46 protein-coding genes and 3 pseudogenes are annotated in these 46,558 nt (G+C 38.8%); 16 read left to right on the forward strand and 33 right to left on the reverse strand.

What is annotated here, in order from left to right:
- From ACFVSH_RS05915 to ACFVSH_RS05935, 5 genes are all read right to left on the reverse strand, one after another.
- Positions 1-740, reverse strand: a 740-nt coding sequence (locus ACFVSH_RS05915; RefSeq protein WP_387705217.1) for an MFS transporter, incomplete at its 3' end; no start/stop codon positions are given.
- Positions 741-1,108: 368 nt separating this feature from the next.
- Positions 1,109-2,023 (reverse strand): sensor domain-containing diguanylate cyclase, encoded by a 915-nt coding sequence (locus tag ACFVSH_RS05920; protein WP_387705219.1) that lies wholly within the window; start codon positions 2,021-2,023, stop codon positions 1,109-1,111.
- Between the two features lie 405 nt (positions 2,024-2,428).
- The gene (locus ACFVSH_RS05925; protein WP_387604562.1) at positions 2,429-3,223 is read right to left on the reverse strand and encodes a DUF4097 family beta strand repeat-containing protein; all 795 of its coding nucleotides are present in this window, start codon (positions 3,221-3,223) and stop codon (positions 2,429-2,431) included.
- The gene (locus tag ACFVSH_RS05930; RefSeq protein WP_260287901.1) at positions 3,216-3,770 is read right to left on the reverse strand and encodes a DUF1700 domain-containing protein; all 555 of its coding nucleotides are present in this window, start codon (positions 3,768-3,770) and stop codon (positions 3,216-3,218) included. The genes ACFVSH_RS05925 and ACFVSH_RS05930 overlap by 8 nt, the downstream gene beginning before the upstream one ends.
- Positions 3,767-4,087, reverse strand: a complete 321-nt coding sequence (locus tag ACFVSH_RS05935; protein WP_387705221.1) for a PadR family transcriptional regulator — start codon at positions 4,085-4,087, stop codon at positions 3,767-3,769. Before ACFVSH_RS05935 ends, ACFVSH_RS05930 begins: the two co-directional genes overlap by 4 nt.
- Positions 4,088-4,318: 231 nt before the next feature.
- On the opposite strand from ACFVSH_RS05935, the gene ACFVSH_RS05940 reads away from it, so the two are divergent.
- Together ACFVSH_RS05940 and ACFVSH_RS05945 are read left to right on the forward strand one after the other, a co-directional pair.
- Positions 4,319-5,377: a DUF2157 domain-containing protein gene (locus ACFVSH_RS05940; protein WP_387604566.1), complete on the forward strand. Its 1,059-nt coding sequence runs from the start codon at positions 4,319-4,321 to the stop codon at positions 5,375-5,377.
- On the forward strand, positions 5,370-5,906 hold the full coding sequence (locus ACFVSH_RS05945) for a GDYXXLXY domain-containing protein (protein WP_387604568.1): 537 nt from the start codon (positions 5,370-5,372) through the stop codon (positions 5,904-5,906). The genes ACFVSH_RS05940 and ACFVSH_RS05945 overlap by 8 nt, the downstream gene beginning before the upstream one ends.
- Positions 5,907-5,991: 85 nt before the next feature.
- Here the strand turns inward: ACFVSH_RS05945 and ACFVSH_RS05950 are convergent, their stop codons facing one another.
- The 4 genes and pseudogenes from ACFVSH_RS05950 to ACFVSH_RS05965 all read right to left on the reverse strand — a co-directional run bounded on the left by ACFVSH_RS05950 (position 5,992) and on the right by ACFVSH_RS05965 (position 9,832).
- Positions 5,992-6,471, reverse strand: coding sequence for a C40 family peptidase (locus ACFVSH_RS05950; RefSeq protein ID WP_387604570.1), 480 nt, complete (start codon positions 6,469-6,471; stop codon positions 5,992-5,994).
- Positions 6,472-6,662: 191 nt separating this feature from the next.
- Positions 6,663-6,935 (reverse strand): phage holin, encoded by a 273-nt coding sequence (locus ACFVSH_RS05955; protein WP_387705224.1) that lies wholly within the window; start codon positions 6,933-6,935, stop codon positions 6,663-6,665.
- Positions 6,936-7,684: 749 nt separating this feature from the next.
- Complete coding sequence (locus ACFVSH_RS05960; RefSeq protein ID WP_387604573.1) at positions 7,685-8,878, reverse strand: LL-diaminopimelate aminotransferase; 1,194 nt, start codon at positions 8,876-8,878, stop codon at positions 7,685-7,687.
- Between the two features lie 62 nt (positions 8,879-8,940).
- Positions 8,941-9,832: pseudogene (locus ACFVSH_RS05965) on the reverse strand (TIGR01777 family oxidoreductase).
- Positions 9,833-10,401: 569 nt separating this feature from the next.
- On the opposite strand from ACFVSH_RS05965, the gene ACFVSH_RS05970 reads away from it, so the two are divergent.
- From ACFVSH_RS05970 to ACFVSH_RS06005, 8 genes and pseudogenes are all read left to right on the forward strand, one after another.
- Positions 10,402-10,812 (forward strand): GNAT family N-acetyltransferase, encoded by a 411-nt coding sequence (locus ACFVSH_RS05970; protein WP_387705226.1) that lies wholly within the window; start codon positions 10,402-10,404, stop codon positions 10,810-10,812.
- Positions 10,813-11,279: 467 nt separating this feature from the next.
- Positions 11,280-11,748, forward strand: a pseudogene (locus ACFVSH_RS05975) (DinB family protein).
- A 332-nt stretch (positions 11,749-12,080) separates the two neighbouring features.
- Positions 12,081-12,665: a YjgB family protein gene (locus tag ACFVSH_RS05980; protein ID WP_387604581.1), complete on the forward strand. Its 585-nt coding sequence runs from the start codon at positions 12,081-12,083 to the stop codon at positions 12,663-12,665.
- A gap of 226 nt (positions 12,666-12,891) precedes the next feature.
- A complete protein-coding gene (locus ACFVSH_RS05985) occupies positions 12,892-13,764 on the forward strand; it encodes a hypothetical protein (RefSeq protein ID WP_387705227.1) in 873 nt (290 codons plus the stop codon).
- 269 nt (positions 13,765-14,033) lie between these two features.
- Positions 14,034-14,366, forward strand: coding sequence for a hypothetical protein (locus ACFVSH_RS05990; RefSeq protein WP_387705229.1), 333 nt, complete (start codon positions 14,034-14,036; stop codon positions 14,364-14,366).
- Positions 14,367-14,793: 427 nt separating this feature from the next.
- On the forward strand, positions 14,794-15,618 hold the full coding sequence (locus ACFVSH_RS05995; protein WP_387705231.1) for an amino acid ABC transporter substrate-binding protein: 825 nt from the start codon (positions 14,794-14,796) through the stop codon (positions 15,616-15,618).
- Entirely contained in the window at positions 15,602-16,306 is a 705-nt protein-coding gene (locus ACFVSH_RS06000; protein WP_387604640.1) for an amino acid ABC transporter permease, read from the forward strand. Before ACFVSH_RS05995 ends, ACFVSH_RS06000 begins: the two co-directional genes overlap by 17 nt.
- 29 nt (positions 16,307-16,335) lie before the next feature.
- Positions 16,336-17,073 carry an amino acid ABC transporter ATP-binding protein gene (locus ACFVSH_RS06005; RefSeq protein ID WP_260287888.1) on the forward strand — a complete coding sequence of 246 codons (738 nt, stop codon included), beginning with the start codon at positions 16,336-16,338 and terminating at the stop codon, positions 17,071-17,073.
- A 72-nt stretch (positions 17,074-17,145) separates the two neighbouring features.
- On the opposite strand, the gene ACFVSH_RS06010 is transcribed toward ACFVSH_RS06005, so the two are convergent.
- The gene (locus ACFVSH_RS06010) at positions 17,146-18,321 is read right to left on the reverse strand and encodes an MFS transporter (RefSeq protein ID WP_387604589.1); all 1,176 of its coding nucleotides are present in this window, start codon (positions 18,319-18,321) and stop codon (positions 17,146-17,148) included.
- A gap of 373 nt (positions 18,322-18,694) precedes the next feature.
- On the opposite strand from ACFVSH_RS06010, the gene ACFVSH_RS06015 reads away from it, so the two are divergent.
- A complete protein-coding gene (locus ACFVSH_RS06015; RefSeq protein ID WP_387604591.1) occupies positions 18,695-19,405 on the forward strand; it encodes a response regulator transcription factor in 711 nt (236 codons plus the stop codon).
- A complete protein-coding gene (locus ACFVSH_RS06020) occupies positions 19,402-20,802 on the forward strand; it encodes a sensor histidine kinase (protein ID WP_387705233.1) in 1,401 nt (466 codons plus the stop codon). Before ACFVSH_RS06015 ends, ACFVSH_RS06020 begins: the two co-directional genes overlap by 4 nt.
- Before the next feature lie 59 nt (positions 20,803-20,861).
- Here ACFVSH_RS06020 and ACFVSH_RS06025 read toward each other — a convergent pair whose 3' ends face one another.
- From ACFVSH_RS06025 to ACFVSH_RS06115, 19 genes are all read right to left on the reverse strand, one after another.
- The gene (locus tag ACFVSH_RS06025; RefSeq protein ID WP_387705235.1) at positions 20,862-21,224 is read right to left on the reverse strand and encodes a YxeA family protein; all 363 of its coding nucleotides are present in this window, start codon (positions 21,222-21,224) and stop codon (positions 20,862-20,864) included.
- On the reverse strand, positions 21,221-23,140 hold the full coding sequence (locus tag ACFVSH_RS06030) for an FtsX-like permease family protein (RefSeq protein ID WP_387705236.1): 1,920 nt from the start codon (positions 23,138-23,140) through the stop codon (positions 21,221-21,223). Before ACFVSH_RS06030 ends, ACFVSH_RS06025 begins: the two co-directional genes overlap by 4 nt.
- Entirely contained in the window at positions 23,127-23,894 is a 768-nt protein-coding gene (locus ACFVSH_RS06035; protein WP_260287394.1) for an ABC transporter ATP-binding protein, read from the reverse strand. The genes ACFVSH_RS06030 and ACFVSH_RS06035 overlap by 14 nt, the downstream gene beginning before the upstream one ends.
- A 341-nt stretch (positions 23,895-24,235) precedes the next feature.
- Complete coding sequence (locus tag ACFVSH_RS06040) at positions 24,236-24,526, reverse strand: DUF3817 domain-containing protein (RefSeq protein WP_034305497.1); 291 nt, start codon at positions 24,524-24,526, stop codon at positions 24,236-24,238.
- Positions 24,527-24,734: 208 nt separating this feature from the next.
- Entirely contained in the window at positions 24,735-25,799 is a 1,065-nt protein-coding gene (locus ACFVSH_RS06045; RefSeq protein ID WP_387705239.1) for a C45 family autoproteolytic acyltransferase/hydrolase, read from the reverse strand.
- A gap of 241 nt (positions 25,800-26,040) precedes the next feature.
- Positions 26,041-26,751, reverse strand: a complete 711-nt coding sequence (locus ACFVSH_RS06050) for a GntR family transcriptional regulator (protein WP_387604603.1) — start codon at positions 26,749-26,751, stop codon at positions 26,041-26,043.
- A 120-nt stretch (positions 26,752-26,871) separates the two neighbouring features.
- On the reverse strand, positions 26,872-27,138 hold the full coding sequence (locus ACFVSH_RS06055) for a EutN/CcmL family microcompartment protein (RefSeq protein WP_387705241.1): 267 nt from the start codon (positions 27,136-27,138) through the stop codon (positions 26,872-26,874).
- A gap of 1 nt (position 27,139) precedes the next feature.
- Positions 27,140-27,976, reverse strand: coding sequence for a hypothetical protein (locus ACFVSH_RS06060; protein WP_387705242.1), 837 nt, complete (start codon positions 27,974-27,976; stop codon positions 27,140-27,142).
- A complete protein-coding gene (gene pduL, locus ACFVSH_RS06065; protein WP_387604607.1) occupies positions 27,973-28,758 on the reverse strand; it encodes a phosphate propanoyltransferase in 786 nt (261 codons plus the stop codon). Before pduL ends, ACFVSH_RS06060 begins: the two co-directional genes overlap by 4 nt.
- Before the next feature lie 10 nt (positions 28,759-28,768).
- Complete coding sequence (locus ACFVSH_RS06070; protein WP_260287405.1) at positions 28,769-29,056, reverse strand: BMC domain-containing protein; 288 nt, start codon at positions 29,054-29,056, stop codon at positions 28,769-28,771.
- 24 nt (positions 29,057-29,080) lie between these two features.
- Positions 29,081-30,553 (reverse strand): acetaldehyde dehydrogenase (acetylating), encoded by a 1,473-nt coding sequence (locus tag ACFVSH_RS06075; RefSeq protein ID WP_387604642.1) that lies wholly within the window; start codon positions 30,551-30,553, stop codon positions 29,081-29,083.
- On the reverse strand, positions 30,553-31,083 hold the full coding sequence (locus ACFVSH_RS06080) for a BMC domain-containing protein (protein WP_387604609.1): 531 nt from the start codon (positions 31,081-31,083) through the stop codon (positions 30,553-30,555). Before ACFVSH_RS06080 ends, ACFVSH_RS06075 begins: the two co-directional genes overlap by 1 nt.
- A 106-nt stretch (positions 31,084-31,189) precedes the next feature.
- Positions 31,190-31,999 (reverse strand): phosphonoacetaldehyde hydrolase, encoded by an 810-nt coding sequence (gene phnX / locus ACFVSH_RS06085; protein WP_387705244.1) that lies wholly within the window; start codon positions 31,997-31,999, stop codon positions 31,190-31,192.
- 129 nt (positions 32,000-32,128) lie between these two features.
- On the reverse strand, positions 32,129-33,316 hold the full coding sequence (locus ACFVSH_RS06090; protein ID WP_387604613.1) for a saccharopine dehydrogenase family protein: 1,188 nt from the start codon (positions 33,314-33,316) through the stop codon (positions 32,129-32,131).
- Positions 33,317-33,593: 277 nt separating this feature from the next.
- Entirely contained in the window at positions 33,594-34,037 is a 444-nt protein-coding gene (locus ACFVSH_RS06095) for an MgtC/SapB family protein (RefSeq protein ID WP_387705248.1), read from the reverse strand.
- A 147-nt stretch (positions 34,038-34,184) separates the two neighbouring features.
- Positions 34,185-34,988 carry a DeoR/GlpR family DNA-binding transcription regulator gene (locus ACFVSH_RS06100; RefSeq protein WP_260287411.1) on the reverse strand — a complete coding sequence of 268 codons (804 nt, stop codon included), beginning with the start codon at positions 34,986-34,988 and terminating at the stop codon, positions 34,185-34,187.
- A gap of 158 nt (positions 34,989-35,146) precedes the next feature.
- Complete coding sequence (gene phnW / locus ACFVSH_RS06105) at positions 35,147-36,280, reverse strand: 2-aminoethylphosphonate--pyruvate transaminase (RefSeq protein ID WP_387604617.1); 1,134 nt, start codon at positions 36,278-36,280, stop codon at positions 35,147-35,149.
- 98 nt (positions 36,281-36,378) lie between these two features.
- Positions 36,379-37,713, reverse strand: coding sequence for an MFS transporter (locus tag ACFVSH_RS06110; RefSeq protein ID WP_387604619.1), 1,335 nt, complete (start codon positions 37,711-37,713; stop codon positions 36,379-36,381).
- 1,190 nt (positions 37,714-38,903) lie between these two features.
- Entirely contained in the window at positions 38,904-39,149 is a 246-nt protein-coding gene (locus ACFVSH_RS06115; RefSeq protein WP_387604621.1) for a hypothetical protein, read from the reverse strand.
- Positions 39,150-39,335: 186 nt separating this feature from the next.
- On the opposite strand from ACFVSH_RS06115, the pseudogene ACFVSH_RS06120 reads away from it, so the two are divergent.
- Positions 39,336-40,702, forward strand: a pseudogene (locus tag ACFVSH_RS06120) (hypothetical protein).
- A gap of 120 nt (positions 40,703-40,822) precedes the next feature.
- Positions 40,823-41,668 (forward strand): helix-turn-helix domain-containing protein, encoded by an 846-nt coding sequence (locus ACFVSH_RS06125; protein WP_387604623.1) that lies wholly within the window; start codon positions 40,823-40,825, stop codon positions 41,666-41,668.
- A 342-nt stretch (positions 41,669-42,010) separates the two neighbouring features.
- Here ACFVSH_RS06125 and ACFVSH_RS06130 read toward each other — a convergent pair whose 3' ends face one another.
- The gene (locus tag ACFVSH_RS06130) at positions 42,011-42,748 is read right to left on the reverse strand and encodes a glycosyltransferase (RefSeq protein ID WP_387604625.1); all 738 of its coding nucleotides are present in this window, start codon (positions 42,746-42,748) and stop codon (positions 42,011-42,013) included.
- A 971-nt stretch (positions 42,749-43,719) separates the two neighbouring features.
- On the opposite strand from ACFVSH_RS06130, the gene ACFVSH_RS06135 reads away from it, so the two are divergent.
- Complete coding sequence (locus ACFVSH_RS06135) at positions 43,720-44,295, forward strand: DUF5067 domain-containing protein (protein ID WP_387604627.1); 576 nt, start codon at positions 43,720-43,722, stop codon at positions 44,293-44,295.
- Between the two features lie 77 nt (positions 44,296-44,372).
- Positions 44,373-44,621 (forward strand): hypothetical protein, encoded by a 249-nt coding sequence (locus tag ACFVSH_RS06140; RefSeq protein WP_387604629.1) that lies wholly within the window; start codon positions 44,373-44,375, stop codon positions 44,619-44,621.
- Here ACFVSH_RS06140 and ACFVSH_RS06145 read toward each other — a convergent pair.
- The 3 genes from ACFVSH_RS06145 to ACFVSH_RS06155 all read right to left on the reverse strand — a co-directional run.
- The gene (locus ACFVSH_RS06145; protein ID WP_387604631.1) at positions 44,605-44,766 is read right to left on the reverse strand and encodes a hypothetical protein; all 162 of its coding nucleotides are present in this window, start codon (positions 44,764-44,766) and stop codon (positions 44,605-44,607) included. The two genes, ACFVSH_RS06140 and ACFVSH_RS06145, sit on opposite strands and share 17 nt — an antisense overlap.
- A 181-nt stretch (positions 44,767-44,947) precedes the next feature.
- The gene (locus ACFVSH_RS06150; protein WP_387604632.1) at positions 44,948-45,109 is read right to left on the reverse strand and encodes a hypothetical protein; all 162 of its coding nucleotides are present in this window, start codon (positions 45,107-45,109) and stop codon (positions 44,948-44,950) included.
- Positions 45,110-45,576: 467 nt separating this feature from the next.
- Positions 45,577-46,558 (reverse strand): peptidoglycan-binding protein (locus ACFVSH_RS06155; RefSeq protein WP_387705246.1); only part of this gene is annotated, 982 nt, incomplete at its 5' end.

Raw genomic sequence — 46,558 nt, forward strand, 5'->3', positions numbered from 1 at the left:
CCTTTTTCCGCTGTGTATAGCGGAAGGAAGGTTGCAATTCCACCGAATGTAACGGAGATGAAGAAAATGAGCAAAGATGGCTGAAGGGCACTTTTTTCATATATATCAAACCTTTTGGCTCTGACAGCCGCCAAAGGATCACTTTCCACCTTTTGATACCGAATAAGTGATGCCGCAATGATGGCAAACAAACCTAATAATGAGCAGATCAAAAATAACTCTTGAAACGGAATGACGGTAACTAGAAAAAGACCCAATGATGGCCCTAATGCAAGTGCTAAGTTTCCCGATAATCCATAGTACCCCATCCCCTCGCCACGCCGTTTCGCAGGGATTATGTCGGAAGCGATCGTTCCTGATGCCGTTGAAGAAAATCCCCATCCGACGCCCTGTACAATCCGCATCATGAATAACAGGCCGATGCTCCCCATGAACCCAAAGGAACCCACGGACAATGCAAAAATGGCCAAGCCGGCAGAAAAAACGATGCGTCTTCCCTTTGTCTCCAATAATCTGCCGGCAATTGGCCGAACAAGCAATGCCGAAAAAGTGAAGATTCCAAGGACAGCCCCCACCAGGCGATCGTCACCGCCAAGCTGCTCAACATACAGCGGGAGGGTCGGCATCGTCATTTGAAATCCCATGAAGATGCACATATTTGCCAAACAGATCATGATGAAATCACGTGTCCAGATTTTATCAGTGCCTCTAACCCGTTCATCCACTAAGGTTTTCCTCATTTCCCTTCACCTTCTAATTAAAATAGTCATTGCCAGTTTACTAAAATTGGTTAAAATAAGCGAATGATTTATTTCGTATACCTAAATATATATAAATAAAAGCCCAGTATGCCACTGGGCTACCCCTTCATAACGAAATGCCGATATGTTCGTTTCCTTCCACTTACTTCTTATGCAAACTAACGATTTAAGTTCGCCAGGCTTTCTATTCATCATTCTTACAGCGGAATGACTTGAAATCGTTTTAATTCAAAGTTCCATTAAACACCCAGGTATCAACCATTCTGCAAGTGAGGAATGGTGATTGTATTCCCTATGTTTCATCTACCCGCCCGAACGAGTTTCTGTTCCTTTCTTCGCCGTTTATTTTAAAACATTTTTTGATCCGCTTCCATGAATAAGCTATCCATATTCCCTTTGGAATGCGAACGGTAAGCATGCCCGGATGACATACTGATATGAGGGCCTTTTTTCAGGGAGTTTTGCAGAAGGATTCCTTCCTTTAATAATTCACAAAGAGATTCTACTTCCCGCTTGCTTCTATCAATCAGCAGAATGGCAAACTCATCTCCTCCCACTCTCGCTACAACAGCGATGTCCGAGAAAATTCGTTTCAATAGATTGGCCGCTTCTTTAATCAATTCATCCCCTTTCTTATGGCCATACGTATCATTCATAAATTTCAGCTCATCTAGATCACACAATATCATGGCAACCGGAGTGTCAAAATCAAGATTGGATTTGGCAGATATTTTATCGAAAAACTGTCGATTATGGATATTCGTTAATGGGTCATGGGACATTTGATACTCAATATCCTGTATGAATCTCACTCTTTCATCAATATTCCGAATAATTCCTTGAACGGCTACCAATTGCTCTTTTTCATATATAGGTGTAGCATATTCCTCGAACCACCAATAATTTCCCTCTATATCTCTCCAGCGTTGAATGACCGGCTTAGTATAATCAATCCCAACGTATACCTTTTCATTTAGGATATCAAAATCATCAGGATGAATCCTTTCAAAAGGCGAGGAAGGGTCATTGTATGCTTCTTCCAAGACGCCTTGACCTAGAAGTGTATTGATGGACGGACTTAGATACCTGAACTTGGAACTTGGGACTGATTCGTAGCAGTAGATAATATCCTTAGAACTTTCCACTATATTAAAAACATTTTTTTGCTCTTCGAAACCTTTCTTCAGATAGTCCTTTTCCCTTTTCTTGCGAGTGAAGATCATACTTTTAAATATATCTAATGACAACCAATTGAATTTCATTCTACAGCCCCCATATTTTAAATCATTTTCATTAAAATCTTTTCCTAAGATTTGATGGCGGACTTACACTCATTACTTTTAACATAATTATCCTTTCCATATTATAATTCTAAACAACTAAAAGGAAAAACTATAAATATATTTTCCTAGAAAAGGGACAAACCCCAACTTATTAACATATGTGTAATAAAATTAAAAAGAAAGGAACCACTGACACCTTCTCTATTATCGGAAACCCGTCTACTCCTCTCTAGCCTGCCAGTACTTTTTTCCAACAAATATTGGCTTCTGTTTATGGTTCATTTCTAAATGGGCATTATTATAAAACACCTGCTGTTCATGGAGATGAAGTGGCCGCATAATTAAAAAAAGCCGACCCCAATTGATCGGCTTTTTCATGCTTCACTATTTCGTTATCTCGATTTTCCCATTATTCGTTTCCAATTTCACTAAGTTTTCACCTTTGCCAATGACAGTGCCGCCCTCATACTTACCAAGGATATCCACTCTCCCATTGTCAACATGAACATCGAAAGTTGTATTTGTCGGTTCATTCTCCGTTTTGATCATGATTTTACCATTATTACTTTTGAAGTCGATCTCCCTATCCAAGGTTTTCGTGTCCAATGTAATTTTACCGTTATTAGATGACCCAACCAGTTTTCCCTCCACATTATTAAGATCTACTTTTCCATTAGCAGATTTCACTTCAACTTTTTCGGTTATTATATCATTTAATTCTACCCGGCCATTTTGAGATTTCACATACAGATTATCACTTTTCAATCCTGATAATTGCAATTTTCCATTATCGGATTCGACGACAAAGGATTTATAAGATTCATCAGGCAGATACACCTTTAAATGTATGGATTGAATATGAAAACCAAAGCTAAAGGTACGTCGATCTTTTAATTGTACCGAAAGTTTCTTCCCTTCCACATCGGCAGTGAAATCCAACTTGGAAACATCCATCCCTTTTGAAACCAATTCTATCCTGGTCTCCTTATCCTTCGTTGGAACAATTTCTACAGCTGCATTGTCAGTGTCGATCTGAATGTCCGTCACAATCTCCGAAATCGTTTTTTCCTCTGTAGTCGTTTCCTTATTCGTCACTTGGGAAAACGTAAATAGGCTTCCTATTACTCCGACCAGTAACAATACAAGAGCAATGATCGATAATTTTTTTACATTAATCATTTTTCAAACCGCCTTTCACAAGGGAAGCGTTAAATTTTAAATAGCGAACGAATCCTTTAGTTAAAGCATTCGTAGCGACAAACATTCCCATGGCAATGAAAATGCCGATCCCGCATAGTCCCAATGCGGAGAAAAGATCGAATAATTGAAAATTGCCCATGGCAAGGTTAAAAAGAACGCCAAATGGAGCAAGAATGAACGCGATCGCCGAAGCCCATCCCGCAATGACAACTCCGACCAATGCTATAAATGGTCCCAAAACGATCACTAAATTAAAGAATCCCAAACCAATGACTGCCCAAACCGCCCGCATTACATTACCTGCAGAAGTCGTTTGTTCGACCTGACCTAGATGATAGGATGCCATCAGTTCCTTGGAAATCTGTTTAGGATTACCAAGGGATTTGGAGATTTCCCGCTCTGACTTCCCTTCTTCCATTCCAATTTCGAAATACTCTTCGTAATCTTGAAGGATATCTTCCCGTTCCTCTAAGGAAAGTCTGGTTAAAGAGGCATTCAATTGTTTTAAAAATTGTTCTTTGTTCATTGGTTCACACCTTCCTTGATTAATTGATTGACCCCATTAGAAAATTCATACCATTCCTTCAGCAGCTCTTGAAGGTATCTCCGGCCTTTTTCCGTTAATTTATAATACTTGCGCGGAGGCCCTTCTGTTGATTCTTGCAAATATGTCGTAAAATACTCCTCCTTCGTCAAACGTCGTAAAAGTGGATATACCGCCCCTTCCGATATTTCAATTTGATCCGAAATCTTTTGTACAAGTTCATATCCATAGCGATCCTGCTTATCCAGTAAGACCAGGACACATAGTTCCAGGACACCTTTTTTAAATTGTACATTCATAGCACCATCACTCCTTCCAAGATCCTTTAGTATAGTTCAATAAACAGTACTGAACACCGAACAATACATCTTATGTAAATAATTTACCACATGGTACTGTTCATTGCAAGGTACTATAAATATTTTTTGGTCTTACATGCATTTCAATTAGGGTAAAAGGAAATTAACATTATATTCAAAGCTGCAAGAGAATACGATGTATAATAGTAAAATGTGGAAGGAGGAGTTACTTTGTCCAACAAAGAAATAACAAAAAAGCAATTCGAATTTCTTGAACATGAATTTAATTACCTTGAAAAGGAAGGAGTCATTTCCCAGCAAGAGAAAGTGAGGATGTTAGGTTCCTATGAAGTAAAAGGTAATTTGAACTTCATCACTATTCTATTATCCATTGGGGCACTTCTTTTAGGTTTAGGCGTATTGACCTTCGTAGCCAGTAACTGGATCTATTTAAGTAAAGCGGTTAAATTCCTGCTTATCATTGCAGGCCTCATCGGAGTGAACTTTGCTGGCGTGAAGGTGCAGGCACGCTTGCCCAAAACGTCACGAAGTCTGCATTATGCAGGTATTCTGATTTTTGGTGCAGGGATTTTCCTAATCGAGCAGATGTTTAACATCAGCATAAATTTCAACAGTTCCTTTTTATTATGGGCGATCGGTACGATATTCATTGGTTACTATTTGAAGGATGTCTTTGTTCTCCTTTTTACATCTTTCCTGCTTTTCATTTATATTAACGGAAGTATATTCGTTGATGAAACGTCTTATCCGCTTGCCATTCTTATATTTCTACCGGCTTTATACATTGTGTTAAAGAAATTCAATTACCCTAAATATCCGGCCTTTTTCATTAACGCTTTAGCCATCAATACAATTGCCTTATTTCTTATGGAGTTCGTGCCGAAGCTGGGTTTTGAAAATTCGAATACGATTGTCCTTTCCATTCTGTTTATATTGGGAATCGTGCTTGCCTATATTCCGGTAAGAGCAAAATTACGGAACATCACACACATACAAGGGCATATCTTACATGGTATTACCGCACTCTTCCTTACCTTTGATTTTTCAATCTGGTTTCCTTTAGCTTATTTCGTTTTTCTGCTTTATCTCATTCTAAAAGGCAGTTTGACCAGCATCGTGATAATATGTGCACTGATTTTCAGATATTACATCTACTCCTTTGACTTCCTGCCAAAATCGCTTACATTCATCATTGGCGGAATCATGCTTATCGGTTTTGGTTTCTTCTTTGAAAATCAACGAAAAAAAGGAGGGGAACTCAATGAGTAATCCATCATTCCGGCCACTCATCGTATTTTCCATCCCAGTCTTGATTCTGTTAATCTTGGCGTTTCCTCCGGTCTGGACAACAATGACAGGAGATGTAATCAAGATCAAAACAGCCCCGGTCGACCCGACTGATTTGTTTAGGGGAAGCTATGTGGCTTTGGAATACGAAATTGAATCAGTTAAGTCATCACAAGTCGATGACTCGATTAAAACCAGGTTCAATACAAGAAATATGGGTGATTATAAAAGGGTATATGTACGTTTAAAACAAAACACTGATGGACTATATGTCGTCGATTACGTAACGAAAGAAAAACCCGGTAAAGGCGTTTACCTAAAAGGGGAATTGGAAATCCCCTATGACTTGCAAAATGCTGAAACCATTCATATCAGATACGGTCTGGACAATTATTTCGCATCCGAAGAAAAGGCAAAGGAAATGGAGAAGGACGCATTGGCCAATCCTTCAGTGGCCGTCGTAAAAGTTCGTAATGGCAACGTTGTTTTAACCGATATCATCATTGAATGAATAAATCACCGGATATGACCTGCAAAAAGAGCATCGATTTTTCGATGCTCTTTTTGCTGGACCTTTTCATATGAACATCAGATTGTTACTTAATGACTCGTTTTGCCCCTATATATTTTTCCTTCCAATACTTATCACTCATTTTGACCACCTTGACCCCTTTGGTGGTGGTCCCGACAAATGTACCATTTCCATAATAGATTCCTACAAAAGAGACCTGCCCTTTCTTACCTGTCGCATAGAAGACCAAATCGCCCGCTTTTAAATCATTTTGCTTCACGGCCTTTCCGGTTTTATACTGTTCCGCACTGGTTCTCGGAATCTTCATTTCTGTTGCGGCATTTTTATATACATACTGGGTAAGACCGCTAGCATCAAACCCTTTTGGAGTCGTCCCCCCATATTTATATTTGCTCCCAACCTGCTTCTTTGCCAAAGCGGCAACTTCTTCACCATAATTGATAGAGGCTGAAGCATTAGCCGGACTGAAAATGAATGCCATCAATAATGCTCCGATTAAAACTATGGCCGCAAGCCATTTTGAAACTGGTAAACTATAACTCATTCTTTTTCCTCCCCACGCTGAAAATGAACCACAATTTTAAATGTATGTTGAATTTCGGTTTTTAGACCACAATCATTTTCAGCAATCATCATCCCTGCAAAAAAAACAAATAACCAGATAACTCCGTTGTGTAGCTAGTACGGTGTTATCTGGTTTATTCCACTCTTCAATAGATGAAAGGATAGTGTCCATTACTTAGGTTCCTTGTATTGGCGGGCAATTTCACTGTCGCTTAGACCTTTAGTTGTATGATCGACCACACCGCCGCCCCCGAAGAATGTAAGTGCTATGAAGTTAATGATGCCTAAAGCCCCGTTCAATGCATCATCAGTAATGGTAAAGCCTATAGGGGTAATTAAATTGTTTATGAACGCGGCAATCATCTGCGCCAATATTAAAAGCCCAGGAAGGAGTACCGTGATAATAAACGTAGGATTCTTAAGACGCACTTTCCAGTTGATCATTGCTTTTCCCCCTCTCTATCATATTAAGCCCACTTCATTTAAGAGGGTTACGGTCTTGCTATATATTATGCGGCTTGTCCATCTTACTTTCGGAAATTCCATTCATAATCTATCACGCTAGTTTCCCATAAACATAAAAAAGCCCATCCGAGGATGGACCTTCTCTTAAACTTCAGAGTAGTTTTTTATAAACACTAGAGTGCTCCTCACTTTAACAAGTAAGTGACAACCTCCTCAGCGTGCAAGTTGATTTCTTCCTTTTAAAAATAATCTTCTGCCTCTATAGGTAAATTGGTAGTCACAGTCCGCAAACCATTTCTATCAATCTCCCCCGGAATGGATACCCGGGGCAAGTCCTCTGCCAGCCAAAACCGTTTATACTACTGAGCCAATTTGTCTTTTTCGAACTCTCCTACCATTTGCCCGGTTTAAAAATATCAGGTAATCGGCAAGCCTGCGGATATCCATTTCGCAACCACAAATTGGATTTTATCTCCATATCAAATTGAATTTAACCTGATATAGGAACACCATCTTTCGAATATCAGCATGAAAAGGTATGAGAATGAATTGCGGCATATGCCCTGGATTTTTCAGGATCAGGGCATATCGGCGGGGCATTATTCCGGCAGCGTTCGCAAACTTTTTTGCCTATCATTTTAAATAAAGGAAAGGAAAGTGATTACGCGGGAGAGAATAAAAAAAAGAACGTCCGATCCGTGATCGAGCGTTCTTAAAACCTGAATATATTAAATGCTAGATTTTTCACACTCCAATTTTTCCCCCAAAAACAATTTGATCCGTTCAGCAGCCTCTTTCAATCTCTCGGCAGGCTGGACCAAGGCCATCCGGACATACCCTTCACCCTGCTTCCCAAAAGCATCGCCTGGGACGACCGTAACCCCTGCTTTTTCAATCAATGCATAGGAAAAATCACGTGATTTCCAGCCAGCTGGAATTTGGGCCCAAATAAACATGGTAGCTGAGGTTTTCGGCACATGCCATCCCCCTTCCGCAAGACCTGATATCAAGGCATCACGCCGGGACTGGTATTCCTTAACCTGTTCTGATAGCAGCGAAAGATTGGAGGTTAGCGCCATCTCGGCAGCTTTTTGGATTGGATAAAAAACCCCATAATCGATGTGTGATTTCAACGTTCCCAGTATGTTCAGCGCCTCCCGATTGCCCACCGCATACCCGATGCGGCAGCCCGCCATATTAAAAGTTTTGGAAAGTGAGTTAAATTCAATCCCCACTTCCTTGGCACCAGGAATTGACATAAAACTAATTTGCGGATGATCATCAAAAATCAACTCTGAATAAGCAAAATCGTGAACCACCATGATCTCGTTCTTTTTCGCAAACGATATGACTTCCGAAAAGAAAGCTTCATCAGCAAGGGCGGTGACAGGATTTCCCGGATAACTGATGATCATCATTTTGGTCTTTTTCACTATTTCATCAGGAATAAGGTTGAGCTGCGGCAGGAATCCATTTGCGGCAGTAAGCGGCATCGGATGAATGATTCCGCCGGCAAGCTCTACACTCGCTTCATAAATTGGATATCCTGGATCTGGCACCAGCACATAATCTCCAGGGTTTATCATCGCCGTTGCCAAATGTGCAAGGCCATCCTGCGATCCCATCAGTTGGAGGACTTCCCTTTCTGCTTCCAGCTCCACTCCATAACGCATCCGATAAAAATAACGGACTGCCTCATTGAATTCAGGCGTACCTTTTAACGTATACCCGTAAGAATTGGGATCCTGCACATATTTCACAAGCGTATCCACTACAAAATCAGGCGGTGGTAAATCCGGACTTCCCACACTCAAATCGATAACATCCACCCCTCTTTTCATCGCATCCTGCTTGCGGGTCGCCAACTCTGAAAATATTCCTGTTGTGAATCTTCCGACTTTTTCAGATGGAGTCATATTCATTCTACGATTCCCCTCTCTTAATGATTTTCTATCTATCATTATAGCAATCAATCTCCAATATTTTAAGAATTCATCAGTATCTGTTCCAGAGCCTCATCAAGATGAAGGAATTTAAATGCATACCCCGCCTTTTCCAACCTCTCAGGTTTGACCCACCGGCTTTTTAATATCAATTCCGTTTCGGTCCCCATAAAGAAAGCCCCCATTTCAAGCATGGGTGTTGGACAGGGCAATCCTATCCTAATATTCATGAGCTTTCTCAAATGAGCCATCAGTTCACGATTTGTAACTGGATGAGGCGATGAACAATTGAACACCCCGCTCAACTCCTGATTCTTTCTCAGAAAAAGGACAATGTTAAATAAATCTTCTATATGTATCCAACTGAATTTCTGATTTCCCGATCCTTGATGGCCTCCCAGTCCGAATTTAACCAAATTCCTATATGGGGTCATCACTCCCCCATCGCCCAATACAATGGCGATCCGTAAAGCAATTTGTCTCGTCTTGGGTAATCGGAAATCGAAAAATGAGCGCTCCCAGGCTTTCGCAACATCTACAGAAAAGCCTGAACCAATTACACCATCCCCCTCCGTCATTGCTTTATCTTCAGCATGCCTGTATATCGTTGCCGTACTTGAATTTATCCATAATGAAGGAGGATTTTCACATTGTTCAATCGCCTTACCCAGCACTTCAGTCGTATCAGTCCGTGAATCCAATATTTCTTTCTTATTCTTGGCCATTGTAGCGGCAATTGACCGTTTTTCCTGCTAGATTGATTAACATATCCGAATTATCGATCGTTTCCCTTACTCCTTCTTTATCTTCCCAGCCAGTATACGGGGTTTGCCTGGAGATGATCCTTACTTCATATCCCAAATTCCTGAAATGCTTTTCAAAGAATTGACCGACAAAACCAGTCCCGCCAGCTAAAACCGCTTTCTTCAGCATATAACCAACCCGCTTTCTTTTAGAGTGAATAGGCCGAGCTATAACCAGTTTCAACCTTTTTTGTGAATTACTTCACAAGTATATCACCTAATTACATTAATTGGTATTACGAATAAATTACATACGCGTGCAACAATTGGTGAACTTGTCCAAGCAAAAAGGAATATTACACATAAATTAGTAATGTGGAAATTTATAAAACAAAGGGGATGAATTCAGTGTCAAACAAAAGACTAAGAAGAACTGGCAGTTCCGGAAGTGAAAATAGCCGTAGGTCAGCCATGAGAAGAATCTTAAATAATTTTTTAAACAATAATACAGGTACTTCCATCAAGGAACCTACTTCCATCATACAACCCACTTCTAACAAGAAGGTTAAATTTAAAAGGCGTTAAGAGATTGCTTTTTTGAGATTAAGATGGAATTCATTTGGAATTATTCTAAAGGAATTCCATCTTAATAAAACATTATTACTTATTTCAAATATTTTTATTATTTTTCCACATGTACAAGCTATATATTTCTGGTGAATAACTGTTATATCTAATAGAGCTAAAGGAGAAATCATGATGTATTTTCGAGAATGGAAACCTAAAAAAGATATCAAGAAATTAACGGATATTACGGTAAGTAATTTTCAGGTTTCGCCTAATAAAGTGAATGAAATATTGCAAAAGGCACATAAGGTACTTGTAGTTTGTAATGATAAAGGTAAAGTAGTGGGGTTTCTTTGTTATAATCTTTACTTATATAAAGTGGCTCATATTAATTATGTAGTACTTGACAAGAAATATAGAGGAAAAGGAATTCTGCAATCCCTTTTACCCGAATTAGTAACTTATGTGAGAAAAAAAGGGATTCTTGTAGTGTCCGGTTTTGTGAACAAAAACAACCCAGAAGCATTACAAAAGTTTAAAGCCCTTGGATTTAAACCGGTTTTAATTTATCATGATGACATTCTAATTCAATCCTTAATTTAAAAAAGTCTCCTGCCACCTATTAGAATCTTGTAATACAGAGCACATCTAATACGAATCATTCATTATTTGTTTCCCCCTTCTTAACAGGACTTCTCTGTCTCATACTAACCCTAACAAGGGATACTAAGGTTTTACGGATATATGAACCATGTATCCCCACGCAAAGGAACAACTAGGGAATGAAATCGCCTGGGAATTCTACACGAATTCATAGGCATTTCCCCTGTATTTTTTAAAACCCTGATCCTTGATTTAATCCCTCTCCAGGCTGCTTCTATTTTAGAGCTCCCATATAAAAGGAAACCAGGAAAATAAACTGGTCCTGATTGAATTAAACAGGAGTGATTCTTTACATAATAGAAAGATACCCAAAGATTAACACTTTTTCTATATTTTCAAAATTACCCCATATTCTCAACATCCATTCGTGTATAGTTGAAATATACCTGCTAAAAGGGGAGATAATTATGAAATCGATAGAACTAATCATCTTAAATCTGGAAGAGGTCAGAAGAAGAAACATTAAACTATGGACATCAATACCTAAAAGCACACTCCATTGGAAACCGGACGACAAAGGAATGAGCTGTTTAGAAATGGTTAGACATGTCCTTGATAGTGAGCATTACTATCATTTATCCATTAAAAATCAAGGTAGCCTACAAGTTTATGAATCACCATTTGAAAAACAGCCACTTACCTCTGTTGAAGCGGAATTGAACTTTGCCGAACCATACAGGCGTGACTTTTTGGAAACAATCATGTCCTTCAGCGAGGATGACTTCCAATATTAAAATCGACCGCTCCGATATTGGATATATCAGGGGTTTAGGAGACATGTTGTTAAGAATCGCTTATCATGAGACTGTACATACTGGTCAATTATTAGACTACTTAAGAACTGCTGGAGTTCCTAGAATTAACGTTTGGGATTAACCACATCATTTTCAAAGGGTGTTTCATCATGGTGAAACACCTTTTTATTTTTGACTGCATAAACATCCCCTATTGACCTATAACCTGAATTCAAAGATGCTTTGTCATAGTCAAATCTATGATTTTTTATATATTCTCTAAATGTGGAAGAAAAGCAGTCCTATATTTTTACATGATGAAACCTCCGGGGAGCGTGTTTCAAATAGTCTCCTTAGCAGACAACCCAACGATATTTCATGATGCAACACCATTTTCAAACATTCCAATCGATTACCAAGAAAATGTTTCATGCTAGGAAATTGTGGAAAAGTAATGATAAGGAGGGATAAGAAATGATGTTATCAAAAAAAACAGCGGCCAGAATGGTTAGCTCCGTTATTCTAACCGGTTCTCTATTAGGGGCAGGTGCATCGTTTTCAACAGAACCGGTTGAGGCTGCATCCACAACGGATTCCGCTTCTGCCATAGCTAAGGAACACGCTCTTACCACCTTACATGAAATCTACAACAAAGCTTTTTCAGGAGAAATGCCTTATACTGCCATGGGTTTGAAAATTAATGAAAACACCCAAAAAGAAGTATATGATACATTTGGTTCTCCCCCTGAACCAGGTAACACAGAAACTTTTGACTATTACCATGCAGAAATGGGGCATCCGGGATTTGCATTTGCCTATAACGATGACAAGACCATCTCACAAATCCGATATTTTGGGACAAATGTAGAACGGGACCATAATCTAGGAAGCATTACACCCAAAGTTTTAGGAAAACAACTTGGCAGTGCTGACGAAATACGCCATATTTCCAGTACGAATGAAATCAACTACATTTACAAGACAGGAAATTATGAACTGCAATTCATTGTCGGTGAAGATCAAACTGTAGATCATATCAATCTACTACAAGCTAAATAATATTTACGGCAAAATAGTCGTTACAGGTTGTAGAGAACGAAAATTTTCTCTACAACCTTTTTTGTTTCGAGCCCCTCCCCTTCTTCCCTTTCAATTTCCAAACCACTGTTACCAGAATCGGTCTTTCCATTTACAAAAACCATACCCACCCCAAAAGATTCTTAATATTTTTACAATAAAATTAGCTTGTTCAATATTCTTTCAATATATGGAGATTGTCGGTAAGATGATTAATAAGTTCAGGGCTTTCACAGTATCGGTTCTAAGCATAGCCATCCTTTTTCATGGTCTACCGGTCGCGGGTGCTGCAAAAGATGCAAAAGACAATCCGACTAATCCGGGAGGCAGATGGATGAAGGGGGAATATCATGCCCATACCACTCAGTCAGATGATGACGAGGGATCACAGAGCCTTGAAAGCTTGCTAAATAACGCATTTGATAAGTATGGCATGGATTGGATGGGAATTTCCGACCACTTAAGGATGTCTTCAAGAGATGATCAGGGACAATTGATTCCAGGCGGACCGCTACCGCTGTCTGAAGGAATCATTCAATATCAAGCCCCGAAAATGGAACAATTGCAAAAAGAGGGCAAGTTTAAAAATAAAGTCATCTTTTCAGGCTTCGAATGGGATATGCCTACATACGAGCATGTCGGCATAGGTATTTTGGGAGATCAGCCGGGCTCACCTAAAAGTCTGAAAGCCGGCAATCAGTTCGAATATCTGTTTACCAACCAGGATGAAAAGATGTTTGATTCTAAGGATGTAGCCGTCTGGAAAGCACAGGATCAAACATCCAATAAGACATCCGAGGATGCCCGAACAGCATTGGCATGGCTTGAGAAAAATTATAAGCATACAAGTTATGCCATATTGAACCACCCATCAAGAAAAAGGGTGTACAACATATCTGATTTTCGTGACTTCAACAATATCGCCCCGGATGTCATATTCGGATTTGAAGGTATGCCAGGTAACCAGATGGAGCCAGATAGAGGCGGTTTAAATCTGACAACACCGGAAAACCGGACCTATGGCGGATCCGATTACATGCTTGCTAAGGTAGGAGGTGCATGGGATGCGCTTCTTGGGTAAGGTCGTAAGTTCTGGAATTTTTCCAATTCAGACTCCCATTTCGAAATCAGTGAAAATCGCCTATACTCCAGCGGTTACTGGCCAGGAGAATATTCCAAGAATTTTACATGGGTAAATGGCTCATCAATAAAATCCGTCCTTGACGGCATGCGATCTGGGAAATCCTTCTCCGTTTTTGGTGACTTGATCGATGCCCTTAATTTCCAAGCTGAAAACGGGAACAACACGGTTGAAATGGGCGGGGACCTTAAGGTAAAGGAGGGTCTCAGATGGTCAAGATCACCATCCGATTTAAGAGCAACCAAAAGAACAACAACGGGGACCCCGTCAAAGTGGATCACGTGGACCTAATTTCGGGGGAAGTAACCGGGAAAGCAGTTCCTGGAACACCTGCTTATAATAAAGCCACCAATGATACGACAAAAGTGGTTAAACGCTTTACAAGTAAAAACTGGAAAACTGATCGCGATGGTTTTCATACCATCACTTACAAAGTCAAAGCGAATAAGGATCAATATTTCCGTTTGCGAGGCACGAACCTAGGGGAAAATGTCTCTGGAGAAACGATGGACGGGGAACCGCTGATCGATAAAAAGACTTAAATCGAGGATAACGAAACGCGTTTTTCGGAAATAAACAAACGTAACTATAAAGACCTTTGGTTCTATTCGAACCCTATATTCGTCAGCGTAGAGGATAGGAATCATGATAAACACTAAGCTAAAAACAATCTTGCAATAGTTCTCGATGGCCCAAAAAACCCCTTTTCCACTTAGCTGATAATCACGTGGATGAGGGGCCTTTTGTCCCTTGGATTCTTAATGATCACTTCCCTTTCTTTAAAATCCTTTTTCGGATAACGATACATCTTTCTTTTAGTATTATTTCACTTCAATGCGCGAAAATCCGTATAATTCACCAAGTTTCATTAACAATAATGATGTAAGTTATTTTCATTGACTTTTTTCCTTTTCTTGTATAGTATCACAGAGTATCAATCCCTATCAGATTACTAGGAGGTTTACCGAAATGAAAAAAATGGTTACACTTTTATCGCTATTGTTAGCTTTCACGGTCGTACTTACCGCTTGTGGTACCAATACCAAAAATGAGGCAAACGATACCGACAATAAATCTTCATCACAAGAAAGTCTATATGATAAAGTCAAAAAAGATGGCGTATTAACTGTTGGAACTGAAGGTACATACCCTCCTTTCACATTCCACGATGATTCAGATAAACTAACGGGGTTTGATGTTGAAATTGCTAAAGAAGTGGCAAAACGCCTTGGTGTGAAAGCTGAATTCAAGGAAACACAATGGGACGGCATGTTTGCAGGCTTGGATGCTAAACGTTTTGATATGATCGCAAACCAAGTGGGCATCAATGAAGACCGTCAAAAGAAATATGATTTCTCTGACCCATATATTCAATCAAGGGCTGTATTGCTTGTACACAAAGATAATTCGGATATTAAATCATTCGATGATTTGAAAGGCAAGACCTCTGCACAATCTTTAACGAGTAATTACAATGATCTAGCCAAATCACATGGTGCTGAAGTTACAGGCATTGAAGGATTTTCTCAAGCCGTACAGCTTATTGGCTCTAAACGTGTAGATGCCACGATCAATGACAAATTATCGTACCTTGATTATAAAAAGCAACATCCTGATGCACCTATCAAAGTCGCTGATGAGGAAGAAAGCGGAGTCACCAGTGGTTTAATGTTCAGAAAAGACAGCGGCAAATTAGTGGAAGAAGTAAATAAAGCACTTAAAGCAATGAAAGACGACGGCACGTACGCGAAAATCTCGGATAAATGGTTTGGTGAAGATGTTTCTCCTAAGTAATATTTTCACCGACCCCGAGCGTATGAACCAGTTTGTTTCCATCGCTCAAACCTCCCTCTATCCAATGATAGAGGGAGCTATTCAATATACGATTCCACTAACATTGATCACATTCGTTCTCGGCCTTATTCTAGCTGTACTCACAGCATTGGCTAGATTATCTTCCATGAGAATTCTTCAAATAATTGCGCGTGTATATGTGTCAATCATCCGCGGGACACCTTTACTTGTGCAATTATTTATTATTTTCTATGGACTTCCAAATTTAGGTGTAACCATCGATCCTTTCATATCGGCTATTATAGGATTCTCTTTAAATGTAGGAGCATATGCTTCGGAAATTATACGAGCAGCCATTTTATCGATACCAAAAGGGCAATGGGAAGCAGGCTATTCAATCGGAATGACATATACCCAAGCTTTAAAGCGCATCATTTTGCCGCAAGCGGCCCGGGTATCCATTCCCCCATTATCCAATACGTTCATTAGCCTTTTAAAAGATACATCGCTTGCATCACTCATTCTTGTAACGGAATTATTCCGTAAAGCCCAGGAAATCGCTGCAAAAAACTATGAATTTCTACTACTTTACATGGAAGCAGCTGCTTTATATTGGATTTTGTGTACCATTCTATCTTTCATTCAAGGAAGTTTAGAGGACAGACTTAATCGTTATGTAGCAAAATAAGAACCGCAGTAGTTAAAGGAGATTTTAAAATGATCAACATTAAGAATCTTCATAAATCATTTGGTGACCTTGACGTATTAAAGGGCATCGATTTGGAAGTGGAGCAAGGTAAAGTCATTGTATTGATCGGTCCTTCGGGTTCAGGTAAAACAACCTTTCTTCGGTGTTTGAATCTCCTTGAAGTACCCACGGACGGGACGATTGAAATCGATGAAACCGTAATGGACTTCAAAAAACCCGTTAAAAAAAATTCAATTACATCTTTTCGCAGTTTGACAGGGATGGTTTTCCAAAGCTATAACCTCTTCCCCCATAAAACAGCATTGGAAAATGTAATGGAAGGCCCCATCATTGTAAAAAATATAGCCAAACATCAAGCGAAAGAAACGGCAGCTGCCTTGCTTACAAAAGTGGGCTTAGGTGAAAAAATCGATTTTTATCCATTTCAATTGTCCGGCGGACAGCAGCAACGAGTCGGAATTGCTAGGGCCCTGGCTATGGAGCCTAAAGTCATGCTATTCGATGAACCCACGTCCGCTTTAGACCCCGAACTAGTCGGAGACGTGCTACAGGTCATGAAAGACCTGGCGAAAGAAGAAGGAATGACAATGATCGTGGTTACCCATGAAATGCGTTTCGCCCGTGAAGTCGCCGACGAAGTCATTTTCATGGATGAAGGAAAAATTATGGAGCGGGGAACACCCGAGCAAATTTTCACAAATCCTAAAGAAGCGCGTACACGTAAATTCCTCAATATGATTCAATAAAAAACGGTGCTATTCAAGCACCGCTCACGACTCCCCCCATTTTTGGAAATGGGGGTTTTGCATATCATTAAACTAATGAGATACTTGGACCTGCTCAGTCTGTTTCCGTGCATGGTATAACTGAAAAAGAAGCAAAGCAAAAACGGAAAGGATTGCGCCGGATATAAAAGGTAATTCAATCGAAATTGAAAATAACCAACCGCCTATCGGGGGACCCGCAATCCTGCCGAACGAGTCGAAGGAAGATAGCAGGCCAGTGACACTGCCATGGCCGGTCATGGAACTTTTGGTCAGCAGTGCCGAAATTGCCGGCCGGATGAACCCATTACCCAATCCGAATATAGTCAGGAAGATCGCCGATGTCCAAAAACCAGAAGAGAACAGGATGAGAATGAAACCAATTGCCGACAGGATGATTCCCATTCGGATAACCGCGCCTTCCCCATATTTCTTTGTCATCCTACCCACCAATCCACCTTGAACGATCGCACTGCCAAACCCCATGATCATAAAGATATAGCCTAATTGTACAAGACTTATATCAGCCTTTTTGGCTGCAAAATAGGCAAAAGTCGTTTCAAGTCCTGCCATTGAAAGGGTGACGATCATTTGCAGAAAGAACATGGTTTTAAGTGGTCCTTTAAAAGCTTTCCACATGGACTCTTTATTAATTGACTGTTGGGCCCTCTTTTCAACCGTATGTGATTCCTTTAGTATTGCAATCACTAAGAATAAAGTAATCAAAGATGATATTCCTGCAATGTAGAACGGTAAGTTCAAACTTGATTTGGAGAATACCCCGCCAATCGCAGGTCCAAAGATGAATCCAAGCCCTGTAGCGGCCCCGATTATTCCCATCCCTTTTCCCCGATCTTCCGGCGTCGTAATATCAGCCACATACGCCATGGCGGTTGGCATGTTTGCCGATGACAATATCCCGCCAATGATTCTGGCTACAAATAATATCCATAAGGAATCTGCCGAGGCCATGATGAAAAACGAAAGGGCCAATCCAGCAATCCCGATAATCATGACAGGCTTCCGTCCTATCCGGTCAGATATACGTCCCCACATCGGGGCAAAAAATAATTGCATTAATGAATAAACAGCCATTAAAAGACCAAGCTCAGCAGGACTGCCACCAACCTTTTCGGCAAGGAACGGAATGACGGGAATGATGATCCCAAATCCGACCATGACTAAAAACATCACTAAAAAAAGAACGGGTAACACCTTTTTTGTTTCCATTATTTTTTCTCCTTTTATTCTTCCACATTCGCTGCATACTTATATATAAAGGTTTGGGTCAAAAGAACAGCAACGAATTCCTTAATCATATTACTCAGCATAATCTTCCTGACAATACTTTAAACAGTTTATCATACAACCTTTACCAAATCAGTATGAAGTATGCTCTTCTTTCCGAAACTGCCTTAACCAAATAAAGACAGGCATCAGAATCCTGAAATTCACAGTGAATTTCAGGTAATGGCACTTACGTTTTTTCCACTTTGTTTCGTGAAAATAATGAATGAGTTCGTTAAATATTTTTCCTCCCCTTATTTTTTCTTTAAGGGTACTCTATACTGTAGGGTATGATTGATGTTTGGGAGGTAGCAGAATGTCGAATGATCAGTGGATTTTAATTATTGACGATGAAGAAGATTTGGCACGTCTCATGGAGACAGTTTTACATAAAGAAGGTATCCCGAATATTGTTACGGCGGGGACGATTGCGGATGGGTGGGCAAAGTTTCAGGAGTTCGATCCATCACTGGTTTTGCTTGATATTATGCTGCCTGATGGTGAAGGCTATGATTTATGCAAGCAAATTCGTGAAGTGTCGAATGTACCCATTTTATTTTTGTCGGCAAAGGATGAGGAAATTGATAAGCTTCTAGGGTTGGCGATTGGCGGGGATGATTATATTACCAAACCATTCAGTCCGAAAGAAGTGGCATATCGAGTAAAGGCGCATCTGAGGCGTGCGGGCTTTTCAGAGGAAAAGGCCGTTCCGAAAAAACGGCAAGTTGGTCCATTTGAGCTTAGTGCAAATGAAAATGAAGTGAAAAAGGATGGCAAAACGCTTGAGCTCACAGCTAAAGAAATCGGACTGATGAGCTGTTTTATGCATCACCCGAATCAGATTTTGAGCAAGGAAACTTTATTTGAACATGTGTGGGGCGATGATTTCTTTGGCTCTGATAATACAGTAATGGTACATATTCGTCGTTTACGCGAAAAAATCGAGAATGACCCTTCAAAGCCTTCTTTTTTAATAACCGTTAAAGGGCTTGGTTATAAATTACAAACCAAGGGTGAAACAAAATGAAGTGGAAATTGACACGGCGCTTTTTAGGATCCGTTGTGACAATTGTTGTAATCGTAGGGATCGTAAATACCATTTTACTTTTATCCCTTCTCATTTATCGAGCCATGCATAATTTCGAAGCGAAAGAAGTTTCTGCTGAAAACTTTAGCAGAACATTTTCACAATATGTGGAACTAATAGATAACAAACCGATCGTAAATGAAGAAGGGTTGGAAAAACTGCGGAACAATAACGCCTGGATACAATTTTTGAATGATGAGGGTGAACAAGTTGCAGCCTTTTATACACCTCAAAAATTGCAAACCGTATATTCTCCCGTTGAAATCGTCCAAATGTATAAGTATAAGGAAATTGATGCAGAGACGACTGTTTTTGTCGGTGAAGCCCATAATTTCAGCTATTTTGTAGGAGTTAAGGAACAGAAAATTGGCCGCTATGTAATAACCTATGATTATGAAAAGGTTTTTAAGAACTTTAACATCTTGCTAGTAATATTTTTAATCGTGGATATCATCATTGCATTAGTCATTGGATTCTTATTTGGAAAAAAATTAACGAGTCCGCTGAACATATTAATAGAAGGAATTCAGCAGCTTCGGGAGCGGCGCTTTAAAAAAATGAGCATTCCAAAAGGCGTTTATGAAGATGTATTTCACAATATGAATGAACTATCGGTGAAGTTGGATCAGTATGAGAAAGAACGTGATCAACTAGACCAAATGCGTGAGGAATGGATTAGCAATATTTCTCATGACATGAAGACACCACTTGCTTCCATCCATGGTTATACAGAATTGATGAAAGATAACGCCACTGCATTAACTCCACAGGAATTGTATGAGTTTACATCCATTATTAATAGACAGTCTTTTTATATGAAAGATTTATTGGATGATCTGAATTTAACGATGCGTTTGCGCAACCAACGACTTCCTTTGCAATTTGAAGATGTTGATATCGTTGGGTTCATAAGAGAAATGACGATCGAGCTTTTAAATGATTCACAATTTGGAGATCAACAGGTTGAGTTCGTGGCAAATGTGGACAAAGCAACACATAAAGTGGATAAAAAATTACTGAAACGGGCGATTTTTAACCTTATCTATAACGCACTCGTACATAACGAGGAAAATGTCGTTGTTAAAATACAAATTGATGATATTGGTCCACAATCAGAACTGCATACCCAAATTACCATTGCCGATAATGGCCGCGGTATTCCCTCCAAAGATTTAGAACAGGTTTTTGAACGCTACTATCGAGGTACGAATACTGCAAGTACACATGGGACCGGTTTAGGAATGGCCATTGCAAGGGACATCATCCTGGCTCATAAAGGTAAAATAGATTTGACTAGCATTGAAAATAAAGGAACCACGATCACGATACTTTTATAAGTATTTTTCATGCAGAGAAAAGGGCTGTCCTCAACTTCAAGGCAGCCCTTCTTTCCTATTTATTCTGTTTGTGCCTTTTTTGGAATGTCTTCGAATTTCACTTCATCATATGACGAAACTTCATCACCATTTTTCACGTACATCTTTAAGTAAGCATCTTTTCGAAGATTTTTTTGTGCCGTGAATTCAAGCTGAATCGTTTCACCATCTGCATTTTTAGCGTCAAGTTTATAAGAATAGTACGTCATCACCGAACCATCATCCAGTTTGGTTTCATGTTGTACCCCATCCTCTGTAATTTGCAAATAATAATTGTCCGCATTCATGCGGTTGAAGTCGATTTTAGTAAGCGCGATGACTCCTGCGGCTCCAAGTATAAACATAATGCCAACTACCATAAGAAATTTCTTCACTTCGATCATCCTTCTGTTTTATTATTTTGTATGATAATACGATTGTAGGAAGCTGCCGTTAAGATATAATACATACCGTAAATAACCGTATAAGCGACCATCCAGATCATCACAGGTTTTGCTAGATTCATCATCAATAAGCCCGAGAAGGCTTTTAAAGCAACCGCACTGTGTAATAACCCCACTGCCAGTGGAACGAAAAAGATTACAAGCACTTGTGATGCAATGGATTTCCGCATTTCTTTTGCGTTAACGCCCAATTTATGAAGCATATTGTATTGTGCTTTATCTTCCTCTGCTTCCGTTAGAACTTTAAAGTAAATGATACTGCCTGTTGCTGCTAAAAAAACCAGACCAAGAAAACTTCCGATAAAGAGCAATGAGCCGACACTTTCGATGCTTGTTTGGAAATCTTGAGGGGCACTGGAAAATAGCGCTTCTTCTGGCACTTGTGTTGCAATTTTTTCCGATAAATCCGTGGAAGCTTGATCAACACCGATGACACGATATTTTAGCGCTTCCCCTTCTTTTTGCAGTAATTTAAACTGCTCATTCGATACGACCACTGCAATGCCTGCTGTTCCGGCATTTAAAACGGTTTGTGTTTTAAAGCTTTGGAATGTGATTGCCGTGTTGTTTTCTGTCCTGATGGTCTTGTCCTTGTATTCAGGTGAGAATCTTTTGTCATATCCAATATCTAAAATGACTGCTTTTTCATTATTCACATGCAGTGCTTCCTTGCCTTGCACTTCTGCTAATTTGTTATATGTTCTTTCATCGATTAGCGTGTAAACCCTTTTATCCGAGCTATCGAATGCCGATCCATTATTTAATTCTTTCGTATTAAATGTGACAGATAGTGCTTCGACATTTTCATCATACTTTGTATTTGGCAATACTGTGCTGACTTGATGATCGCTTTTTGCATCCGTTTGCTGATACATGAAGGTATTCGGATCAACGGTCATAACTTGGTCATTCGCGTTATAATAAAGACCATAAACCGCACCGCCAGCCGTTACCGTTGTAGCACTTAACACCGCAATTACAGTCAATGTACGTGCATTCCCCCGTATGCGATATAGCAGTTGCGAAATCGTCATCAGATGCAGGCCTTTCCATAGCCATTTTTCATTTTTCTTAATCAAGGTCAAAACAAAGCCCGTCACGCTATGAAACAATAAAAACGTACCGGCAATAACCGTTGTCAAAATAATGAGTGCTGTCATTAAAAAGCCGACCTTTTCCCATACTTTAGAAGTAAAAATATCTTGCATCGCCAACCAATAGCCCATGACAATCAGGAAAATTCCCAGAAAGGCTACAATCATCGATGGCTTCGGTGCAGCTTCCCCCTTTTTCGATGCATGGAAGAGATCAATTAGTTTAAATTGATAGATCAAACGATAGCCCTGGAATGATGTCACCAAGAAAATCATAAGAAATACGATAGAGGTGTTCAAAGCTGCAGATCCCGAAAATGTAAATGGTGCCATGACATCATAGCCCATTAAATAGATCAAAATCGTCATGAACCCTTTTGAACAAAGAAATCCAAGTAAAATCCCCACAACCAATGAAACCAAACCTAGCAATAGGTTTTCAAAGAAAAGCATAAAACCAATCTGACGATTACGTACGCCAAGCATTGCATATAATGCCACTTCTTTTTTACGCCTTTTCATAAAGAATGAATTGGAATAGGCAATAAAAATGGCAACGAAGAAAATCAGGATGACTGCCGCACCACTCATCAATGAATCTAATTTCTGTGATGAAGCCGTTTGTTCTGCAACTGTATCGCTATATTTTAATGTTACAAATGTGAAGTAGATGATAATGCTAAATACCATGGATGCGATATATATAAAATATTGGGAGAGGTTCCGGGCAATATTTTTCCTCGCCAGACTAAATAACGTCATCTACCTCACCTCCAATTGTTGCAAGGACATCCATAATTTCTTGGAAGAAAGCTTTACGTGATTGGCCACGACGATAAATTTCTGTAGAAAGCGTTCCATCTTTGATGAAAATGATCCGCCGGCAGAAGCTTGCGGCATATGCATCATGTGTCACCAACATGATGGTCGAATTATTTTTTTCATTTAGTTCACTTAAGCTTTCCAGAAGGCCTGTTGCTGATTTTGAATCAAGTGCGCCTGTTGGCTCATCAGCCAGGATCAATGCAGGCTCTGTCACAAGCGCTCTTGCAGCAGCCGTTCTTTGCTTTTGCCCACCGGAGATTTGGTAAGGGTATTTAGCTAATAAAGCTTCAATCCCAAATACTTTAGCAATACGATTCACCAAGTTAGTAATTTCTTTCGCTGGAACTTTCGCAATAGCCAGTGGTAATAATATATTTTCCTTCACAGTCAATGAGTCGAGCAAATTGTAATCCTGGAAGATGAAACCAAGATTATCACGTCTGAAATCCGTTAAGTCTGTCCCTTTCATATCGTGAATGCTCGTGTCATTCATGAAAATTTTCCCTTCAGTCGGCGAATCAATGGTTGCCAACATATTGAGCAACGTCGATTTCCCCGCTCCAGAAGGTCCCATGATCCCAACAAACTCCCCTTCATGAATGTCAAAAGATATATTTTCCAACGCTGTGTAGGCAGCGCTTGATTTACCATATGTTTTTTTTATATTTTCCACTTTTAATAATGGTTCCATTTGTTTCACCTCTTCAATATTGTTGATACTCATACTTTACATGCTCATTCTTACAGCATCTTTGTCCCAACCTTACAGCAAGCTTAAATCCATAAAAAAAACGCCTTCCATTTAAATAGAAGGCTGTTTTCGCATACTTTGTTGCGATTTAACAAGTAATGCGGTGTGGTTGATTTCCCCTCCAGATGCTCGCTTTCCGCGGGAGTCTTGCACTTGCGCTCCAATCAACCTTAAATCGTTTCGTTTTAAAAACAACAATCTTTACGAAAAGAGCCAAATAGAAAGACGTTTTTTTATGGATTTTTCAAAAGTAAAAGTATTAGGGCATGGTTCTTTATCATTTAACTTTGCTTCAATAGCCTGCGGTCGATTACAAAATTCCCAAATGGGATGAATGAAACGATGAAAATCATCGCCATTTTTAAAAAGGACCATTTTGATATGATGCTCACATAAAGTAATAAGAGCCCAAACACGACAAATAAGAAACCATGGATGCTGCCTAAAATGAGTGTTGCTTCCCCAATATCCAATATGTACTTAATGGGCATGCCAATGGCAAGCAATAAAACATATGAGATTCCCTCAATTATTGTTATAAACCGAAACCATCCAATAGCTGTAGAAAACATTCGCACATCCCCTTATTTGTACAAGTACGGCAAATAAACAAACTTCAACTTCTTATCTCTAATCCAAAATCTGTTACTCTATCATATTATATACTGTGACACCCACTAATAAGTAGTACCAGTTTTTCCTTAAAATAGAACAACAATAGAAGCCCAATCCAAGGATTGGGCCTTTTAAGAAAGTAAGTTCAATTCCACTTCAATACGCTCAATCCCGAAACCAATTCGCTCCCTCATCCATATGCACGAAGGGAATATCCGTATCAACCACACCTCTGATTCGTTCTAGCTCAACATTTTCCCCTTCTAGCCATTTCGCAAAATCTATTGAAGTCGGCTCCTGGTTCCCTCCCAAGGCAATCCAAGCTTTCATCTCCTTAGGTAAATAAGCGGAAGTATGAATAGTTCCCGCCCAGCTGCTATATAAATCCGAGAAGACACCTTGATTGGTATCATTAAACAACCTGAAAGCATCGTAGGCAGATGAAAGTCTCCCTTCATGATCTTGGATGATCTCCAATCGGCGTTTCGAATCGATAAGATGGTGACGATTTTCTTGTTTCATGATTTCAAAGTGATTGGTACAGGCATTTGACGTGCGCACCTCTACATTTCTTGGAGAGGTTTCAACGATATAGGTACTTCCGCTTTTATCATAGACGACGTAAGTGAAGGAATGACGATGCGGGATTTCCTTCAACATCTCGACCGCTTCCTGTACGTTTGCACAAGATTCAACAATCAATCTGCCAATCATGCAGCAAATGAAACCATCACCAGGATTCTTGCGATTCATGAAATTATAGCCTATCACCACACCTTTTTCATTCATTCCATCCATCCGGCCAGTCCCTCGCTGACTCGGGCCGATGCTTGCATACCCTTGATCGGTTGGCTGGAATAAAACATAGCGTCCTTCATATGTCTTTGGGTGGTAATCATAATTGCGAATGAGATAATCATCGCCAGTCATGATGGAGCAGCCCGACCGAACATAATCCAATCGGTATCCACCGAATTCTTGCAGCACGCGGTCAATTGGCCATTTCAACGCTTCCTGCAACCCCAGTAATTCTTCCCAAACTCCAGGAGAGAATTGTATAATTGCTTTCTTGACCTCTTCTTCCTCAACCGTAAACCGCGGCTGCCTGATCTTCCACTGATCTTCACGATTTTTTACCGTTAGTGAATCTCTTAATTCCTCCCCTTGCATGTATCCAAACTCATAATGTGTACCCCGAAATTGTATGACATCACTATATATTTGCTTCACGGCATATCCCTCATTTACAGTAGTTGCTATTCAAATTAAGGATACTTGAAGTATTGTTGAAAATAAAGAATATAAGCATTTAATTTCATGAAACATCTCCCCTAAGATCGGCTCATATTTTGTGCCTGGTATATCCAAAAGACTGGAAATTTTATCAATTACGATGATAACAGCATTAATTGACTCACGAATGAAAACTTGATATCCAGGGGGCAAAAAATGGGGATTGGTACATATAAAATTAGTTGTTTTTTCGGTTCAGCTTCATAGCAAATGAGTGCATATCCGATCGGAATAAACCTTTATAGTATTCGACCAAATTACCCTTGGAATCAAAAATCATTCGTTCTGTAATCAACACGCACATCATTTCGTTCAAACCTAAATGTTCCGCATCTTCTTTAGATGGAAAGCCGCATGTAATAATTTGTTCCGCTTCATTAAAGTTAATGTTTAGATTCCCTTCAAGCGCATCATACAATACTGTTGTACTTAAATTGAATTTCGTCAATTCTTTTCCTAGTTCCAAAGAATAATAATGCTTTTCGATTGCTATGGGGACATCCCCCTGTAACCGCAGCCTTTTAATATGGTAAGATTCATCTTCAAAACCATTTGCCTCTGCAATATTTTCAGGGGTCAATACACGGCCATGATCAAGTAATTTAATCCTCATGCTTTTAGTGGTTTCCGTGAAACTTATCATCTGAAGCCATTCCTGTACAGGTTTTAGGGAGACGAACGTTCCCTTTCCATGCCTTTTTTCCAATATCCCTCCACGAACCAGGATGGAAACAGCTTCCCGTACAGTGCTCCTGCTGACAGAATACATGTCCATGAGTTCCCTTTCACTTGGGATTTTATCCTTATAATAACCTTCTAAAATCTGATCTTCTAAAATGGTTTTTAATTGAGCGTGTAATGGGATTGGATTTTCAAAGTCTAACTCCATAAAGTTCCCTCCAAACAGCCGATCTTTTAGTGAACAAAAAGCTCCCTTCATCGTTTGACAAAGGAAGCTTTATTCTATTTCCTAAAGTATTAGAAGTAACTGGATTGAAACATGACTTGACTACTTAACTTCAAAGGAGTCAACTATGCCAATAATCGCTGCATCGATTGGAGAATTTTTTTCATTCGTCAACTTTTGTGCAGGTAAGCCTTGTGTGATAATAACCGTTTCACCGACACCTGCTCCAATTCGATCCATGGCAATAACAATATTCCCCACTGATTCCTTCAACGAATTTAACGGCTGAACAATCAATAATTTAACATGTTCCATTCCTTTTTCTTTGTGAGTTGTCCAAACACTTCCTATAACTTTTCCTAAAAGCATCTTATACATCCTTTTTAACAAACAGGACATTTAGTTTATTAGCTTTAATCAAATCCTTTGCCAAAGGAGAAATGATGGTCCCCTTCTGAAGGTAAATGGTATCATTCGGGCTATAGGACTTTGATTCAAACCATTCAGTCGTAAGTAACTTTTTGGTGTAGGACAAATGATCACCTTTAGAGTGATTTTCTTCCAATGGCTCTTGTTTATTTTGGCCATTCACTTCTAGCTCTTTACAAAGTTTATTAATGATTACATCAGCTAAATCCTTTTGCGGTGAAAACGTTATGCCAAGCTCCGTCATTTGCTTCATATACTCTTCAAACCGTTTACGATATGGAGCTGGTAAAGAGATGGCTTTTAAACAACTACGATCCGATCGTTTAATCCCTGGTACATCTTCGCCGACTAATATGAATTTTTGCAACAAGCTCGCCGAGAAAATGATTTCTGACTTAATTGATCCTTTTAATCCAGTAGCAACCCTTGCCGCATTATCCAAATCAATTTCAGGAATAATGATCCCATCATACCCTTTTGGGAGCTCCATTGCCGATGGAGCATATTCATCAGCGGCAATCACCTTCCTTGCCCCGCTCGATTCAACCTGTTGCATGCCTATCCAAGATGATGTTTCACCATCTAAAAATAAAGTATCAAAAGCTATATTTGCATTTTTCAATTTAATAAACTGATCTGTAAATGGCTCATGTGCCGAGCTATCACAAAAGACAAATAAAACTTTTCCGTTATTTTCTTTTTCCTTCTGCACTTGAATAGATTGTAAAACTTCCCGAACAACCGATTCTACCATTGAACGAATTTCGATTCTCCTCACCTCCCTTTTTGCGACAGGAATTCTCCATTTTTCCCAACCACTTTTAAATAATCACCTGTTTTCAAACCTGCTGCATTTCCTTCATCTAGATCAACGTGGAAATCCAGTTTGTATCTCGGAGCTACTCGAACGATAACATCCAAGAAAATTATAGAGCGCTCGCCTATTGATTGAAGAAGTAAACCATCTCCATGCTTAACGTCAAACTGTTGAGCATTCTCAGGTGACATATGCACATGACTCTTTGCTATAATCACTCCTTTATGGAGAGCTACACAGCCTTTTGGTCCAATTAGCGTCAAGCCTGGCGTATCATCGATTGAACCTGATAACCGTATGGGCGGATGGATCCCCAATTGAAATCCATCCGTTTTAGATATTTCTACTTGAGTATCTTCCCTTACCGGACCAAGGATTCGGACTTTTTGGATCATCCCTTTTGGCCCCAGTAAAGTGACTTGTTCCTTTGCAGCAAATTGTCCTGGTTGTGACAATTCTCGTATAGGAGTTAGTTCATAATTATTTCCAAACAGTATTTCGACATCGTGTGATGATAAATGAATATGCCTATTTGAAACACCCACAGGAATCATTAAATTATGCATTTCCCCTTCATTTGACGACGAGGAATGTTTAATAGGGTCCATATTTCCAATGACAATTCTTCTGTCTCTTAAGAAATCAGCCGCCGCAGGAGTTAGTCTATCGTCCCCAATAGGATATGGATTTGGAATCCCGGTTTTCAACATCCGTCTTAATTTGGATTCCGTTATAATTGCCATAAGTTATTGTTTATCCTTCCAACTTCGGAAGAATAAGTTCAATATCTGAATGAGGACGTGGAATGACATGAACGGAAATCAGTTCTCCTATATTTTCAGCTGCTGCGGCTCCTGCGTCTACAGATGCTTTAACCGCTCCAACATCCCCCCGCACCATGACTGTTACTAGGCCTCCACCAGCATGTACTTTACCAATTAATTTTACATTTGCAGCTTTTGACATGGCATCAGCGGCCTCTATTGCACCTACTAACCCTTTTGTTTCGATCATTCCTAATGCTCCCATTTCTACGCTCATTGTTTATGCCTCCCTATTTATAAGTTATATTTTAAGTTCTTGCAGGACACTTTTCACGATATCCATAACTTCCGATCTTGAAATTGTTTTCTCACTACCTGTTGCCTCATTTCGAGCATGAACATTGCCTGATTCTTGTTCATTGGACATTTCACGAACTCCAAAAGCAATTCGTTTTATATTCAACAAATGCTCTGGACCGATGTTGTCCGACGATACATTATTTCCATATGTTCCACAACCAAGTGTCATGGATGGCGTAATCCCTGTCGTAGCACCAATTCCACCAAATGTTGTTCCGGAATTGACTACAACTCGAGATACTTTTTGTTCCAACCCTATCTTTTCAATAATTCGTTTGTCTTCAGAATGAATCCCAAGCGTATGCCCAAGTCCGCCTACTTTAAGCAATTCATTACAAACATGACTGGCTTCCTGCCAATCCTCAACAGTATAATAAGCTAAAATTGGAGATAACTTTTCTACTGAAAAAGGATAAGACTTTCCGATATTCGTTTCTTCTGCAATCAATACCTTAATCCCATCTGAAAGGAAAATCCCTGCCATATTGGCTAATGTTTGTGGGGATTTGCCCACTATTCCAGGATTTAACCTCCCGTTGACCATGATGATTTCCTCTATTTTTTTCTTTTCATAATCATCCAGGAAATATGCCCCTTCATTTTCCAACTCTTTTTTCACTTTTCTTTTTATACTTTTTTCTACAATGATCGCTTGTTCAGATGCACAGATGGTCCCATAATCAAATGTTTTACTTTGCACGATTTGTTTAACGGCTTTTTCTACATTTGCACTGGAATGAATAAAAACTGGAACATTTCCAGGTCCTACCCCATATGCAGGTTTACCTGAACTGTAAGCAGCCTTAACCATTTCTGTACCACCAGTAGCTAAAATAAGATCGGTTAACTTATGATTAATTAACTCATGTGCCGAAGGAAGTGTCGGATTTGTAATGCTTGAAATGATTCCTTTTGGTGCATTCGCTTCCTCTGCAGCCTCTTGCAAAATTCTCACCGTTTCATTTGTACATTTTGCAGCAGCTGGATGTGGACTAAAAACGATGGCATTTCTGGACTTTAATGAGATCAGTGCTTTAAAGATGGCTGTTGAAGTAGGGTTAGTGGACGGGACAATCCCCGCTATTACGCCCACCGGTTCAGCTACTTCCCACACTTGTTTTTCTTCATTACGAGAAATGATCCCTACTGTCTTTTTATCTTTCATTGATTCAAATATATCTCTTGCGGAAAATAGATTTTTTGTCCGCTTATCCTCTACCCTTCCATACCCCGTTTCATCAACAGCCATCGCTGCAAGCCTTCCAGCTTCCTTTGTAGCAGCTTGAGCCATACTCTGAACAATTCGATCAACTTGGTCTTGAGTCATTTTTTCCATTTTTTGCTGTGCTAACTTTGCTTGTTCAAGAAGCTGTCTTGCTTCTTGAATCGATTCAAGATCTTTATCCAACATCATCATTTATCCCCACCTTTCCCATTCTGAAGTGCATTTATATATTTTATTAATTCCTCTTTTTTCGCAGTTGTAATTTCTTGGGGAGATAGAGGGAAGCCACTTAGAGAATTGGCAAGCTTTCTTAACTCTTGGGTGCTCTTTTTATGAAGTTCTTTTACATTTTCAGCGACTTTTTCACCAATAGCTATGGTACCTGGCTGTTCAACTCGCTGGATTGCTTTTTCACTTTTGACAGCCTTTTTTTCTTCTTCAAGCTTTGGAAAGAGCATTTTGATAACATGATCATCCGGTCGCGCCAAAACACGCGAATAACGGAATATTCCGACTTTTCTAGCCGCTTCTTCTCCTACAATAACAGCCGATTGTACGGAAGAAACATCACCCACTATATAAATAGTAACAATCCCTGCATCTGCCCCTTGATAGGTAGTGATTTTTACATCAGCTGCCTTCGAAGCGGCATCTGCAGCAGCAATCATTGCGGGAAAGCCAATAGTTTCGACCAGACCTAATGCGTAGGCATTTTTCACCAATCATTTTCACCTCTCCGCCTCTTTGAATCCCGATTATAGGAATACTCCTCATATTGGTTGAAAGAATATTTTACCTTTTGTAGAAGGAGCGAACCTTATTTATTTAATCGCCATTAGCTAGGCGCAAATTAATTTTTGGAATTAATTGATCTAAGTCCCCGATACTATCAATAACATAATGAGCACCAGCTTTTTTAAATCTTTCCGCCACTACTTCCAGTTTTTCCGCTAAAATTTCTGGATCTAGAGCATTCACTTCTTCTTCCTTCAACCCTAATTCACTGCTACCTCTTAATATGCCTACACTCCAAGAACCCGAGTTAATACCTTCTTTAATATCACTCACTGTATCTCCTACTTTAATAAAATGCTTCATAGGATAGACACCTAAATTCATGGCATTTTGATAAATCATCCACGGAAACGGCCGACCAGCAGGCACATCATCCGGAGTTACTAGCAAATCTGGAGCGTAACCCCTTTTTTTCGCTCCTGCCGCAACAACTTCCATCATTTCAGCTGTATATCCAGTGGTAGAACCAATCTTTATCCCTTTTCTTCTTAGACGTTCAACTAATTCAATAGCACCCGGTATTGGATTACAATAGTTAGGGAGTATCGAAAACAGCATAGGTTCAAAATCTGCATATAGAGCATCAACATCTTTATCTTCAGGCAGATTACCATACTTACTTTTCCATAATTCTGCGATTCGGTCCATATCGCACATTTTTCGAATATGATCCCACTTTAAGAGGCCCATTGGTGCTCGTGCTTCCTCATCTAACACTTCTATTCCTCTTTTTCTAAATACCTCTTTGAACACTTCTAGTGGTGCAAAGCAACCATAATCAACAGTTGTTCCTGCCCAGTCAAAAATAACCGCCTCAATTTGGGGAGAATGATTATTCAAAACGCCAACCTCCTTCTTCGACAACATCATTGGTATTTCTCCTATTTAAGTGAATGGGAGTTTTATTGTCATTATTATTAAAAGATGTGGTTCCTATATCTCTATTTTTCTATCTTATAAAAATTGGCTCTATACGGTAGTTTCTTCTACACCCACATCAACAACTTCAATTTGTTCATGAACATGAATGCCTCTTTTCTTTAGTTCATCAAAAATCATTGTCGGTTCAAATGCTTCTTCTGGAATTAACACCCCTGTTTTTTCCACCAAGCCTTTAGCTATAATCTCAGTAGCTATCGCCATTGGGATTCCTACATTTCGAGTATAAGCTCTTAGCATTTCCCATCCCTTAACGGATCCATCACTAGAGGGGTGAGTATGGTATAAAACATGACGCTTTTTAACACCATCTTTTATCCCGACTACTTCAACATGGAGAGAATACCCGTATAATTCAGTTTCTTGGCCTGCTTTTGACTGAAGCAAGTAATCACCAATAATATCCATAAGCCCTATTTCTTTTTCATTCACCACCACTTTTGGGTTTGCAATGATTCCGTAGTCATATAGCGAACGAACGAACTGCATATTTTGTTTAGGCCAAGTGCCCCTGACTTCGATTAGTTGTACGCCCTTACATGAAAGCGCTTTAGCTAATGTGCGTGTTTCAGAATGAGGAATAATATATTGAACGGTTTCACCATACGGCTCAGGCAGTTTGATATTTCTGGGCCTTGCAAATGGAGCAACTTGCACAAACTCACCTTTTTCAAAAACGATTCTTCCAGGAAGGTCAGGATCGTACTCATAAGTAGTTGTTTCTGTAATTGATTTTGAGAAGGCGATAGGCCTAAAAGACCCGTGGCTTACTCTAATAGATTCAACTTCTTCCAATTGATTGGCAGCGTGCATGGCCATCATTTGAGTTACACCTGGCGTCATCCCAAAGCCTGGAACTGCAGTTCTGTTGTTGATTTTGAAAATTCCCGAAAATTCATCTTCTGCACCAAATCCATTTAGATTGATTCCATGACATCCCGCTTCTGCAATACATGCCGTAGAAATACCATTTAATGTGATGGTAGTGCCATCCATTACTATATCGTAGCCCCTCATCTGTTCAACTGTTTCATCATGATTCATTACATTTACTTTCACGAAGTTCACACGAGGGTCGTTTAGTTCGTTAACTAATTCTTTCCCTAATGCTTCATTGAAATCACCAATTGTAATTTCATCAAATTCGGAGTACTCGACTAGATCAAGAACAGCTTCTCTACAGATTCTTCCAGCACCGCCTAAACAGAACACTTTCATTAGCAACACCCCTTTTTTTGAAATATTCACTCAATTACGAGTTACTTAAAGTTTACCATATAGATATTGTTTTGTCCTGTTTTTACTTGTTTTTTATTTGTTTTAATTTGTTTTTTTATTTTCACCTTGTTTTTTCCTTTATTTATTTCTAAATGATAAAGATCTTTTCAAGCAGCTATGTGGAACACCAAAATAAAAGGGTAAATAAATAAAAAGCCAAGTTCTCTAATCTCAAGAACTGGCTTTCTATTTTATATAACTTTTTAACATTATTATTTTATCCTTCTTGTACATCCTTACGACTTGGTATTCTATGGTGCATTCCTTTCTTTTCTTGTGATTTTGCTTGTCGATGTTCAATGTTGTTACTAATTTTTGTTAAAATGAAAGTAATGAAAACAGCCGCACATACAAGCCCATAAAAGCCAGCACCAATTCCAATACCTACACCTCCAGCAAAAAACACCATAGCGGCAGATGTTAACCCTTGTACCCTAAGTCCGTCTTTTAAAATAAGACCAGCCCCTAAAAAACCCAGGCCAGAAACAATTTGTGCAGAAAGCCTCATAGGATCCATTCTAACATTTATATTTGAATGACTGAAAACGTCAACACTGTAAATTGAAACAAGAGTGATTAAAGTGCAAGATACAGAAACATAAGTAAATGTTTTTAATCCAGCTGGTTTGTTTTTTGCACTCCTATCCCAGCCGATAAACATTCCTAGCAGGGCACTGATTACTAGCCTTAAATAAATTTCTATATTTTGCAAAAAATGTTCTTAGTAAAATACAACTAAATACTCCATTTGCTGATCCCCCTTCATAGGCAAAAAATTTGCCTATATTACTGAGAGGTTTTTTTGTTATTATTTTTCATCTATTGTAGTGTCTGCAACCAACCATTTTACATTGTTTTCTCTCAGTGGTGTTTCCCAATCACTTGGATGTTGTCTGTCGGATATCACCATACTTATATCTTGAAGATCCGCCATTTTATAATGGGTCCGTTTTCCTACCTTGGAATGATCAATTAATAATATCGACTTTTCTGATTGCGCGATTAGTTTCTTTGCTACCATACCTTTTGAAAAGTCATAGCTGGTTATACCACTTTTTATAGAAAGACCATCTGCCGATATAAAAAACTTGTCAATGTAGAGTCCATCCAGCATCTGCAATGTGAAAGGCCCAGATACTCTATGATGAGAAGTGTTGATCTCTCCACCTAACATGATAATTTTTCCTGAAAAAATATTTTGATGGTTTAAATCAATGAGAACAGAGAGGGAATTAATAGAAGTGGTATAAATAGTCAAGTTTTTCTTTTTCCGCAGATTTTTTGCCAATTGCAATGGTGTGCTCCCATCATCAATGGCTATTACATCGTTGTCATTAATAAGATTAACTGCTATTTCTCCGATTCTTCTTTTTTCATCAGAATGTATGACCTCTCTTTCATCAGTGGAAGGCTCCCCATTAAAAAATGAATTTTCAATAGCCCCACCATAGACTTTTTTTAGCTTTTCTTCCTGATGTAATTCATCTAAGTATTTCCGAATGGTTTCAGTTGAAACCTTTAATATGCCCGATAGATCCTTAACCGTAACTTTTCCGCTAACCTCTAATAATTCTAGAATTTTTCTCTTTCTTTCTTCTCCAGCTAATGACAAGACTTTCACCCCAAAATTAGTATTTCCATCATTGTTTCATAAGTTTGATTAAATTACTATTCTAACCGAGATTTCCAATATCCGTTAAAAATAAATCCAATCTATAAAAAAAAGTATAAGAAACAATGATGGAAGATACAAGCATTCTAAGGAAAGACTTAGTTATTAAATGCAGGTTTCTGCCAATAGCTGCTTTGCTCAATCGCAAGTAATAAAGCTTCCATATCGCTTTGATGTACATTTCCGATGTTACCAATTCTAAACGTATTTAAATTGGTGACTTTTCCTGGATAGATCACAAATCCCTTTTCTTTTAATTTTTTGTAAAATTCAGTAAACTCAAATTCCTTGTCTTGCGGATAATAGAAAGGCGTAATAAATGGAGACTGTAATTCATCGGGAAGCAACGGTTCGAAATTAAGCTTTTTCATTCCTTCCACAAGGATCCTTTGGTTATTTCTATATCTTTCTGCTCTTCTCTTTATTCCACCTTCTTCAGCTAATTCTTTTAATGCTTGTGCAAATGCCCGAACTACATGGGTCGGTGAAGTGAATCGCCACTTACCATTATTATTTTCCATCGTTTTCCATTGATCATAAAGATCCAGTGATAGAGACCTTGCGTTTGACTTGCATTTTGCAAACTCTTCAATTTTGACGATGGCAAAACCAAAACCAGGTACGCCCTCGATACACTTATTTGCACTGCTAATGAGAAAATCAATGTTCAATGTATCTATATCCATTTCAATGCCACCGAAGCTGCTCATCGCGTCTACAATAAAAATCTTGTTATGTTTTTTGACAATTTCACTTACTTTTTCAATAGGGTTTAGCATACCGGTTGTAGTTTCACAATGAACAATGGCAACATGAGTTATATCTTGATCATTCCCCAATGTTTTATTTAACTCATTCAGGTCTGGATGATTAACCTCCCCACTATCTAATACAACCGTATTAATTCCAAGGATACCCGATATTTTTGCTATCCTATTACCATATGCCCCGTTGGCTAGCACCAGTAATTTCCCGCTTTTTGGAATCACGGTTCCAATTACAGATTCCACACTAAAAGTCCCACTTCCCTGCATCAAGACAGCTGAGTACTTATCCTTTGTATTAGTTGCTAGTTGTACAATCGTCTTCCTGATATCTTGAACAATATTATTATAGTCATCATCCCAAGTACACCAATCCTTCATCATTGCTAATTTAACCGTTTCAGTTGTAGTTAATGGACCAGGGGTTAGTAATAAATAAGGATTGTTTGTAATATCTTTAACATTCATTTTAATTCCACCTTTTTAAAGTTTTTTTACTTTTGTTAATTTCCTATTTGTTTGGATCTATAAATAATCAACTAACATATACAAAAAACAGACATACTTCAATTCTTAACTATTTTGTCCGCTAAATAAGGTTGGTTTTTTGTGGATGCACTATTTTCACGTTCGCTCATCGTTTTCAGTAAGACTACACAAATTAGTGATAAAACACCAAGTAACATGAGGTAGATTGCAGCAGGAAGCCACGAACCATTAAACTTTGCTATAAGCCAAGTAGCAATTAATGGTGCTGTACCTCCGAAAAGGGCCGCACCTAGTTGATAGCCTACAGAAATTCCTGTATAACGGATCTCTGCTTTAAACATTTCAGAGAATAACGTGCCCATAACGGAAGTAATGATAGACCAAAGAGCATATCCGATCATTACCGCAACTGTTAGCAAAAGCACTGATTTCTTGGAGAGCAAAAGGAAGTATGGTATTGAGAAGATAATTACCCCCAACGTCCCACTTACAAATATACCTTTTCTTCCAATCCGGTCAGATAATTTACCAATAAGAGGAATCATAAAGAGAGAAACTAGTGTCCCGATCGTCACGGCATTTAATACCGGACTTTCCGGCATCTTTAATGTATTAGTAGCGTATGAGACCCCAAAAGTCGCAAACATATAGAAAGGAGCGGTCTCAATGGCTTTTGCACCTGTAATCAAAAGTACTTCTTTCCAATGGTATTTTAGTGTATCGGCAATCGGAAGTTTAGACACTTTGCCTTCATCTTTTGCCTTTTGAAAATCTGGGGTTTCCTCTAAACCATTCCGTATCCATAAACCGATTAAGACTAGCGCCAAGCTTCCAACGAATGGTATACGCCACCCCCACGAAAGAAAAGCGGCATCCGGCAACAAGCTCACCAGAGATATGGTAGCGGTGGCAAGGATCATTCCTACAGCTGCTCCCATCATCGGGATACTTCCTGCAAAACCACGTTTTTCTTTCTCTGTATATTCTACTGCCAGAAGGACTGCTCCTCCCCATTCACCTCCCACAGCGATTCCTTGAATCAACCTTAAAGTGACAAGCAAAACTGGTGCCCAAACCCCAATGGATTGGTAACCAGGTAATAAACCAATGAGGGCTGTACTCACACCCATGATTCCAAGGGTATATACTAATGACTTTTTCCTCCCAATTTTGTCCCCAATGTGGCTAAAAATAATACCTCCAAGCGGACGAAAGAAGTAAGGTATCCCAAAAGATGCCAATGCGATCAGTAAACCTACCGCTGGACTAAAATTCGGGAAGAAAAGTTTGTTGAAAACTAATGAAGCCACAGTACCATACAACAAATAATCATAATATTCTATTGAACTACCAATCAAACTTGCAACCAAGGCTTTCCTTTTGACCTTTTTCGAGTGAACTATTACCGACATAAAAACCCCCCTTTTTTTAAATTCCAAAGATGAAAGCGTTTTCTAATGTGTAAAATAACATATCACATTTTCTGACAATTTGGAATATTTTTTCTATATTTTTTTTTATTTAATTGGCTTTAAGGTTTTTTTATGTTGGTTTTTATTTGTTTTATGAAATATATGTTGAAAACTAAAATTTATAACTTTTTACTTATGAGGAGATAAATGAACGTTTACAGACGCAATACATTTTATTCCTGCTTCCGTTTTTGCGGTTGCGGGCCGTGGCTGCTTATTGATTGGAACCTTGTTCATTGGGTTATGTAATCCATAGGCAGTCAAGAGCCAATGAATGTTCTTATATAACAGAAAACGAGATTTCATTTACTTTGTCCTAAATTAAGAGGCGAACCTCAGCCTCTTCGTTCGAAAATGGACGCATGTTAAAAGCGCTGAAGAGCATATCAGCGCTTTTTTCATTAGGCTGTTTTTGCATAATTCACTGCTATTTACCAAGTAAAGCGGTGTGGTTGATTTCCCCTCCAGATGCTCGCTTTCCGCGGGGCGGGCGGTGAGCCTCCTCGGCGTAAACGCCTGTGGGGTCTCACCTGTCCCGCTGCTCCCGCAGGAGTCTCGCACTTGCGCTCCAATCAACGTCAAATAGTTTTGTTCTAAAAAACAATCTTTACGAAAAGAGCCTTTTATTATGATGAAAACATAAGAAACCCAAAACGATTTAAGATACACGGTGAACTAAAAAACAACTTTCAATGTTCCAGTTATCAAAGTATTCATTTTAGTACTTTGTAACATTATAAATAAATTCATTATAGCAATATAAAAGTAAATTATTCACAAATAATTTTTCATCAGGAAAATAATTTGAATAAAGTTTTTGATTTTCGCGAGATTTAGTGACTTTTGAAAAAAAGATGGACATCAGATCATCAAGTTACTATTTCACCTAAAAGGAGTGAAGGTTCTTGCAACAGTGCAGTTGTACCAGTAAAAACTATGGAAGTTGAATGTGATAAAAATTTCAATTTAGCTAAGAAAGTGGATCTATTGGATAAACCCGAATAATTTATAATACAGAGATTCCAGATACAGATACTTCCCATGTGGAAAACTATTATTATTGATAATGAGTGGTAACAGAACATTATTAAGGGAAGGACTTTTCTATCAGAAATTATTGTTTTATAAAATCATTCTGTAATGAATTTCAAAGATTCCCCATTGTACTTTTTTATATCAACTACATCAAAGCCCACAAATTCTTGAAAATCATTGTCCGCAAAACAAAAGTCAATTCCTTTAAAGCTAAACTTACTTTTAATATCCTTTTCAGTTATGCGGAATGAAAATTTCTCTCCATTTTTCTTATATATTTTCTTGCTTCCAGCTATTTTAGACAACTTTGGTGTCATTGGGCCACAAAACTCGATCCTCACTATTCTACTACCTTCATCTTCTGCTAAATATCAACAGGACTAGGACCGCCCCTGTTGCTGCTTCTTGAACTGGTTATTTACATCATAAGTTGAAATTAAGATAAGCCTTTAAAATTTTTGAAACAACTCACCACCCCATACCTCCCTCATAATCTGTAACTAGGCACATTTTGAGGGGGACGGATCATGGAGATGGAATTAACGGCACTCCATTGGATTTATGTTGTATTTATTGCATTGATAATCGGGTTTATGGTAAAACGTCGTGATACTACCCTCATCTGCATAGTTGGAATATTCCTTTTGGCTTTAGTGGCTACAGGCAGTTTAGCACCCTCCATAAGCGGGATATTCAACAGCTTCATTTTCGCAATCACGGAATTAATGTCCACAATTTTAATCATTTCCATCATCGTTGCCATGAGCACGGTTTTAACGAGGTCCGGCATTAATGATGTCATGATTGCACCATTTGCGAAATTCATTAAGAATCCTACACTTGCCTTATGGGTAATTGGAATCGTCATGATGATCATATCTTGGTTTTTCTGGCCATCACCTGCCGTTGCCTTACTTGGGGCAGTCCTGCTCCCCGTTGCCTTACGAGCTGGCTTACCTGCTCTTGGCGTGGCGATGGCGATGAACCTTTTTGGTCATGGAATCGCATTATCAGGGGACTTCATCATTCAAGCTGCTCCTAAACTAACTGGGGATGCCGCTTCCATACCAGTCGGTGATGTCATCGCTGCGAGCATTCCTCTTGTCATTACAATGGGGGTCGTCACCACCATATCCGCCTTTATCCTTTTAAAGCGGGATATGAAGCTGGGAAGAATCAATGCGGCGGATAATGAGGGAATCATCCAAGATCAGACAATCAGTGAGATCTGCTCACACTGGGACAAAAGAAGTTTTTTGCCGTTTTCATTCCTATTGCCTTTCTGTTGGATGTTGTGGCATTGTCGGTTTTGAAGTTGCAAGGCGGAGATGCCACGGCGTTGGTTGGCGGTACAGCCGTTTTCATTTTGCTGATTTTATCCCTTGTCGCACATAAACAGCAAGGATTGGAAAAATCAACCGCCTATTTGATTCAGGGTTTTCAATTTGGCTTCAAGGTATTCGGACCTGTGATCCCAATCGCAGCATTCTTCTATTTAGGTGATTCGGGATTTAATCAGATCATCGGGGACTACTTACCAAAAACATCACTCGGCATCGTCAATGACCTCGGTGCTGCCCTAGCGGCCTCCGTTCCTTTAACGAAAGAAATAGCCGCCATCACATTAACGGGCATTGGTGCCATCACTGGCTTGGATGGATCGGGCTTCTCAGGCATTTCTTTAGCCGGATCTGTCGCCAAACTATTTGGAACGGCAATCGGAAGCGGAACCGCCACCTTGACTGCACTCGGGCAAATAACTGCGATTTGGGTTGGCGGAGGTACATCTCCGTCGACTAAAAACATCTCTTGTGTCTACCGGAAAAAACAAAAAAGCACAGCGTGTATAAATAGTGTTGGACCACTACTTATACCGTCCGCCTACTCACGATAGGCAAACACTTGCTGTACCCTTATCCACATTTTACAATATGTGCTGGGTTGGAGCAACGTTTGCCATGATCAATTATGGTGAACGTTGCTTTTTTGTTTCCAAAGAGGAGACAACATATTAATGAAGAAACGTATTGATGTAATCGCAAATGAAGAAGCATATAACAATTTATCATCTTTCACTGACATTGAAGAATTAAATAAGAATGTACGAGTTTGCCGAGACGCCATTCGTGCGTCTGTGAAACGTGTGGATGTACAAGCTAGATTAATTAAGTTGTTAGAGATTTTAAAGCGTCACAGTTGCAAACAAATTGGTGTGAGCTACATGTGTAAGAATACAATTGCGGATAAGCTTGAAGTATCTTATAAAACTGTTCAACGTTTAATGAAGAAACTTGAAGACCTCGGAATGATCCGCCAAGTACCAATGAAGCGTAAAAAAGATATGATGCAAACAGCTAACGCTATTATCATTCAACCTGTGAAAGATGAACTGTCCGACAAGCAACCTACTAAAAGTCCTACTAAGTGTCCGACCATTAAAACAACTACTTCTTTCTTAAAACAAAAGATTAAAAACAATAAACGTAAAGCCGTTGCTCAATTCTCTCATGTGGATAATTCTCTTGGAAACTCTGTAAAACAAGCAAATTTTTTAGCTAATTGGGTTCCAGATGTATTTAGTAATCTCGTAGGGTCTTTCTACGAAAAGGCTGAAACAATACAGGAGTTTTGGAAGGTAATTAAACAGTGTAATAAAGTGGTTGATTATTCTACTAACGAAAGAGCATTTACAAGTAAACAGGAAATAGAAATCGGCACTAAAGCATTTAAGGAATTTGCTATGAAGGTTAAGAGTGGAGTTAAGATGCATAAAGGAAAGTTTGTTTATTTCAATGGGATTGTGAACAAGCTTATGAATGAGCTTTACTTTGATGCAGATTTTATGAACAACCTTAATTAATCAGAAAGGTTTTTACCTGGCCAGATAATTTTATTCTTATGGCATTAATGGGGCAAAATAGTTGAAAATAATAGGAGAGGGAAACTACCTAACAGGTGCGTTAAATAGATAGAAATATAAAATTGGTGCAAACAAAAAACCTCTAATTGATTAGAGGTTTTTTTGAAAATTATATTTTATTACATTAACAAATAGCTGTGAGTGTAGATTCTAAGTTTTCGCTGCCCTACTCTTACTAAAGGGTGCGTTCGTATTATAGAGTTAACCAGTTTTTACTGGTTGCTCCTTTTTTTATAGGACCTATTATTTAGGGCTGGGGAATATCCGCCAGCCCTTTCCTGCTTAATAATCATAATACAATTCTTCCGCCCGCTTCTTGTCCGTTCCCTTCAGATAAGCCCATATATAGCGAGGGTTTTTGACCATAACCCAATCCCCGAATTTATCAAACTTTCTGCTTGATGTGAGCATGCCAAAAGGGATGATGCCGAAAAGCTTTCGATTTACCAGCCCCCACATCATCAGCCGATGGGCAAAATCAGCGTCTTCGGCCATAAGCAATTCCTCATTGAATCCGTTAATGGCCACGAAATCTTTTCTGTAGCACCAGAAAATCCCAACTGCAATCAAACCATACTTAATTAGCATTGGAATGGATATGGCTGCAACAGATGTTAGAATCCCCAAAGACATACGGTCAAATAACCCGGATGTCCCGCCACCGATAAATAACCCGCTCGATAATAACAAATTCACTCTAGATAGGAATCCTTTAGACATTTTGGTATCTGCATCTATCGTAATCAGAATATCTCCAGTGGCAACTTTCGCCCCTACATTTCTAATTTTTGAAAGATTTTTGTCCTTATTTTTGATCGTGATCGCATTATAGGATTTTGCGATTTCCTCCGTCCGATCTGTACACCGATTCAACACAACAATAATTTCAACCTGATCCTTATACCGCTTTGAAGCAGCTTTGATGGATTCCAGACACCCCGCTATATATTTTTCTTCATTGTGAGCAGGTATGATGATAGAAAACTTCTTATTCCTATTTTCCTGTGTCAATTTTCTCACCCTTTCTTTATATAATTCAAATTCAAAAAGTGTCAGCTTAGAAGATTGATTTTAATAACACTCAGTTATATAAAATATGAAAAAAGTGACGGATTGCTTGTACATCTTTCCTGTTTCTTATAAGAATGTTAGTGGATTCAACGAATTTACAAATGAAGTTATATGAAAATATAGGAAAATGAGACGGAGTAAGTGGTATACATTTGGGAAACTGACGGATAAATCTTTATGTGTTCAATTGAACATCTGGCTAAAAATGGAAAAAGCCTGTGTTTGTTAAGACAGTTTGGAATGTCCTGTGGATTCTAAAACAATGGGAGCTCGAACTCCAGTCATACTTTCGATGTCTTGAAGAAATAAAGAAAAGTTCTCTAATCCTTCGAGGGTATATGTCACCTTAAAACTATATTTGTAACGCTTTTTCTTTTCCAAGTATGCTTGAACCTGACTTTCACTTTTGCGATATCCAGACCTACTACTGGATTCATTCTTAGATCTCCTCCTCCTAAAAACTAACCGGTACCCCTAATCCTTCTTGTTGTATGATAGCTTCGCTTTTATACGCGATCTAGGTCTAGGTCCCAACCAGCCCCAATCGTATTTCTACAAGTAGGGGGCGAACTGTTTACTTGAGGGGATTTATGTTAGTCCCAAGGTGCGTCCGTTCTACCCCCCAGCTACCGCTATCATATATCGATTAAAAAATGATCATCCAGAAATATCTGGCTGACCTTATAATACTAACGGGTGCGTTAGTTTCATAGAGCACAAAATGAGACCATTATATGAGTGGTCTCTTTTTTTATTTGTTCAGCGAACCCTAAAGAAACAGGGAATAAAAATATTTAGTCGGAAATATAAGTGTTTTATCCCTAGCTGGATAAATACAGGAAACCACCCTACAATTAACAATTTAAAATAGCTAAATTACTGTGTATGAAGGTCGATGATTTATATAAGGAGGAAGAGGAATGAAAAAAATATTAGTTATATTATCTGTTATGATTTTGCTTACAGCTTGCGGGAAGAACTTGGATACTCAAGATAAAAGCAGTAATAACGAAACAACAACAGCTGAAACTGCAGCTGAGGAAACCACTGAGCCAACTATATCGTTTGAGAACGGATCCGTTGAAAATGAAGATTTTAGTTTAGCAATATCTGAAACTAAAGTTATCCAAAGTCCACTGGAAGCTCATCCAGGGTTATTTGTCACTTTTACACTTACAAATAAAACGAAAGATAAAGATATTGTTCCAGATGATACTCTCATGAGTTTACTGGCTCAGCAAGATAATGGAACATCAAGAATTGATTTAAGTGAAAATTATCATTTTCTTGATGCGTTCGGAAGTGAAGAAGATATTGAGACTTACAACAAAATGGTTGATTTAGATAATGCCGGTTCAAACGCTTTACTACCTGGCAAAAGTGTTGAATATGTGGCCGCATATGAATTAGACAATGAAACTCACGATGTTACTTTTACAGCGATAGATCAAAATACTTTTGAACAAGTCGGAAAGTATATTGTAAAATTGAAATAATATATATTGCCCCTTACTTGATAGGGGCTTTCGTTATTTAAAAGTTTCCTAATTACAAAAATATTGAGGGAAAAATTATGAACATTAATATCAAGGTTTACTTACATGCAAAAGAAACTAATTTTTTACAAAGTGGCAGCTTCCCTGTTCCTAATTCAGATTTTAAGAAGGATCCAGATTGGGCAGCTGCTATTGCGGCATATGAATGGATACAGCAGATTAAAAATAACTTTGCAGCTAGTGAGGATTTCCGGATTGATCAAGTTGTTTATAACGATGATATTGATATTACGGAGTTAGTTAAGAAGGTTAAGCCTCTAATTTAAAACAAAAAAGAGCCCTACTCGTTGAACTATACCCCGGATAACGGACACACATAAAAAAGTGTCCCTCTACACCACCAATACCACCAACAGTAATTCTTCTTAAATCATTTGCATTTATATCTTCATTTATTATTAAATTATACATTTTTAGTAATTCCCCCCCCAAATCTTTATTTGTTTTAGATTATGTAAATATAAGGATGATGTTTAGGTTCATTACCTAGAGGTATGTACATTCGTGGAATTTTAAGTAAAAAGCCCACCATCACTGGCAGACTTTAAACGAAATTTTGTGACATTTTTGTATTTATTTACATGCTTGTACTTTAACCATAGAAAATATCATCGTAAAAATTATCCCAATAACGATGGGAATAGCGGTTAGGATAGTGGTTGAAACGGAAAAGGCGGTGCTCACGGCGGTGGCCCCTACGACGACGAAATTCAAATTCTCTGTCAAATTCACGACGGCGAAAATCGTTACACATATAATCACCTCCTGAATACTTATAATTTATGTTATTCTTTTTTAGATTTTACGATTGGACAACACATAGGACAACAACACATTTTATAAAGTCAATATTCTGTTGCTATTTTAGTGAAAAGTAGGAACATTCTGTTCATGAATCTTTATTTCTTGTTCAACTAACGGTTCAAAGAAGACCACAATTTAAGTGGTCTCTTTTATTTGTTCAAAAATCAACATTAATGTTTAACAAAGCCAAAGTAAAAGAAGCCCCTCTCAACTAAGAGAAGGACTTTAAAAGGTCGGAGTGTTACTAAGTTAGGGCAACACAATAATATTTTATCCATTGAATTACATATATTCTTCCTTAATAAAAAATAAGCCCCATCTCATTTAAGAGTGGGGCTTTTATTCTGACGGAGTGCAAAGGGAAAAAAACTATAATATTATTGTATCCATTCATTTACTTTTTATTCATACTTTTTGTTATGCAGCAAATAACTCTTCAAATGTCTCTTTCCCTGCTTTTCCATCATCGAATAAACCTTTTTTCTCTTGGAATTTCTTCAGTGCTTTTTCAGTACTTGTCCCGAAGTTAGAATCAAGTGTTCCAGGATTATATCCTTCGATGTAAAGCGTCGCCTGTAGAATCCATGTGATATTCCCTTTTGTTCCCTTTTTGACAGTGACGATTGCCGCCTTCGTCTTAGATCCCCATTTACCGTCCACAACAAGCTTTTTATTGAATTGCTTATTAAGTTCTGTTTGTAGGCCTTTGATAAGCGCTGTTTTAGTTTTAGGACCTTTAATCCCATTCACACTAAGACCGGCTTTATACCGGCTATTTAATGTTTTTTGAATGGAAACTATAACACTATCCCCACTACTCGTAGGCTTCGTGTCTTCTTTGATATTATTATCAGGTTTTTCACTAACATCTTTAGCATTTCCAAAATTGATTTTCTGACCAATTTTTAATTTAGTTGGATCTATTCCAGGATTTGCTTTAATTAAATCTTCAACTTGCAAGCCACCCGTTCCATCTTTATGTGCAATGCTCCAAAATGTGTCCCCTTCTTGGATGGTATAAACATCAGGAGCCGGTTGTGGTTTGACTGGAGTCTTTGAGCCTTTCCAATCAAAAGCATCTCTGTAGTTATACTGACAACAAGCTTTCCAACTATAACCTGGCATTTCATTATGGGCCTTATCATATTTCCCAATCCCATCTTTAACAAGTGCAGCGTGAAGTTCTGCAATACTGGCAAGTGTGGCATCATCCATAGTTTCATATCGATAATCTCCAGCAACGCAGATACCTAGAGAGAACTGATTGCTATTCCCCACATGGAAGGTCCTGCGGTCGATATCATTCGCATATACAATCCGAGCTCTTATACCTTTTGGTGTGTTAATAACATTCTTAGGCTCTATAACAAATGTATACCCTATCCCCGGCCACCCCAGC

Origin of the sequence: Peribacillus sp. NPDC058002, from assembly GCF_042886655.1 — a bacterium.
Lineage (GTDB): Bacteria > Bacillota > Bacilli > Bacillales > DSM-1321 > Peribacillus > Peribacillus aracenensis.

Bases quoted from the DNA above. Each gene is read 5' to 3' on its own strand.
- ACFVSH_RS06035 (WP_260287394.1), bottom strand. From the start codon at position 23,894: ATGGAACCATTATTAAAAGTGGAAAATATAAAAAAAACATATGGTAAA.
- ACFVSH_RS05985 (WP_387705227.1), top strand. From the start codon at position 12,892: ATGATTAATAAGTTCAGGGCTTTCACAGTATCGGTTCTAAGCATAGCC.
- ACFVSH_RS06000 (WP_387604640.1), top strand. From the start codon at position 15,602: ATGTTTCTCCTAAGTAATATTTTCACCGACCCCGAGCGTATGAACCAG.
- ACFVSH_RS05980 (WP_387604581.1), top strand. From the start codon at position 12,081: ATGATGTTATCAAAAAAAACAGCGGCCAGAATGGTTAGCTCCGTTATT.
- ACFVSH_RS06145 (WP_387604631.1), bottom strand. From the start codon at position 44,766: ATGTATAATTTAATAATAAATGAAGATATAAATGCAAATGATTTAAGA.
- ACFVSH_RS05920 (WP_387705219.1), bottom strand. From the start codon at position 2,023: ATGAAATTCAATTGGTTGTCATTAGATATATTTAAAAGTATGATCTTC.
- ACFVSH_RS06075 (WP_387604642.1), bottom strand. From the start codon at position 30,553: ATGATGTTGGATAAAGATCTTGAATCGATTCAAGAAGCAAGACAGCTT.
- ACFVSH_RS06015 (WP_387604591.1), top strand. From the start codon at position 18,695: ATGTCGAATGATCAGTGGATTTTAATTATTGACGATGAAGAAGATTTG.
- ACFVSH_RS06140 (WP_387604629.1), top strand. From the start codon at position 44,373: ATGAACATTAATATCAAGGTTTACTTACATGCAAAAGAAACTAATTTT.
- ACFVSH_RS06025 (WP_387705235.1), bottom strand. From the start codon at position 21,224: ATGATCGAAGTGAAGAAATTTCTTATGGTAGTTGGCATTATGTTTATA.
- ACFVSH_RS06040 (WP_034305497.1), bottom strand. From the start codon at position 24,526: ATGTTTTCTACAGCTATTGGATGGTTTCGGTTTATAACAATAATTGAG.
- ACFVSH_RS06095 (WP_387705248.1), bottom strand. From the start codon at position 34,037: ATGTTTATCGGCTGGGATAGGAGTGCAAAAAACAAACCAGCTGGATTA.
- phnW (WP_387604617.1), bottom strand. From the start codon at position 36,280: ATGAATGTTAAAGATATTACAAACAATCCTTATTTATTACTAACCCCT.
- ACFVSH_RS06135 (WP_387604627.1), top strand. From the start codon at position 43,720: ATGAAAAAAATATTAGTTATATTATCTGTTATGATTTTGCTTACAGCT.
- ACFVSH_RS06050 (WP_387604603.1), bottom strand. From the start codon at position 26,751: ATGGAGTTAGACTTTGAAAATCCAATCCCATTACACGCTCAATTAAAA.
- ACFVSH_RS05990 (WP_387705229.1), top strand. From the start codon at position 14,034: ATGGTCAAGATCACCATCCGATTTAAGAGCAACCAAAAGAACAACAAC.
- ACFVSH_RS06070 (WP_260287405.1), bottom strand. From the start codon at position 29,056: ATGAGCGTAGAAATGGGAGCATTAGGAATGATCGAAACAAAAGGGTTA.
- ACFVSH_RS06110 (WP_387604619.1), bottom strand. From the start codon at position 37,713: ATGTCGGTAATAGTTCACTCGAAAAAGGTCAAAAGGAAAGCCTTGGTT.
- ACFVSH_RS06055 (WP_387705241.1), bottom strand. From the start codon at position 27,138: ATGCTTTTAGGAAAAGTTATAGGAAGTGTTTGGACAACTCACAAAGAA.
- ACFVSH_RS05930 (WP_260287901.1), bottom strand. From the start codon at position 3,770: ATGAACAAAGAACAATTTTTAAAACAATTGAATGCCTCTTTAACCAGA.
- ACFVSH_RS06005 (WP_260287888.1), top strand. From the start codon at position 16,336: ATGATCAACATTAAGAATCTTCATAAATCATTTGGTGACCTTGACGTA.
- pduL (WP_387604607.1), bottom strand. From the start codon at position 28,758: ATGGCAATTATAACGGAATCCAAATTAAGACGGATGTTGAAAACCGGG.
- ACFVSH_RS05995 (WP_387705231.1), top strand. From the start codon at position 14,794: ATGAAAAAAATGGTTACACTTTTATCGCTATTGTTAGCTTTCACGGTC.
- ACFVSH_RS06125 (WP_387604623.1), top strand. From the start codon at position 40,823: ATGAAGAAACGTATTGATGTAATCGCAAATGAAGAAGCATATAACAAT.
- ACFVSH_RS05935 (WP_387705221.1), bottom strand. From the start codon at position 4,087: ATGAATGTACAATTTAAAAAAGGTGTCCTGGAACTATGTGTCCTGGTC.
- ACFVSH_RS05955 (WP_387705224.1), bottom strand. From the start codon at position 6,935: ATGATCAACTGGAAAGTGCGTCTTAAGAATCCTACGTTTATTATCACG.
- ACFVSH_RS06090 (WP_387604613.1), bottom strand. From the start codon at position 33,316: ATGAAAGTGTTCTGTTTAGGCGGTGCTGGAAGAATCTGTAGAGAAGCT.
- ACFVSH_RS06010 (WP_387604589.1), bottom strand. From the start codon at position 18,321: ATGGAAACAAAAAAGGTGTTACCCGTTCTTTTTTTAGTGATGTTTTTA.
- ACFVSH_RS06020 (WP_387705233.1), top strand. From the start codon at position 19,402: ATGAAGTGGAAATTGACACGGCGCTTTTTAGGATCCGTTGTGACAATT.
- ACFVSH_RS05950 (WP_387604570.1), bottom strand. From the start codon at position 6,471: ATGAGTTATAGTTTACCAGTTTCAAAATGGCTTGCGGCCATAGTTTTA.
- ACFVSH_RS06150 (WP_387604632.1), bottom strand. From the start codon at position 45,109: ATGTGTAACGATTTTCGCCGTCGTGAATTTGACAGAGAATTTGAATTT.
- ACFVSH_RS05945 (WP_387604568.1), top strand. From the start codon at position 5,370: ATGAGTAATCCATCATTCCGGCCACTCATCGTATTTTCCATCCCAGTC.
- ACFVSH_RS05960 (WP_387604573.1), bottom strand. From the start codon at position 8,878: ATGAATATGACTCCATCTGAAAAAGTCGGAAGATTCACAACAGGAATA.
- ACFVSH_RS06030 (WP_387705236.1), bottom strand. From the start codon at position 23,140: ATGACGTTATTTAGTCTGGCGAGGAAAAATATTGCCCGGAACCTCTCC.
- ACFVSH_RS05970 (WP_387705226.1), top strand. From the start codon at position 10,402: ATGTATTTTCGAGAATGGAAACCTAAAAAAGATATCAAGAAATTAACG.
- ACFVSH_RS05925 (WP_387604562.1), bottom strand. From the start codon at position 3,223: ATGATTAATGTAAAAAAATTATCGATCATTGCTCTTGTATTGTTACTG.